General features: G+C 53.5%; 59 protein-coding genes and 2 tRNA genes (2 of these 61 only partly in view). 24 read left to right on the top strand and 37 right to left on the bottom strand.

Annotation, left to right across the window (positions count from 1 at the left end; genetic code table 11):
• Positions 1-506: the 3' portion of a copper/silver response regulator transcription factor gene (locus ABOC97_RS06065; RefSeq protein ID WP_349595193.1), read on the top strand. It extends 178 nt beyond the left edge of the window; the window shows 506 of its 684 coding nt (coding positions 179-684); its start codon lies beyond the left edge, outside the window; its stop codon occupies positions 504-506.
• Entirely contained in the window at positions 496-1,941 is a 1,446-nt protein-coding gene (locus ABOC97_RS06060; protein WP_349595190.1) for a Cu(+)/Ag(+) sensor histidine kinase, read from the top strand. Before ABOC97_RS06065 ends, ABOC97_RS06060 begins: the two co-directional genes overlap by 11 nt.
• Here ABOC97_RS06060 and ABOC97_RS06055 read toward each other — a convergent pair.
• Entirely contained in the window at positions 1,938-2,363 is a 426-nt protein-coding gene (locus ABOC97_RS06055; protein ID WP_349595188.1) for a YhbP family protein, read from the bottom strand. The genes ABOC97_RS06060 and ABOC97_RS06055 overlap by 4 nt on opposite strands.
• A gap of 54 nt (positions 2,364-2,417) precedes the next feature.
• Here ABOC97_RS06055 and ABOC97_RS06050 point away from each other — a divergent pair, with 54 nt between their 5' ends.
• Positions 2,418-2,702: a GIY-YIG nuclease family protein gene (locus tag ABOC97_RS06050; protein ID WP_349595185.1), complete on the top strand. Its 285-nt coding sequence runs from the start codon at positions 2,418-2,420 to the stop codon at positions 2,700-2,702.
• On the opposite strand, the gene ABOC97_RS06045 is transcribed toward ABOC97_RS06050, so the two are convergent.
• The gene (locus ABOC97_RS06045) at positions 2,689-3,192 is read right to left on the bottom strand and encodes a GNAT family N-acetyltransferase (protein ID WP_052283663.1); all 504 of its coding nucleotides are present in this window, start codon (positions 3,190-3,192) and stop codon (positions 2,689-2,691) included. The genes ABOC97_RS06050 and ABOC97_RS06045 overlap by 14 nt on opposite strands.
• The gene (ubiT, locus tag ABOC97_RS06040) at positions 3,186-3,710 is read right to left on the bottom strand and encodes a ubiquinone anaerobic biosynthesis accessory factor UbiT (protein WP_349595181.1); all 525 of its coding nucleotides are present in this window, start codon (positions 3,708-3,710) and stop codon (positions 3,186-3,188) included. The genes ABOC97_RS06045 and ubiT overlap by 7 nt, the downstream gene beginning before the upstream one ends.
• A 220-nt stretch (positions 3,711-3,930) precedes the next feature.
• Here ubiT and ubiU point away from each other — a divergent pair, with 220 nt between their 5' ends.
• The 3 genes from ubiU to ABOC97_RS06025 all read left to right on the top strand — a co-directional run bounded on the left by ubiU (position 3,931) and on the right by ABOC97_RS06025 (position 7,020).
• Positions 3,931-4,926, top strand: coding sequence for a ubiquinone anaerobic biosynthesis protein UbiU (gene ubiU, locus ABOC97_RS06035; RefSeq protein ID WP_349595178.1), 996 nt, complete (start codon positions 3,931-3,933; stop codon positions 4,924-4,926).
• Positions 4,927-4,934: 8 nt separating this feature from the next.
• Positions 4,935-5,813 carry a U32 family peptidase gene (locus tag ABOC97_RS06030; protein ID WP_349595175.1) on the top strand — a complete coding sequence of 293 codons (879 nt, stop codon included), beginning with the start codon at positions 4,935-4,937 and terminating at the stop codon, positions 5,811-5,813.
• Between the two features lie 199 nt (positions 5,814-6,012).
• Positions 6,013-7,020 carry a luciferase-like monooxygenase gene (locus ABOC97_RS06025; RefSeq protein ID WP_349595172.1) on the top strand — a complete coding sequence of 336 codons (1,008 nt, stop codon included), beginning with the start codon at positions 6,013-6,015 and terminating at the stop codon, positions 7,018-7,020.
• A gap of 89 nt (positions 7,021-7,109) precedes the next feature.
• Here ABOC97_RS06025 and mtr read toward each other — a convergent pair whose 3' ends face one another.
• The 12 genes from mtr to ABOC97_RS05965 all read right to left on the bottom strand — a co-directional run bounded on the left by mtr (position 7,110) and on the right by ABOC97_RS05965 (position 21,000).
• On the bottom strand, positions 7,110-8,354 hold the full coding sequence (gene mtr / locus ABOC97_RS06020; protein ID WP_349595169.1) for a tryptophan permease: 1,245 nt from the start codon (positions 8,352-8,354) through the stop codon (positions 7,110-7,112).
• 146 nt (positions 8,355-8,500) lie between these two features.
• Positions 8,501-10,474: a DEAD/DEAH family ATP-dependent RNA helicase gene (locus ABOC97_RS06015; RefSeq protein WP_349595166.1), complete on the bottom strand. Its 1,974-nt coding sequence runs from the start codon at positions 10,472-10,474 to the stop codon at positions 8,501-8,503.
• Entirely contained in the window at positions 10,467-10,547 is an 81-nt protein-coding gene (gene yrbN, locus ABOC97_RS06010) for a protein YrbN (protein WP_187590287.1), read from the bottom strand. The genes ABOC97_RS06015 and yrbN overlap by 8 nt, the downstream gene beginning before the upstream one ends.
• Before the next feature lie 105 nt (positions 10,548-10,652).
• Positions 10,653-11,537, bottom strand: a complete 885-nt coding sequence (gene nlpI / locus ABOC97_RS06005; RefSeq protein ID WP_234505706.1) for a lipoprotein NlpI — start codon at positions 11,535-11,537, stop codon at positions 10,653-10,655.
• Positions 11,538-11,647: 110 nt separating this feature from the next.
• On the bottom strand, positions 11,648-13,777 hold the full coding sequence (gene pnp / locus ABOC97_RS06000) for a polyribonucleotide nucleotidyltransferase (RefSeq protein ID WP_234505709.1): 2,130 nt from the start codon (positions 13,775-13,777) through the stop codon (positions 11,648-11,650).
• 348 nt (positions 13,778-14,125) lie between these two features.
• The gene (gene rpsO, locus ABOC97_RS05995) at positions 14,126-14,395 is read right to left on the bottom strand and encodes a 30S ribosomal protein S15 (RefSeq protein WP_035891092.1); all 270 of its coding nucleotides are present in this window, start codon (positions 14,393-14,395) and stop codon (positions 14,126-14,128) included.
• A 152-nt stretch (positions 14,396-14,547) separates the two neighbouring features.
• Positions 14,548-15,492, bottom strand: coding sequence for a tRNA pseudouridine(55) synthase TruB (truB, locus tag ABOC97_RS05990; protein ID WP_234505712.1), 945 nt, complete (start codon positions 15,490-15,492; stop codon positions 14,548-14,550).
• The gene (gene rbfA / locus ABOC97_RS05985; RefSeq protein ID WP_052283653.1) at positions 15,492-15,893 is read right to left on the bottom strand and encodes a 30S ribosome-binding factor RbfA; all 402 of its coding nucleotides are present in this window, start codon (positions 15,891-15,893) and stop codon (positions 15,492-15,494) included. The genes truB and rbfA overlap by 1 nt, the downstream gene beginning before the upstream one ends.
• A gap of 139 nt (positions 15,894-16,032) precedes the next feature.
• Positions 16,033-18,723, bottom strand: coding sequence for a translation initiation factor IF-2 (infB, locus tag ABOC97_RS05980; RefSeq protein ID WP_349595161.1), 2,691 nt, complete (start codon positions 18,721-18,723; stop codon positions 16,033-16,035).
• Positions 18,724-18,747: 24 nt separating this feature from the next.
• Positions 18,748-20,235: a transcription termination factor NusA gene (gene nusA, locus ABOC97_RS05975; protein WP_349595158.1), complete on the bottom strand. Its 1,488-nt coding sequence runs from the start codon at positions 20,233-20,235 to the stop codon at positions 18,748-18,750.
• A 28-nt stretch (positions 20,236-20,263) separates the two neighbouring features.
• Complete coding sequence (gene rimP / locus ABOC97_RS05970; RefSeq protein WP_061281677.1) at positions 20,264-20,716, bottom strand: ribosome maturation factor RimP; 453 nt, start codon at positions 20,714-20,716, stop codon at positions 20,264-20,266.
• 207 nt (positions 20,717-20,923) lie between these two features.
• A tRNA-Met gene (locus ABOC97_RS05965) sits at positions 20,924-21,000 on the bottom strand.
• Positions 21,001-21,335: 335 nt separating this feature from the next.
• On the opposite strand from ABOC97_RS05965, the gene argG reads away from it, so the two are divergent.
• Entirely contained in the window at positions 21,336-22,679 is a 1,344-nt protein-coding gene (gene argG, locus ABOC97_RS05960; RefSeq protein ID WP_349595156.1) for an argininosuccinate synthase, read from the top strand.
• A gap of 70 nt (positions 22,680-22,749) precedes the next feature.
• Here argG and ABOC97_RS05955 read toward each other — a convergent pair whose 3' ends face one another.
• Positions 22,750-23,655, bottom strand: coding sequence for an AraC family transcriptional regulator (locus ABOC97_RS05955; RefSeq protein WP_349595153.1), 906 nt, complete (start codon positions 23,653-23,655; stop codon positions 22,750-22,752).
• Positions 23,656-23,771: 116 nt separating this feature from the next.
• Here ABOC97_RS05955 and ABOC97_RS05950 point away from each other — a divergent pair, with 116 nt between their 5' ends.
• Positions 23,772-24,308 (top strand): carboxymuconolactone decarboxylase family protein, encoded by a 537-nt coding sequence (locus tag ABOC97_RS05950; RefSeq protein WP_349595150.1) that lies wholly within the window; start codon positions 23,772-23,774, stop codon positions 24,306-24,308.
• Positions 24,309-24,424: 116 nt separating this feature from the next.
• Here ABOC97_RS05950 and ABOC97_RS05945 read toward each other — a convergent pair.
• The 6 genes from ABOC97_RS05945 to rlmE form a co-directional block, all read right to left on the bottom strand.
• Positions 24,425-24,511, bottom strand: a tRNA-Leu gene (locus ABOC97_RS05945).
• A gap of 14 nt (positions 24,512-24,525) precedes the next feature.
• Positions 24,526-24,858, bottom strand: a complete 333-nt coding sequence (gene secG / locus ABOC97_RS05940) for a preprotein translocase subunit SecG (protein ID WP_234505733.1) — start codon at positions 24,856-24,858, stop codon at positions 24,526-24,528.
• Positions 24,859-25,083: 225 nt separating this feature from the next.
• Positions 25,084-26,421, bottom strand: a complete 1,338-nt coding sequence (gene glmM, locus ABOC97_RS05935; RefSeq protein ID WP_234505734.1) for a phosphoglucosamine mutase — start codon at positions 26,419-26,421, stop codon at positions 25,084-25,086.
• Positions 26,414-27,262, bottom strand: a complete 849-nt coding sequence (gene folP / locus ABOC97_RS05930; protein WP_234505737.1) for a dihydropteroate synthase — start codon at positions 27,260-27,262, stop codon at positions 26,414-26,416. The genes glmM and folP overlap by 8 nt, the downstream gene beginning before the upstream one ends.
• Positions 27,263-27,393: 131 nt before the next feature.
• The gene (ftsH, locus tag ABOC97_RS05925; RefSeq protein WP_234505740.1) at positions 27,394-29,328 is read right to left on the bottom strand and encodes an ATP-dependent zinc metalloprotease FtsH; all 1,935 of its coding nucleotides are present in this window, start codon (positions 29,326-29,328) and stop codon (positions 27,394-27,396) included.
• 98 nt (positions 29,329-29,426) lie between these two features.
• A complete protein-coding gene (gene rlmE, locus ABOC97_RS05920; protein ID WP_349595144.1) occupies positions 29,427-30,056 on the bottom strand; it encodes a 23S rRNA (uridine(2552)-2'-O)-methyltransferase RlmE in 630 nt (209 codons plus the stop codon).
• A gap of 125 nt (positions 30,057-30,181) precedes the next feature.
• Between rlmE and yhbY the strand changes: the two genes are divergently transcribed.
• Positions 30,182-30,475, top strand: a complete 294-nt coding sequence (yhbY, locus tag ABOC97_RS05915; protein ID WP_035891263.1) for a ribosome assembly RNA-binding protein YhbY — start codon at positions 30,182-30,184, stop codon at positions 30,473-30,475.
• A 154-nt stretch (positions 30,476-30,629) separates the two neighbouring features.
• Here yhbY and greA read toward each other — a convergent pair whose 3' ends face one another.
• Positions 30,630-31,106 carry a transcription elongation factor GreA gene (greA, locus tag ABOC97_RS05910; RefSeq protein ID WP_349595140.1) on the bottom strand — a complete coding sequence of 159 codons (477 nt, stop codon included), beginning with the start codon at positions 31,104-31,106 and terminating at the stop codon, positions 30,630-30,632.
• Positions 31,107-31,352: 246 nt separating this feature from the next.
• On the opposite strand from greA, the gene dacB reads away from it, so the two are divergent.
• A complete protein-coding gene (dacB, locus tag ABOC97_RS05905; protein ID WP_349595137.1) occupies positions 31,353-32,786 on the top strand; it encodes a serine-type D-Ala-D-Ala carboxypeptidase in 1,434 nt (477 codons plus the stop codon).
• Between the two features lie 103 nt (positions 32,787-32,889).
• On the opposite strand, the gene cgtA is transcribed toward dacB, so the two are convergent.
• The 4 genes from cgtA to rplU all read right to left on the bottom strand — a co-directional run bounded on the left by cgtA (position 32,890) and on the right by rplU (position 35,735).
• Positions 32,890-34,071, bottom strand: coding sequence for an Obg family GTPase CgtA (gene cgtA, locus ABOC97_RS05900; RefSeq protein WP_234505747.1), 1,182 nt, complete (start codon positions 34,069-34,071; stop codon positions 32,890-32,892).
• Positions 34,072-34,086: 15 nt separating this feature from the next.
• Positions 34,087-35,052, bottom strand: coding sequence for a DMT family transporter (locus ABOC97_RS05895; RefSeq protein ID WP_234505751.1), 966 nt, complete (start codon positions 35,050-35,052; stop codon positions 34,087-34,089).
• Between the two features lie 94 nt (positions 35,053-35,146).
• A complete protein-coding gene (gene rpmA, locus ABOC97_RS05890; RefSeq protein WP_052283637.1) occupies positions 35,147-35,404 on the bottom strand; it encodes a 50S ribosomal protein L27 in 258 nt (85 codons plus the stop codon).
• Positions 35,405-35,423: 19 nt separating this feature from the next.
• Entirely contained in the window at positions 35,424-35,735 is a 312-nt protein-coding gene (rplU, locus tag ABOC97_RS05885; RefSeq protein ID WP_003025032.1) for a 50S ribosomal protein L21, read from the bottom strand.
• 256 nt (positions 35,736-35,991) lie between these two features.
• On the opposite strand from rplU, the gene ispB reads away from it, so the two are divergent.
• Positions 35,992-36,963: an octaprenyl diphosphate synthase gene (gene ispB, locus ABOC97_RS05880; protein ID WP_234505754.1), complete on the top strand. Its 972-nt coding sequence runs from the start codon at positions 35,992-35,994 to the stop codon at positions 36,961-36,963.
• A 187-nt stretch (positions 36,964-37,150) separates the two neighbouring features.
• Positions 37,151-37,423, top strand: coding sequence for a DNA-binding transcriptional regulator SfsB (gene sfsB, locus ABOC97_RS05875; RefSeq protein WP_349595127.1), 273 nt, complete (start codon positions 37,151-37,153; stop codon positions 37,421-37,423).
• 42 nt (positions 37,424-37,465) lie between these two features.
• Here the strand turns inward: sfsB and murA are convergent, their stop codons facing one another.
• From murA to mlaF, 7 genes are all read right to left on the bottom strand, one after another.
• A complete protein-coding gene (gene murA, locus ABOC97_RS05870; RefSeq protein WP_234505760.1) occupies positions 37,466-38,725 on the bottom strand; it encodes a UDP-N-acetylglucosamine 1-carboxyvinyltransferase in 1,260 nt (419 codons plus the stop codon).
• Between the two features lie 65 nt (positions 38,726-38,790).
• A complete protein-coding gene (gene ibaG / locus ABOC97_RS05865; protein ID WP_052283633.1) occupies positions 38,791-39,045 on the bottom strand; it encodes a BolA family iron metabolism protein IbaG in 255 nt (84 codons plus the stop codon).
• Between the two features lie 137 nt (positions 39,046-39,182).
• Positions 39,183-39,473 (bottom strand): lipid asymmetry maintenance protein MlaB, encoded by a 291-nt coding sequence (gene mlaB / locus ABOC97_RS05860; RefSeq protein WP_349595123.1) that lies wholly within the window; start codon positions 39,471-39,473, stop codon positions 39,183-39,185.
• Positions 39,473-40,108 (bottom strand): phospholipid-binding protein MlaC, encoded by a 636-nt coding sequence (gene mlaC / locus ABOC97_RS05855; RefSeq protein WP_349595121.1) that lies wholly within the window; start codon positions 40,106-40,108, stop codon positions 39,473-39,475. Before mlaC ends, mlaB begins: the two co-directional genes overlap by 1 nt.
• Positions 40,109-40,126: 18 nt before the next feature.
• Positions 40,127-40,681 carry an outer membrane lipid asymmetry maintenance protein MlaD gene (gene mlaD / locus ABOC97_RS05850; protein WP_349595119.1) on the bottom strand — a complete coding sequence of 185 codons (555 nt, stop codon included), beginning with the start codon at positions 40,679-40,681 and terminating at the stop codon, positions 40,127-40,129.
• A gap of 4 nt (positions 40,682-40,685) precedes the next feature.
• A complete protein-coding gene (gene mlaE / locus ABOC97_RS05845) occupies positions 40,686-41,468 on the bottom strand; it encodes a lipid asymmetry maintenance ABC transporter permease subunit MlaE (RefSeq protein ID WP_052283629.1) in 783 nt (260 codons plus the stop codon).
• 7 nt (positions 41,469-41,475) lie between these two features.
• Positions 41,476-42,288, bottom strand: a complete 813-nt coding sequence (gene mlaF, locus ABOC97_RS05840) for a phospholipid ABC transporter ATP-binding protein MlaF (protein ID WP_234505771.1) — start codon at positions 42,286-42,288, stop codon at positions 41,476-41,478.
• A gap of 188 nt (positions 42,289-42,476) precedes the next feature.
• On the opposite strand from mlaF, the gene ABOC97_RS05835 reads away from it, so the two are divergent.
• From ABOC97_RS05835 to npr, 11 genes are read left to right on the top strand one after another with little or no spacing between them, the layout of a single operon-like run.
• Positions 42,477-43,451: a calcium/sodium antiporter gene (locus ABOC97_RS05835; protein ID WP_349595114.1), complete on the top strand. Its 975-nt coding sequence runs from the start codon at positions 42,477-42,479 to the stop codon at positions 43,449-43,451.
• A 14-nt stretch (positions 43,452-43,465) separates the two neighbouring features.
• Complete coding sequence (gene kdsD, locus ABOC97_RS05830) at positions 43,466-44,452, top strand: arabinose-5-phosphate isomerase KdsD (RefSeq protein ID WP_349595112.1); 987 nt, start codon at positions 43,466-43,468, stop codon at positions 44,450-44,452.
• A 15-nt stretch (positions 44,453-44,467) separates the two neighbouring features.
• Positions 44,468-45,034, top strand: a complete 567-nt coding sequence (kdsC, locus tag ABOC97_RS05825; RefSeq protein ID WP_349595109.1) for a 3-deoxy-manno-octulosonate-8-phosphatase KdsC — start codon at positions 44,468-44,470, stop codon at positions 45,032-45,034.
• Positions 45,031-45,606 carry an LPS export ABC transporter periplasmic protein LptC gene (gene lptC, locus ABOC97_RS05820; protein WP_349595106.1) on the top strand — a complete coding sequence of 192 codons (576 nt, stop codon included), beginning with the start codon at positions 45,031-45,033 and terminating at the stop codon, positions 45,604-45,606. The genes kdsC and lptC overlap by 4 nt, the downstream gene beginning before the upstream one ends.
• Entirely contained in the window at positions 45,575-46,129 is a 555-nt protein-coding gene (lptA, locus tag ABOC97_RS05815; RefSeq protein ID WP_234505785.1) for a lipopolysaccharide ABC transporter substrate-binding protein LptA, read from the top strand. Before lptC ends, lptA begins: the two co-directional genes overlap by 32 nt.
• A 6-nt stretch (positions 46,130-46,135) precedes the next feature.
• Positions 46,136-46,861: an LPS export ABC transporter ATP-binding protein gene (lptB, locus tag ABOC97_RS05810; RefSeq protein WP_234505788.1), complete on the top strand. Its 726-nt coding sequence runs from the start codon at positions 46,136-46,138 to the stop codon at positions 46,859-46,861.
• A 44-nt stretch (positions 46,862-46,905) separates the two neighbouring features.
• On the top strand, positions 46,906-48,339 hold the full coding sequence (rpoN, locus tag ABOC97_RS05805) for an RNA polymerase factor sigma-54 (protein WP_349595102.1): 1,434 nt from the start codon (positions 46,906-46,908) through the stop codon (positions 48,337-48,339).
• 22 nt (positions 48,340-48,361) lie between these two features.
• On the top strand, positions 48,362-48,649 hold the full coding sequence (gene hpf / locus ABOC97_RS05800; RefSeq protein ID WP_349595099.1) for a ribosome hibernation promoting factor: 288 nt from the start codon (positions 48,362-48,364) through the stop codon (positions 48,647-48,649).
• A gap of 57 nt (positions 48,650-48,706) precedes the next feature.
• Entirely contained in the window at positions 48,707-49,195 is a 489-nt protein-coding gene (gene ptsN / locus ABOC97_RS05795) for a PTS IIA-like nitrogen regulatory protein PtsN (RefSeq protein ID WP_061281622.1), read from the top strand.
• A gap of 33 nt (positions 49,196-49,228) precedes the next feature.
• Positions 49,229-50,083 carry an RNase adapter RapZ gene (gene rapZ / locus ABOC97_RS05790; protein ID WP_234505798.1) on the top strand — a complete coding sequence of 285 codons (855 nt, stop codon included), beginning with the start codon at positions 49,229-49,231 and terminating at the stop codon, positions 50,081-50,083.
• On the top strand, positions 50,080-50,352 hold the full coding sequence (npr, locus tag ABOC97_RS05785) for a PTS phosphocarrier protein NPr (RefSeq protein WP_052283608.1): 273 nt from the start codon (positions 50,080-50,082) through the stop codon (positions 50,350-50,352). Before rapZ ends, npr begins: the two co-directional genes overlap by 4 nt.
• Positions 50,353-50,413: 61 nt before the next feature.
• On the opposite strand, the gene mtgA is transcribed toward npr, so the two are convergent.
• The 3 genes from mtgA to ABOC97_RS05770 form a co-directional block, all read right to left on the bottom strand.
• A complete protein-coding gene (mtgA, locus tag ABOC97_RS05780; protein ID WP_349595093.1) occupies positions 50,414-51,133 on the bottom strand; it encodes a monofunctional biosynthetic peptidoglycan transglycosylase in 720 nt (239 codons plus the stop codon).
• 226 nt (positions 51,134-51,359) lie between these two features.
• Positions 51,360-53,699, bottom strand: a complete 2,340-nt coding sequence (gene arcB / locus ABOC97_RS05775; RefSeq protein ID WP_349595090.1) for an aerobic respiration two-component sensor histidine kinase ArcB — start codon at positions 53,697-53,699, stop codon at positions 51,360-51,362.
• A gap of 178 nt (positions 53,700-53,877) precedes the next feature.
• Entirely contained in the window at positions 53,878-54,804 is a 927-nt protein-coding gene (locus ABOC97_RS05770) for a TIGR01212 family radical SAM protein (protein ID WP_349595087.1), read from the bottom strand.
• Between the two features lie 683 nt (positions 54,805-55,487).
• On the opposite strand from ABOC97_RS05770, the gene gltB reads away from it, so the two are divergent.
• Positions 55,488-56,185: the beginning of a glutamate synthase large subunit gene (gene gltB / locus ABOC97_RS05765; protein ID WP_349595084.1), read on the top strand. 3,763 nt of this gene lie beyond the right edge of the window; 698 of the gene's 4,461 nt are visible here — the first part of the coding sequence; it begins with the start codon at positions 55,488-55,490; the stop codon falls past the right edge of the window.

The following is a 56,185-nucleotide window of genomic DNA, read 5'->3' as shown; positions in this document are numbered from 1 at the left end:
GGGATATCGTCCGCATGCTGCGCGCCGCCAACAAAGGGATGCCGATCCTGCTGCTGACCGCACTGGGCACCATTGAGCATCGGGTAAAGGGGCTGGAACTCGGCGCCGATGACTATCTGGTGAAGCCGTTTGCCTTTGCCGAGCTGCTGGCCCGCGTTAGAACTCTGCTACGTCGCGGCGCTTCTGTCATTGTCGAAAGCCAGTTTCAGGTGGCCGATCTCACCCTCGATCTGGTTTCCCGCAAGGTCACACGCGGCGATTCCCGCATCACCTTGACCAGTAAAGAATTTACGCTGCTGGAGTTTTTCCTGCGCCATCAGGGAGAAGTGCTGCCGCGATCGCTCATCGCTTCGCAGGTGTGGGATATGAATTTCGATAGCGATACCAACGCCATCGACGTCGCCATTAAGCGCCTGCGCGCGAAAATTGATAACGATTTTTCACCCAAGCTGATTCAGACCGTGCGCGGCGTCGGCTATGTACTCGAGGTGCGCGATGAAGGTTAATCTGCGTCGCCGCCCGTTTTCACTGGCGACCCGCCTGACCTTTTTTATCAGCCTCGCCACCATCATTGCCTTTGCCGCCTTCACCGGCATGATGCTGCATTCGGTCGAGAAACACTTCGCCGAGCAGGACGTGAGTGACCTCAAGCAGGTTAACGCTACGCTCAGTTCATTGCTGACCGCACCGGATACTTCTGAAGCCGAGAAAATCAGCAACATCAACAACGCGCTGGCCAGCTATCGTAATATTGCCGTGCTGCTGCGCACGCCTGATAACCCGCAGCTTTATCGTTCACCTAACGGGCCTGATTTATCGCCGATTTTTGCTTCTGCCCAGTTTGATCAGGAGCTAAAAACCCAGCGCATGTTCCGCTGGGAAGGCGGCAGTATGCCGCCGATGCCGGGACATGAAGCCAGCGCCAGGCCAACGACCACTTACCGGGTCATCGCCTCAACGTTCCATGACAACGAACGCACCTACACGCTGCTCATCGCGCTGTCGATAGACTTTCATCTGCACTATCTCGATGAGCTAAAACGCAATCTGATGATGATCGCCGCCGTCATTAGTCTGTTGATTATCGGGATCGTGCTGATCGCCGTGCGTAAAGGCCACCAGCCGCTACGCGACGTGAGTATGGAGATCAAAAATATCACCTCGGATAATCTCGATGTGCGGCTTGAACCGGATCGTGTGCCGATTGAGCTGGAACAACTGGTGATATCCTTCAACCAGATGATCGGCCGGATCGAAGATGTATTCCGCCGTCAGGCCAACTTCTCCGCCGATATCGCCCACGAGATCCGCACGCCGATCACCAATCTGGTGACGCAAACTGAAATCGCCCTAAGCCAGCCGCGCACGGTTAAAGAGCTGGAAGACGTGCTCTATTCAAGCCTCGAAGAGTACAACCGGATGGCGAAGATGGTGAGCGATATGCTGTTTCTGGCACAGGCCGATGAAAACCTGCTGATCCCGGAACGCATGCCGTTAGATCTACAGACCGAAACGATCAAGGTATTTGAATTCTTTGAGGCCTGGGCCGAGGAGCGCGAGGTCAAGCTGCGCTTTGTCGGGCAGCCGTCGCTGATTGAAGGCGATCCGCTAATGATCCGTCGCGTTATCAATAATCTGCTGTCGAATGCTATCCGTTATACGCCGCGCGGCATGTCGGTGACCGTGCAGGTCAGCTTGCAGGATGACAGTATTATCTATCGCGTGGAGAATCCGGGAACGCCAATCCCCGCCGAGCATTTACCGCGCCTGTTCGATCGTTTCTATCGGGTCGATCCTTCGCGGCAGCGTAAAGGGGAAAACAGCGGTATTGGGCTGGCGATCGTCAAATCGATCGTGCGGGCGCACGGCGGTAAAATCGGCGTGACGTCGGATACCGTCGCCACGTGCTTTACGATTGCCCTGCCCAGGATGGGCGGTTAGTCACGCAGCCAGTGGAGCTTCTTACCAAAGCCTAACGTGTTGTCGGTGAACTTCAGTTCGTCCAGCCGCAGCTCCCAAACCGGGGCGGGGAGCATGCGGGCAACCTGGAACCGGCGAACGTAAAGCGCTCGTTTTTCGGCGGCCTCATCCCCTTCCAGCAGGCGAATTTCACCTTTGAACTGCACGCCACGAATGAGTGCCACCGTTTTCGGCTGGCCGTTGACGGTGCCAGCTACCGGCGCCTGCCTGCCGGTCATCTTCCCGTGACGGGTGGTCTCTTCGCTGAGTAAATAGAAGGCGACACGCTGCGGGTCATAGACGTAAAACGCGCTGGCGCACCACATCTCGCCCTCATTGGCCACGCACCAGCTCACTACGTGTTGTTTTGCTAGCCAGCGGTTAATGGCAGCGAGCGTTTCCATCTGTTCTCTCCGTTATGCTATGGTGCGTCCATCTTTGCAGACAGGTTGGCACACGTGCGTTGGTTTCTTTATCTCGTCCGGACCGAGGACAATAAATTGTACACCGGTATCACCACCGATGTTGAACGGCGATTCCACCAGCATCAAAGCGGTAAAGGGGCAAAAGCGCTACGCGGTAAAGGTGAGCTGAAGCTGGCATTTTACGGTGCAGTCGGCGAGCACTCGCTGGCGCTGCGCCTCGAGTATCGCATCAAGCAGCTGACGAAGCGCCAGAAAGAGCGCCTCGTCGCAGGTGACGGTTCATTTGAAACGTTACTGGACAGCCTTAAAATCGGTTGAAGTGGTCCGAATACTCCACCAAACCATGAACCCCTTTCAGCGCATCATCCGCCAGAGGGTGGACCATAAACGCCTCTTCGGTACCCGGCCAGCGGCAGCGTAAATCGTACTGCGCGGCGCGTTCAAAACCAAAACGACCATACAGCGCCGGGTCGCCCAGAGTAACGACCGCCGCGTAGCCAAACTCGTTAAGCGAGTCCAGCCCTTCGTAGATCATCTGCCGCGCCAGACCCTGTCCACGGTACTCTTCATCAACCGCCACGGGCGCCAGACCAACCCACTGTAGCTCTTCACCTTCAACGCTAACCGGGCTAAAGGCAACGTAGCCGACGACATGGCCTTCATCGTCCGTAGCCACCAGTCCCAACGTAATCAGGCCGTCTTCACGCAGATCGCGTACCAGACTGGCTTCGCCATCACCGTTGAATGCGCGACGCAGCAGCGCGTCGATTCCCGGGGCATCAATTCCAATTTCTACTCGAATCAGCATGGCTCACCTACCGATGTATGTTTAGTTTCTGATGGTGATTTTAGGCCAGCTTCGACAAAATCGGCCAGCTGCATCAGCATCACGCGCAGTGCTTTTGGCATCTGCTCAAGCTCAATGGCATCCATCAGGTTTTTGACATAGAGACCCAGCTCCGTATCCCCTTCAATCACCAGCCGACGCTGGAAGAAGAGCGTATCCGGGTCCTGTTTACGCGCAGCGATCATCAGTAAGTCGCTGGCATCCGCGCTGAAGCTGACATCCGCCTGGGCGGTATCGCTTACAATTAAGCGTTCGTTCTGTACCGAGGTAAACCATTTGAGGCCGATATCGCGAACCTCAATGCTCAGCCAGCGGCCGTCGAGAAAATCCAGTTCACCGTCATTGAGCGCCTGGCGGAACTGCCAGCTTAACACCTGTTGCAGAACCTGGCGTTTAAGGGCGAACGGCGTAAATTTCACCGGGACGCTCATCAAAGTTGGCGCTACATGGACCAGACGTGAACGCAGTTTATCCAACACAAGCTTTACTCCCTGAATGCAATAGTTCCGTTATTTTGCCATATCAGATAAACGACATAGCGGCGTAAATCAACAATTATGTCGTGAGGCAGAGGGATTATTGGCGTCATCAATACGCTTTTGTCTGCCTCAAATCAAAAATGATTAGCGATAGGTTAACTAAAATCCCTAATCATTAACAATAATGCGCCCCTGCTGGGCCGCGAACTCAGGAAGAATTATGGAGTTGCTCTGCCCTGCCGGAAACCTTCCGGCGCTTAAGGCGGCTATCGAAAACGGTGCCGATGCGGTGTATATCGGGCTGAAGGATGATACCAACGCCCGCCATTTCGCCGGTCTTAACTTCACCGAGAAGAAGCTGCAGGAAGCGGTAAACTTCGTTCACCAGCATAACCGCAAACTGCATATCGCCATCAATACCTTTGCGCACCCTGATGGCTACGTGCGCTGGCAGCGTGCGGTGGATATGGCGGCACAGCTGGGTGCCGATGCGCTGATCCTCGCCGACCTCGCCATGCTTGAGTATGCCGCAGAGCGCTACCCGCATATTGAGCGCCATGTCTCCGTTCAGGCATCGGCGACCAATGAAGAGGCGATTAATTTCTACCATCGCAACTTCGAGGTTGACCGTGTGGTCCTGCCGCGCGTGCTGTCGATTCACCAGGTGAAACAGCTGGCCCGCGTCACCCCGGTACCGCTGGAAGTCTTCGCGTTTGGCAGCCTGTGCATTATGGCCGAAGGCCGCTGCTATCTTTCCTCATACCTGACCGGCGAGTCGCCAAACACCGTCGGTGCCTGTTCGCCTGCACGCTACGTGCGCTGGCAACAAACGCCTCAGGGGCTGGAATCACGTCTTAATGAAGTGCTGATCGACCGCTATCAGGATGGTGAAAACGCCGGTTATCCGACGCTGTGCAAAGGCCGCTATCTCGTCGACGGCGAGCGCTATCACGCACTGGAAGAACCGACCAGCCTCAACACCCTGGAGCTGCTGCCGGAACTACTGGCTGCCAATATCGCCTCGGTGAAAATCGAAGGCCGTCAGCGTAGCCCGGCATATGTCAGCCAGGTGGCGAAAGTCTGGCGTCAGGCGATTGACCGCTGTAAAGCCGACCCGCAAAACTTCGTCCCACAGGCTTCATGGATGGAAGCGCTTGGCTCCATGTCCGAAGGGACTCAGACCACCCTCGGTGCTTATCACCGTAAATGGCAGTAGGAACAGCAATGAAATATTCATTAGGGCCCGTGCTTTACTACTGGCCAAAAGAGACGCTGGAAGATTTTTATCAGCAGGCCGCGACCAGCAGCGCCGATACCATTTATCTGGGCGAAGCGGTGTGCAGCAAACGTCGCGCCACTAAAGTCGGCGACTGGCTGGATATGGCCAAATCCCTCGCGGGCAGCGGCAAGCAGGTGGTGCTCTCCACATTAGCGCTGGTTCAAGCCTCGTCCGAGCTGGGCGAACTCAAGCGCTATGTCGAAAACGGTGATTTCCTGGTAGAAGCCAGCGACCTTGGCGTGGTGAATCTGTGTGCCGAGCGTAAGCTGCCATTCGTGGCCGGCCACGCACTGAACTGCTACAACGCCGTGACCCTGCGTGTACTGCAAAGACAGGGCATGACCCGCTGGTGTATGCCGGTCGAGCTGTCGCGCGACTGGCTGGTGAACCTGCTCAATCAGTGTGAGGAGTTGGGTATTCGCGATAAGTTCGAGGTGGAAGTACTGAGCTACGGTCATCTGCCGCTGGCCTACTCCGCCCGCTGCTTTACCGCACGTTCCGAAGACAAACCGAAAGATGAATGCGAGACCTGCTGCATCAAATACCCTACCGGGCGCAGCATGCTGTCGCAGGAAAATCAGCAGGTGTTTGTGCTTAACGGTATCCAGACCATGAGCGGCTACGTCTATAACCTGGGCAATGAGCTGACCACAATGCACGGACTGGTCGACATGGTGCGCCTGTCGCCGATGGGTAATGAAACCTTCGCGATGCTCGACGCCTTCCGCGCCAACGAAAACGGCACCGTTCCGCTACCGTTGACTGCCAACAGTGATTGTAATGGTTACTGGAAACGTCTGGCTGGACTGGAACTGCAGGCCTGATAATAACCGCTCACTTTGTTAACAACAGTCATCAGTTTTTAATGCATTATTAAAGTTGCAGCTTTTCTGGCCGGGTCTCACCCCGCTGGAAGAAGACCTTCAATCTGATGACTATGCATTGAATCATTCAGGCTTTTCGCCGCGAATAGTGGTCCCGCCTGAAAGACGAAGTGTATATGCTGTAGCAAAGTGAGCCTTTATGACTGACAAAACCGTTGCATTCTCGGTGCTCGACCTCGCGCCGATCCCTCAGGGTTCTTCCGCACGGGAAGCCTTCTCCCATTCACTCGACCTCGCGAAGCTCGCGGAAAAGCGCAGCTACCACCGCTATTGGCTGGCCGAACACCACAACATGACCGGCATCGCCAGCGCGGCCACGTCGGTATTGATTGGCTATCTGGCGGCCAACACCACCACGCTGCGCCTGGGCTCAGGCGGCGTGATGCTGCCCAATCACTCGCCGCTGGTGATTGCCGAACAGTTCGGTACGTTGAATACGCTCTACCCAGGACGCATCGATCTCGGCCTTGGCCGCGCGCCGGGCAGCGATCAGCCAACGATGCGCGCGCTGCGCCGTCATATGGGTGGCGATATTGATAACTTCCCACGCGATGTGGCGGAATTGGTCGATTGGTTCGACGCCCGCGATCCAAATCCGCAGGTGCGTCCGGTGCCGGGTTACGGCGAGAAGATCCCCGTCTGGCTGCTGGGTTCAAGTCTTTACGGTGCACAGCTGGCAGCGCAGCTTGGGCTGCCGTTCGCCTTTGCCTCGCATTTCGCCCCGGATATGTTGTTCCAGGCACTGCATCTCTACCGCACCAACTTTAAGCCGTCGGCGCGTCTGGAAAAACCATACGCCATGGTGTGCATCAATATTATCGCCGCCGACAGTAACCGCGATGCGGAATTCCTCTTCACCTCCATGCAGCAGGCGTTCACTAAACTGCGCCGTGGTGAAACCGGCCAGCTGCCGCCACCGATTGAAGATATGAGTAAATTCTGGTCGCCGTCGGAGAAATACGGCGTCGATCAGGCGTTAGTCATGTCGCTGGTTGGCGATAAAGAGAAAGTGCGTCACGGGCTGGAGTCAGTTCTGCGTGAAACCCAGGTGGATGAGATTATGGTTAACGGCCAGATCTTTGACCATCAGGCGCGTTTACATTCGTTTGATTTGGCGATGGATGTGAAAAAAGGTTTGTTGGGATAGGGCTTTTATCCTGCCAGATGGCGGCTGCGCCTTATCCGGCCTACATATCCTGTAGGCCGGATAAGTGCAGCGCCACCGGGCGCTGCTGTTTACTGATAGACCGGCAGTAAATTAAAGCTCGACAAGAAATGCACCAGTGCGTTACCAACGCCGAACACCAGAATCAGCGCAATCATCGGCTTACCGCCCCAGACGCGGAATTTCGGGCTACCAAAGCGTTTACGGGATTTACGCGCCAGCAGCGCCGGCACGATTGCCGCCCAGATAGTAGCGGCCAGACCCGCGTATCCAATCGCATACAAGAACCCATTCGGCCACAGCAGGCCACCGATAATCGGCGGCAGGAAGGTCAGGATCGCAGTTTTAAAACGACCCAGCGCGGAATCATCAAAACCAAACAGGTCCGCCAGGTAGTCAAACAGGCCCAGCGTCACGCCCAGGAATGAACTCGCCACCGCAAAGTTAGAGAATACCACCAGCAACAGATCCAGACTTCGGCTGTTCAGCACACCGCTCAGCGCCTGCACCAGCACATCGATGTTACCGCCCTTCTGCGCGATGCCGATAAATTCAGGACGCGGGATATTGCCCATCGTTCCCAGCAACCATACGGTGTAGAGCGCCAGCGCCAGCAGCGTTCCGTAAACCAAACATTTCACGATGGTGCGCGGATCTTTGCCGTAGTATTTCATCAGGCTCGGCACGTTACCGTGATAGCCGAAAGACGCCAGACAGAATGGCAGGGTCATCAGCAGGTACGGCGTATACGATGCGTTGCTCTCAGCAACGTTAAACAACGTCGTCGGCGTGACGTGGCCCATCAGGCTGCCGAAGGTCAGGAAGAAGGTAATCACCTTCGCCCCCAGCACGATGGCCGTCATTCGGCTAACCGCTTTGGTGCTTAACCACACCACAAATGCCACCAGTAGCGCAAAGCTAAAGCCTGCGGCGCGCGCTGGGACGTCTAGCGACATTTCCGCAAAGGTATGATGCAGAATCGAGCCGCTGGCCGAGATGTAGGCGTAGGTCAGGATATAGAGCACAAAGGCGATGGAGATGCCGTTAACAATGTTCCAACCTTTGCCCAGCAAATCTTTGGTGATGGTGTCGAAGCTCGAGCCAATTCGATAGTTGAGGTTCGCTTCAAGGATCATCAGCCCCGAGTGCAGCATACAGAACCAGGTAAACACCAGCGCCGCCATTGACCAGAAGAACCACGCACCGGACATCACGACTGGCAGGGAGAACATCCCCGCACCAATGATTGTGCCGCCGATTATCACCACGCCGCCAAGCAGCGAAGGTGACGTTTGGGTGGTGGTTAGTGTCGCCATACAGCCTTTTCTCCAGTGTATTATTTTGCTACTGCATTTCAATGTGCTGCACTGTACCAGTACACGAGTACAAATGAAATAAAAAAAAGCCCCAATCGTTAAGATCGGGGCTGTATCGTTTACTTTACGCTAATAAGCTGTGAGGCTTATGCGTCACCGCCGAAACGACGACGACCGGTAGAGTCATCACGACGTGGGGCTGCACCAGCATCATCACGACGCGGCGCACGGTTACCGCCGTCACGACGTTCGCCGCTGAAACGACGACCATCACCACGACCGCCTTCACGACGCTCACCACTGAAACCACGGCCTTCACCGCGACCTTCGTTACGACGTTCACCACCGAAAGGACGACCGCCTTCGCGACGCTCACCACCACGACCACCACGGTCAGGGCGCGGCTGGGCATCACCCATCAGCTGCATGTTCATCGGTTTGTTCAGGATGCGAGTACGAGTAAAGTGCTGCAGTACTTCGCCCGGCATGCCTTTTGGCAGTTCGATAGTAGAGTGGGTACCGAACAGTTTGATGTTACCGATGTAACGGCTGCTGATATCACCTTCGTTAGCGATAGCGCCAACGATGTGACGAACTTCAACACCATCATCACGGCCAACTTCAATGCGGTACAGTTCCATATCGCCAACTTCACGACGTTCACGCTTAGGACGATCTTCGCCGCCACGGTCATTACGATCGCGTGGACCACGGTCGTTACGATCGTTACGATCACGACGTTCAAAACGCTCGTCACGTTCGCGGAATTCACGCTTAGGACGCATTGGCGCATCTGGTGGAACGATCAGAGAACGTTCGCCCTGTGCCATTTTCAGCAGTGCCGCAGCCAGGGTTTCAACGTCCAGCTCTTCGCCTTCTGCAGTCGGCTTGATTTGAGCCAGCAGACCACGGTACAGATCCAGATCGCTGCTTTCCAGCTGCTGCTGTACTTTAGCGGCGAATTTTTCCAGACGGCGTTTGCCCAGCAGGTCTGCGTTCGGCAGTTCTACTTCTGGGATAGACAGCTTCATGGTGCGTTCGATGTTGCGCAGCAGACGACGCTCGCGGTTCTCAACGAACAGCAGCGCACGGCCAGCACGACCCGCACGACCGGTACGGCCGATACGGTGAACGTAAGACTCGGAGTCCATCGGGATGTCGTAGTTAACAACCAGGCTGATACGCTCAACGTCCAGACCACGTGCCGCAACGTCGGTCGCGATCAGGATGTCCAGACGACCGTCTTTCAGACGTTCCAGAGTCTGCTCACGCAGGGACTGGTTCATGTCACCGTTCAGCGCGGCGCTGTTATAGCCGCTACGTTCCAGGGCTTCAGCCACTTCCAGAGTCGCGTTTTTGGTACGTACGAAGATAATCGCCGCATCAAAATCTTCCGCTTCCAGGAAACGTACCAGCGCTTCGTTTTTACGCATGCCGTATACAGACCAGAAGCTCTGGCTGATATCCGGGCGAGTGGTTACGCTGGACTGGATGCGTACTTCCTGTGGCTCTTTCATAAAGCGACGGGTAATACGACGAATAGCTTCCGGCATGGTTGCAGAGAACAGAGCGGTCTGATGACCTTCTGGGATCTGAGCCATGATGGTTTCAACGTCTTCGATAAAGCCCATACGCAGCATTTCATCAGCTTCGTCCAGCACCAGACCGCTCAGTTTAGAGAGGTCCAGAGTGCCGCGCTTCAGGTGGTCCAGCAGACGACCCGGGGTACCGACAACAATTTGTGGCCCTTGACGCAGGGCGCGTAACTGCACGTCATAACGCTGGCCGCCGTAAAGGGCTACCACGTTCACGCCGCGCATGTGTTTAGAGAAATCAGTCATTGCTTCAGCCACCTGAACCGCCAGTTCGCGGGTCGGGGCCAGCACCAGAATCTGTGGTGCTTTCAGCTCAGGATCAAGGTTGTTCAGCAGCGGCAAAGAGAACGCTGCGGTTTTACCGCTACCAGTCTGGGCCATACCCAGAACATCGCGGCCGCCCAGCAGGTGTGGGATACACTCAGCCTGGATCGGAGATGGTTTTTCGTAACCCAGATCGTTAAGGGCTTCAAGGATAGGAGCCTTAAGCCCCAGATCTGCAAAAGTGGTTTCGAATTCAGCCATGTAGTACGTGTGCCTCAAAATTAATGGCGGCCAGTCTACATAACTTATCGTGAAAATTTTCGGTAATTTTCATTAAAAGTGTGAACCGGCTCAAAGTAGATGTATTAACGAACAACAACGCCCTCACCCGTGAAGGTGATGGCAATCAAATGTGATTACGGGCTGATGTGTACGTCAGCTATTGCTGGTCCGATTCTGCCAGGTCGTCTTGCTCCTGGCCCAAGAGCGCTAATTCCAACAATGCGTATCGGTGCTCAACGTAGTTGTGTACGTTGTTGGCAACCGCCAGTTTGAACAGTGCCGCAGCGCTGTCCTTGTCCCCCAGACTTAGGTAGTACTTACCTAAATAGAAGTTGGTTTCACTGAGATGCTCAGCGAGCGAGGTGTTATCCGTTGCGTCCGCCTTCAGGCGTTCCATTAACGATTTTTCGTCAATGTTGCCCAGGTAGAACTCGACAATGTTCCATCCCCATTGCTCTTTATCCGATTTGTCGAAGCGTTGCTTCAACGCGACTTTGGCCTGCTTCTCATCGAGCTTCTGCTCAGCGAGGTATAGCCACAGGCTGCGGAAAGGATCATTGGGATCGTCTTGATAAAACGCTAGCAGATCATCTTGCGCTAATTTCGCACGGCCACCGTAATAAAGCGCGATGCCGCGGTTCAAGTGCGCATAATTGTAAGTTGGATCAAGCTCAAGTACAGAATCAAACGCTTCATAGGCAGCATCAAAATTGCCTGCCTGCGTTAAATAAATGCCTAAGTAATTGAATACTTCAGGCATATCAGGTCGGATAGCCAGCGCTTGCGAAAAGTCGTTGCGCGCCAGTGCTCTCAAACCAAGACTATCATACAACACTCCGCGCTCATATAAAAGCTGTGCGCGTTCGTCATCGGTTAAAGCCCGACTGGCAAGTATTTGTTCCATGCGTGCCAGGATTACTTCCTGCTGTAAAGTCGGTTGCAATGGCACCGCGAGGACTTCACTCTTACGCCAGGCAGAGTTGCTGCATCCTGCCAGCGTGAGTGCTGTCGCAACGAAACACCAGCGCAAAAAAGGCTTCATTTCCCACTCCCGAAGACAACAATTGGATGAACGTCCTGTCCCCCGCTGCAAACAAGGCATCCGGCCAGCTAAATGTGCCCTCCGCAAGCGCGGAGGGCAAAAGGCAAACCTTACTCGCCTTGTTCTGCTACCGGAGCTTCCGGTGCGGCAGAAGACTGCTCGGTTGCTTCTTTGATGCTCAGACGTACGCGGCCCTGACGATCAACTTCCAGGACTTTAACCGGTACTTCCTGGTTCATCTGCAGGTAGTCGGTCACTTTCTCAACGCGCTTGTCAGCGATCTGAGAGATGTGAACCAGACCTTCTTTACCGCCACCGATGGCAACAAACGCGCCAAAGTCAACGATACGGGTCACTTTACCGTTGTAGATACGGCCAACTTCGATTTCTGCCGTGATCTCTTCGATACGACGAATAGCGTATTTCGCTTTTTCACCGTCGGTCGCTGCGATTTTCACGGTACCGTCATCTTCGATTTCGATGGTGGTGCCGGTCTCTTCGGTCAGCGCACGGATAACAGAACCGCCTTTACCGATAACGTCTTTGATTTTGTCCGGGCTGATCTTGATAGTGTGGATACGCGGAGCGAACTGAGAGATGTCGCCGCGCGGCGCGTTAATCGCCTGTTCCATCACGCCCAGGATGTGCAGACGTGCACCTTTAGCCTGGTTCAGAGCAACCTGCATGATTTCTTTGGTGATGCCTTCAATTTTGATATCCATCTGCAGCGCAGAGATACCGTCGCGGGAACCCGCAACTTTGAAGTCCATATCGCCCAGGTGGTCTTCGTCGCCCAGGATGTCAGACAGAACAACGTAGTTCTCGCCTTCTTTCACCAGACCCATCGCGATACCCGCGACGGCCGCTTTAATCGGCACACCTGCGTCCATCAGCGCCAGGGAAGCACCACACACGGAAGCCATAGAAGAAGAACCGTTGGATTCGGTGATTTCAGACACAACACGTACGGTGTACGGGAATTTGTCCAGATCAGGCATCACAGCGAGCACGCCGCGTTTTGCCAGACGACCGTGACCGATTTCACGACGCTTCGGAGAACCAACCATGCCGGTTTCGCCGACGCAGTACGGAGGGAAGTTGTAGTGGAACAGGAAGTTGTCAGTACGCTCGCCCATCAGTTCGTCGAGGTTCTGCGCATCACGGGTGGTGCCCAGGGTCGCAGTAACCAGCGCCTGAGTTTCGCCACGGGTGAACAGTGCGGAGCCGTGGGTACGCGGCAGTACGCCAGTACGCACGTCCAGACCACGGATCATGTCTTTTTCGCGGCCATCAATACGCGGCTCGCCTGCCAGTACGCGGCTACGAACAACGTTTTTCTCGATAGCGTGCAGGATTTCACCCAGTTCGTTAGCGTCCAGGGATTCGTCTTCTGCAACCAGCGTTGCGATGGTTTCAGACTTGATCACGCCAACCTGAGCATAACGCTCTTGTTTGTCAGTGATGCGGTAAGCGTCGCTCAGGCGCGCTTCAGCCAGTGCTGCCACGCGCGCGTTCAGCGCTTCGTTAACTTCTTCTGGCTGCCAGTCCCAACGTGGTTTACCGGCTTCTTTCACCAGTTCGTTGATTTCTTTGATAACAATCTGCTGCTGGTCGTGACCAAACACGACAGCACCCAGCATCTGGTCTTCGCTCAGCAGTTCTGCTTCGGATTCAACCATCAGCACGGCACCTTCGGTACCAGCAACCACCAGGTTCAGTTTGCTTTCTTTCAGTTCGTCCTGAGTCGGGTTCAGCACGTACTGGTCATTGATATAACCTACGCGTGCAGCACCGATTGGGCCGTTGAACGGAATACCGGACAGGGACAGCGCAGCGGATGCACCGATCATTGCCACGATATCTGGGTTGATCTGCGGGTTAACGGAAACAACGGTAGCGATAACCTGAACTTCGTTAACGAAGCCTTCCGGAAACAGCGGACGAACCGGGCGGTCAATCAGACGCGCGATCAGGGTTTCGCCTTCGCTTGGACGGCCTTCACGACGGAAGAAGCTGCCAGGGATACGGCCAGCAGCGTAAGTACGCTCCTGATAGTTAACGGTCAGCGGGAAGAAGTCCTGGCCTGGTTTCGCTTTCTTCTGGCCAACAACGGTAACGAATACCGCGGTGTCATCCATGCTAACCATAACGGCTGCGGTCGCCTGACGCGCCATCATGCCGGTTTCCAGCGTCACGGTGTGTTGGCCGTACTGGAACTTACGAACGATCGGATTAAGCAAAATTCTATCCTTTCTTAATATGCGGCGGAACACCCTGTGGTGTGCCAGCCAATGAAACCGATCTTCTTTGCATCCTCGCGACTAATGACAATCCTAACCCAGTCCGGGTAAAGCCTCTCATTAGCCGCGCGAACCTCTGCAACGAAGAATATGTACAACAACAATACATTATACCCGTTATCTTTCAAAATACTGCTGTGTTGGTAATTCCAGCTCAATTTTGTCTAAACGAGATGGCTTTACCTGGGCATCAGACCGTAATTTTGCGGGTACTTTTTTCTCATAAATTGCTGTCGTCTGGTGGAAAAAAGGGGCCATAAAGGCCCCTCTTTCTGAAACTCGCTAGAGTTAGCGACGCAGACCCAGACGCTCGATCAGCGCGGTGTAGCGTGCAACATCTTTACGTTTCAGGTAGTCGAGCAGTTTACGACGCTGAGAAACCATGCGCAGCAGACCACGACGGCTGTGGTGATCTTTTTTGTGCTCTGCAAAGTGACCCTGCAGGTGGTTGATCTGTGCAGTCAGCAGTGCAACCTGTACTTCGGTAGAACCGCTGTCGTTTGCGCCACGACCGAACTCAGAAACGATTTGTGCTTTAGCTTCAACGCTTAGAGACATTTTGAACTCCAAATTTAAAAGAAAGAAAGGGTGCCGATCTCTAATTCAGCAGCCCCTGATATAACATCCACCAATTGTTAAACAATTACGCAGATGTTAAGCCGCGATATTCTACCCGCAGCGCTCAGTTATCGCAAGCCACAGAGTCAGGCTTACTCGGGGTATTCGACCACCAGGCGGCGTGGAGCCACGCGGCCTTCGTCATCGATTTCCCCCATACCGAGAAATTTCCCTTCATCGCCTTCGGTGACACGAACGAGCCCATCAAGCGGGGCGCCGTTGGTACGTACCGGATTACCGTTTTTAAAGTAAACCGACGATGTGAGCGGAAGATTAACGACAGGATAATCCGAAGCGGGACTGTCCATCGCCATCAATAGTGGGTCGAGCAGTTCCGCCGCTGGAATGCCCTGCTGCTGTGCCTGTTCAACCAGCGCGTGCAGCTGCTCCAGCGTCACCATACGATCAACCGGGTATTTACTGACCGCCAGACGGCGCAGGAAAATCACGTGCGCGCCACAGCCAAGCTTCTCACCCAAGTCGTCAATGATGGTACGAATATAGGTGCCTTTTGAGCAGTGAATTTCCAGCTCCAGCTCGTTACCTTCGTGACGAATAAACAGCAGTTCGTAAACGGTAATCGGGCGAGCTTCACGCGGAATATCAATCCCCTGGCGGGCGTATTCATACAGCTTTTTACCCTGATACTTCAGCGCGGAGTACATGGATGGCACCTGTTGGATGTCACCACGGAAACTCTCAAGCGCATCGGCTAATTGGGCATCACTGAAGTTCACCGGACGTTCTTCCACAATCTGCCCGTCGGCATCTGAGGTATCGGTACGCTGCCCTAAGCGCGCAATCACCCGATAACGTTTGTCGGAGTCCAGCAGGTACTGGGAGAACTTAGTGGCTTCGCCGAGGCAAATCGGCAGCATACCGGTTGCCAGCGGATCCAACGCGCCGGTGTGGCCAGCGCGGTTGGCGTTATAAATACGCTTTACCTTTTGCAGCACATCATTGCTGGATGCGCCCTGCGGCTTGTCCAGCAACAATACGCCGTGAATATCACGACCGCGACGACGAGGACGACTCATTAGTCCTCCTTGCTGTCGTCCGGGTTAACACGACGTTCGTCGTCATGTTTCACCACGTTGCTGACCAGGTTAGACATACGCATCCCTTCAACCAGCGAGTTATCGTAGAAGAAGGTCAGTTCCGGCACGATACGCAGGCGCATGGCTTTGCCCAGCAGCGAGCGGATGAAGCCAGACGCTTCCTGCAGCGCTTTGATGCCGGCTTTGACGGCCGCTTCATCTTTGTCGTTCAGGAAGGTAACAAACACTTTGGCATAGGCCAGGTCACGGGACATTTCAACGCCGGAAACGGTGGTCATCATGCCCAGGCGCGGGTCTTTAATTTCACGCTGCAGAATGAGAGCAATCTCTTTTTGCATCTCCTGGGCCACGCGCTGCGGGCGACCAAATTCTTTCGCCATAATAAATTCTCCAGACAAAAAAGGGGCTATCAGCCCCTTTTGAAATAATTGCCGGGTGGCGCTTCGCTTACCCGGCCTACACAACATCATCGTCTAAGGACTTTGGGCCGCAACTAAGCAGCCCTAAAGACGACGAAGATTATGCGATGGTACGTTGAATCTCGATGATCTCGAACACTTCGATCATATCGCCAACGCGAACGTCGTTGTAGTTCTTAACGCCGATACCACATTCCATACCGTTACGGACTTCGTTAACGTCATCTTTGAAGCGGCGCAGGGATTCCAGCTCGCCTTCATAGATAACCACGTTGTCGCGCAGAACGCGGATTGGGTTGTGACGCTTGATGGTACCTTCGGTAACCATACAGCCGGCAATCGCACCGAATTTCGGTGATTTGAACACGTCACGGACTTCAGCCAGACCAATGATCTGCTGTTTCAGTTCCGGAGACAGCATGCCGCTCATTGCCGCTTTCACTTCGTCGATCAGGTTATAGATGACGGAGTAGTAGCGCAGATCCAGGCTTTCGGATTCAATCACTTTACGCGCAGAAGCATCCGCACGAACGTTGAAGCCAACCAGGATAGCGTTGGATGCAGCAGCCAGGGTTGCGTCGGTTTCGGTGATACCACCTACGCCAGAACCGATAATCTTCACTTTAACTTCGTCAGTAGACAGTTTCAGCAAGGAGTCGGAGATCGCTTCCACAGAACCCTGAACGTCAGCCTTCAGAACGATGTTCACTTCGTGAACTTCGCCTTCGGTCATGTTAGCAAACATGTTCTCGAGTTTAGATTTCTGCTGACGAGCCAGTTTAACTTCACGGAATTTGCCCTGACGATACAGTGCAACTTCACGCGCTTTCTTCTCGTCACGAACCACGGTCACTTCGTCACCGGCAGCCGGCACACCGGACAGACCGAGGATCTCAACCGGAATAGACGGACCTGCTTCCAGCACTTCCTGACCCAGTTCGTTACGCATTGCACGAACACGGCCATATTCGAAGCCACACAGTACGATATCGCCCTTGTTCAGGGTACCTTCACGGACCAGGACGGTAGCAACTGGGCCACGACCTTTATCCAGGAAGGATTCGATAACGGCACCGCTTGCCATACCTTTACGAACCGCTTTCAGCTCCAGAACTTCAGCCTGCAGCAGGATAGCGTTCAGCAGGTCATCAATACCGGTCCCTGCTTTTGCAGAAACTGGGATGAACTGAGATTCACCGCCCCACTCTTCCGGCATAACGCCGTACTGAGACAGTTCGTTCTTAACGCGGTCCATATCGGCTTCTGGCTTATCAATTTTGTTCACAGCAACAACCAGCGGCACCTGAGCAGCTTTCGCATGCTGGATAGCTTCGATGGTCTGCGGCATCACGCCGTCATCTGCTGCAACAACCAGAACAACGATATCCGTTGCCTGAGCACCACGAGCACGCATAGAAGTAAATGCGGCGTGGCCTGGGGTATCCAGGAAGGTGATCATCCCGTTTTCAGTTTCAACGTGATATGCACCGATGTGCTGGGTAATGCCGCCCGCTTCGCCAGAGGCGACTTTCGTTGAACGAATGTAGTCCAGCAGAGAGGTTTTACCGTGGTCAACGTGACCCATAATGGTCACAACCGGTGCGCGCGGTTCAGCCGCAGCGCCGGTGTCACGGTCGCTCATTACTGCTTCTTCCAGTTCGTTTTCACGACGCAGGATAACTTTGTGGCCCATCTCTTCGGCAACCAGCTGTGCGGTTTCCTGATCGATGACCTGGTTGATGGTGGCCATTGCGCCCAGTTTCATCATCGCTTTGATGACCTGAGAACCTTTAACCGCCATCTTGTTAGCTAAATCGCCAACGGTGATGGTTTCGCCAATCACAACGTCACGGTTAACCGCCTGAGCTGGCTTCTGGAAGCCCTGCTGCAGGGAAGAACCTTTACGCTGCTTGCCGCCTTTACCGCCACGAACCGCTGCACGCGCTTCTTCACGATCGGCTTTAGATTCAGCGTGCTTGTTGCCTTTCTTCGCTGGACGAGCCGCTTTCGTGCTGCGAGTACGGCCACGGCCGCCTTCAACTTCACGATCGTTTTCGTCTTCAGCCTGGCGAGCATGCTGAGAGGTGGTGACGTGATAATCGCTGGTATCTTCAGTCGGTTCAGCGGTATTCACACCATTCTTCTCGTTTTCTTCTGCCATACGGCGAGCTTCTTCCGCTACGCGGCGCGCTTCTTCTTCAAGCTTGCGACGTGCTTCTTCTTCCGCTTTACGCTTCAGCTCAGCTGCTTCATTTTCACGGCGGGCTTTATCGGCCTGGGCGGTTTTTGTCATATCGTCGGTCTGTTGATTGCTCACTTTGTCTTTTTCCGCAGCTTCACGTTTCGCTTTATCAGCGGCTTCACGTTTAGCTTGTTCTGCGGCCTCGCGTTCAGCTTTATGTTGCGCCTCGCGTTTGGCCGTTTCTTCTGCCTCACGACGGGCTTGCTCTTCCGCTTCACGCTGCGCCTGCTCTTCCGCGGCCAGGCGTTCAGCCTCTTGCGGATCGCGTTTCACAAAGGTGCGTGTCTTGCGGACTTCGATTTGTACCGATTTACTTTTTCCACCGGTACCAGGAATGTTGAGAGTACTGCGCGTTTTGCGCTGCAAAGTCAACTTATCCGGGGCAGAACCGTTTTCACGGTTCAAATGCGCCAGTAAGGTTTGCTTCTCTTGTGCGGACACAGAGTCATCAGCAGACTTCGGGATACCAGCATCAGCAAATTGCTGTACCAGGCGATCCACGGAGGTCTGTATCTCTGCAGCCAGCGATTTTACGGTTACATCTGTCATACTGTTCCTTCCTGCTACAGTTTATTACGCTTCGTCACCGAACCAGCAAATATTACGGGCAGCCATAATCAGCTCACCGGCTTTTTCGTCGGTTAACCCTTCGATATCAGCCAGATCATCAATGCCCTGTTCGGCGAGATCTTCCAGCGTACAAACACCACGGGCAGCCAGTTTGAAGGCCATCTCACGATCCAATCCTTCCAGATTAAGCAGATCGTCAGCCGGTTTATTATCACCGAGGCTCTCTTCCTGGGCCAGTGCCAGAGTGGTCAGTGCGTTTTTAGCACGCTCGCGCAGTGCTTCAACGGTTGCTTCATCCAGGCCGTCGATAGCCAGCAGCTCTTTCATTGGCACGTAAGCCAATTCTTCAAGCGTTGCGAAGCCTTCTTCAACCAGTACCGTTGCGAAATCTTCATCAATATCGAGATATTTGGTGAAGGTATCAATGGCTGCATGCGCTTCAGCCTGATGCTTAGCCTGCAGGTCATCAACGGTCATTACGTTGAGTTCCCAGCCGCTCAGCTGCGAGGCCAGACGGACGTTCTGGCCATTACGACCAATCGCCTGGGCCAGATTACCGGCTTCAACGGCGATATCCATGGTGTGCTTGTCTTCGTCAACCACGATGGATGCAACATCAGCCGGTGCCATCGCGTTGATGACGAACTGTGCCGGGTTATCATCCCACAGGACGATATCAATACGCTCGCCGCCCAGTTCGGTAGAAACCGCCTGAACACGTGCGCCACGCATGCCGACGCAAGCGCCAACCGGGTCGATACGTTTGTCGTTAGTTTTAACGGCAATTTTCGCACGAGAACCAGGATCGCGAGCGGCAGCTTTGATTTCGATAACTTCTTCGCCAATTTCCGGCACTTCAATGCGGAACAGTTCGATCAGCATTTCCGGCTTAGAACGGGTGACGAACAGCTGAGCGCCACGCGCTTCCGGACGTACGGAATACAGAACGCCACGGATACGGTCACCTGGACGGAAGTTTTCGCGCGGCAGCATATCTTCACGCTGGATAACGGCTTCAGCATTGCTGCCGAGATCCAAAGAGATGTTATCGCGGTTTACTTTCTTCACCACGCCGGTGACGATCTCACCTTCGTGTTCACGGAACTGATCGACAACCATCGCACGTTCGGCTTCACGTACTTTTTGTACGATAACCTGTTTTGCCGTCTGGGTAGTAATACGGTCAAAAGTGACGGATTCAATCTGATCTTCAACGTATTCACCCACGTTCAGACTTTCGTCTTCATAACGTGCGGCTTCCAGGGTGATTTCTTTAGTCGGCTGGGTGACTTCTTCGACGATAACCCAGCGACGGAACGTGTCAAAATCACCGCTACGACGGTCGATTTCTACGCGAACGTCAATTTCTTGTTCGTATTTTTTCTTTGTTGCTGTAGCCAGCGCACTTTCCAGCGCTTCAAAAATTTTCTCGCGTGGCAGTGATTTTTCGTTGGAGACGGCTTCAACAACAGCCAAAATTTCTTTGTTCATCGCGGGCTTTTCACCTCAATCCAGACTGTTAAAAGTGGGGAACCAGGTTCGCCTTCTGGATATTACTCAGCGCGAACACTTCATCTTTACCTTCGACTGTGACAGTGATCATTTCACCATCCACCGCTTTGATAACGCCCTGCCATTTACGACGGTTCTGTACCGCCATACGCAGGACCAGCGTTACCTCTTCACCCATGAAACGCGTGTAGTGTTCCGCGGTGAACATAGGACGATCGAGGCCCGGAGAAGAAACTTCCAGGTTGTAGGCCACGGTAATTGGATCTTCAACGTCCATTACCGCACTGACCTGGTGGCTCACATCAGCACAATCATCAACATTGATGCCATCTTCACTATCAATATAGATGCGCAGTGTCGATGTGCGACCGCGAATAAATTCGATGCCGACCAGTTCGTAGCCTAAGGCTTCAACCGGCGCTGTAATCATCTCTGTTAATTTTTGCTCTAATGTGGACAAACCCACCCCCAAGACATAAAAAAAGGGCCTAAAGCCCAGTTATTCTGTAGTCAGATAACAAAAAACCCCGATAAATCGGGGCTTTAGATAACTGAACCCTATAGCCGCAACTGCGGCCTGGAGAACCTTCCAAAAGAATTTTTTTCAAATCCAGCTACGAAGGCCTAAGTCTTCACAGTATATTTGAAAAAGAACTCTAAGGGAAAGTGGTTGCGGGGGCCGGATTTGAACCGACGACCTTCGGGTTATGAGCCCGACGAGCTACCAGGCTGCTCCACCCCGCGCCTGAAACGTGGCAAATTTTACGCGTTTTGAGTAAAAAATGCAAATAATGCTGGGATTTGGTACCGAGGACGGGACGTAAAATCGACCTACAGTATAGTGATGTCGTTCACATCTTGTCAACCTCACATTCTATGCAGAAGAAATGCGGTCATTACCGCGATAAAGTACCTGCCGGGACTGTCGCTGGTAGCTCGTTTTTTTTGAATAAAAATGCACGAATCACTTCCCGTCCCGAGCAAAAGATGATTAAATTAAAACTCATTTATTTTGCATAAAAATTCACTGACAGCGGAAGGTGATTTCACCTTCAGTCACTTAAGCAGGGTTTTACTTTATGACGACGATTCTCAAGCATCTTCCAGCAGGTCAACGTATTGGTATCGCCTTCTCTGGCGGTTTGGACACCAGCGCAGCGCTGCTGTGGATGCGAAAAAAAGGCGCTGTCCCTTATGCATATACTGCGAACCTGGGCCAGCCAGACGAAGATGATTATGATGCTATCCCTCGTCGTGCTATGGAATATGGCGCAGAGAACGCTCGCCTGATCGACTGCCGCAAGCAGCTGGTTGCTGAAGGTATCGCCGCTATTCAGTGTGGCGCATTCCACAACACCACCGGCGGTCTGACCTACTTCAACACCACTCCGCTGGGCCGTGCAGTCACCGGTACCATGCTGGTTGCCGCCATGAAAGAAGACGGCGTCAACATCTGGGGTGACGGCAGTACCTATAAAGGAAACGATATTGAACGTTTTTATCGTTACGGCCTGCTGACTAACGCTGAACTACAGATTTATAAACCGTGGCTGGATACCGATTTTATCGATGAGCTTGGCGGACGCCATGAAATGTCCGAGTTCATGATAGCCTGCGGTTTTGACTACAAGATGTCCGTTGAGAAAGCGTATTCAACCGACTCCAACATGCTGGGCGCAACCCACGAGGCGAAAGATCTCGAGTTCCTGAACTCCAGCCTCAAAATCGTTAACCCGATCATGGGCGTGAAATTCTGGGACGAGAGCGTAAAAATCCCAGCGGAAGAAGTCACCGTGCGTTTTGAACAGGGTCATCCGGTGGCGCTGAACGGCAAAACCTTCAACGATGACGTTGAGATGATGCTGGAAGCTAACCGTATTGGCGGCCGTCACGGTCTGGGCATGAGCGACCAGATTGAAAACCGTATCATCGAAGCAAAGAGCCGTGGCATCTACGAAGCCCCGGGGATGGCGCTGCTGCATATTGCTTACGAGCGTCTGCTGACCGGTATCCACAACGAAGATACCATTGAGCAGTACCATGCGCATGGTCGTCAGTTAGGGCGTCTGCTGTACCAGGGCCGTTGGTTCGACTCTCAGGCGCTGATGCTGCGTGATGGACTGCAGCGCTGGGTTGCCAGCCAGATTACAGGTGAAGTAACGCTGGAACTGCGTCGCGGTAATGACTACTCAATCATGAACACGGTCTCCGACAACCTGACTTATAAAGCAGAGCGTCTGACCATGGAGAAAGGTGACTCCATGTTCACCGCGGAAGATCGTATCGGCCAGCTGACCATGCGTAACCTGGATATCACCGATACCCGTGAGAAGCTGTTTGGCTATGCAAAAACGGGCCTGCTGTCTGCTTCCTCCACAAGCGGCGTACCGCAGGTAGAGAACCTGGAAAATAAATCCAGGTAAACCTGTCTGCTGTATGCAAAAGGCCGCGCAAGCGGCCTTTTTTACGCCCAGAAGCTGGCACTACCCAATGTTACTTCCGCCGCCATTCACCCGGCGTCAGGCCATAGTGCTTTTTAAAGGTCTTTGAAAACGATGCCTGCGACTGGAACCCGCAACGTTCCGCAATTGTATCCAGCCGAGCCTGCCGGTCTTGCTGTAGCAAACGTGCAGCCATTGCCATACGCAGCTGCGAAAGCCAGACCTGCGGCGTAAGGTGATAAACGCGGGCAAAATGACGGGCGAAAGTGGCGCGTGATAAAAATGCCCGGGCGGCCATGCTTTCCATCGTCCAGGGCTGTTCCGGCGTCGACATCACCGCCAGCACGGCAGGCATCAAGCATTCATCACTCATCAAACGCATTAGGCCACCCGGCGGCTCCTTCATCGCCAGCAACGTGCGCAGCAGCAGTACCAACAACGTGTCTCCGAGGCTACGGACAATCGCCGCGCCACCGGGACGCTCAGTTATACTTTCGCGCACCAGCACGTTCAGCAAGATCTCCAACTCCGGGCACTCTGCGCACTCATCGGTGTGCAGATGAACCAACTCGGCCTCTTCAGCAAATAGCCAACTGACGTGTGGGCCAAAATAGAACTCACCACACAGCATTTCCAGCGCATCGCTTTGCGTTACGGTTCGCATTTCAGTCAACGTCCCATTGAAGCGGTGGGCGACGGGCAGCACCTGTCCCCACTCGACAAGGCTTTCCATTAGATGTGGCGAACCGTGGGGCAACAGAATCACATCCCCCGCACGCATATCACGGGTCTGATTGCCAACGGTGAGACGGCCTTCACCACGCAGCACAAAATGCCACGGCACGATTCCTGTGCGCATTTGATCATGGCCCACCTGCCAGCGACCACCAAATCGACAGTGCAGGTTCACCTCACAGCGAGGCGCTAACAGCGTTAGCAGATGACTCAGACTATCCATAGAGCTCCTGAGACGATAAGACAAAAAGATGAGACGCAGACCGCCAGTCTAGCACGCGCTCTGGCACTAAGATGTCCTCGTTGACACAACATTCCCTCACACCACAGGAGCACACCATGAGCCGTTTAGCCGAAATTCGTGAACAAGATGCTACAGGAAAAGCCGCTGAAATTTTTGCGGGCATCAAGAAAGCGGTAGGGAAAGTACCGAACGCCTATCTGACTATCGGTGGACACTCATCGGCGGCGCTGCAACAAGCGCTGGCGCATAACGCGATGCTGCAAAAAGGTAGCCTGAATGCCAAAGAACTGGAAGCCATCAACTTGTCGGTCAGCGAAGCTACCGGTTGTGACTATTGTCTCGCCGCGCACAGCATGATGGCGAAAAACGCGGGCTTTAGCCGCGAGCAGATTCGTCAATTACGCCGCGCCGAGTATGCCGAAGACGCACACCTTGACGCACTAGCGAAATTTGCCCAAACCGTAGTCACCACCACCGGTACACTGCCACAGGCAGATGTCACCGCGCTGAAAAATGCCGGGTTCGACGATCGACAGGTGATTGAGATTATCAGCGCGATTAGCGCCATCCTTTTCACCAATATGGTGAACCGGGTGAATGATACGGTGGTTGATTTCCCGAAAGCGGATTGATGTAGCTTCGATTGCCGGATGGCGGCGTCACCTTATCCGGCCTTATCCTACGCGACAACAGCATAGAAAATACAGACGAAAAAAAAGACGCTTTTCAGCGTCTTTCTTCGGAATATTGGTACTGAGGATGGGACTCGAACCCACAAGCCCGTTAGGGCACTACCACCTCAAGGTAGCGTGTCTACCAATTCCACCACCTCAGCACAGATACTACTATTTAGTGTGGGATATCGCTGGTCGGCTGTGCCGGTGCAGCTGGCTGAGTCTGCTCGGACTTAGCCGGTGCAGTCAGGTTATCCCACTCACTTCCTTTACTGGTCTTGTTACTGTTGATGTTACCCAGAACCAGACTGATGATGAAGAACAGCGTCGCAAACACTGCGGTCATGCGGGTCATGAAGTTACCAGAACCACTAGAACCAAACAGCGTGCCGGAAGCGCCTGCTCCAAAGGAGGCTCCCATATCAGCGCCTTTACCTTGCTGCAGCATAACGAGGACCACAAGGCCAATCGCTACAATAAGGAAAACTACTAAAAGAGCTTCGTACATAATCAACCTGTTCCTTGCGGGGTCACCGCGTACCAAGTGCTTCAACCAATAAAGCGGGATGCTTATGTTTCCCACTGAAGCGGGTGTGAATACTAACCAAAGCGAATGACCTTCGCAAGGGCAATTTCCACACATTGTATCAACTGCGGAAAAAAACAGCAAAAGCACAGAGGATCATTCATAAAAAGGCGGCAAGCGCCGCCTTTTTAATCACTTAGCGTTTGCTTATACCGCTTTTACCGCATCGGCAATACGGTGCGCAAACGCATTGACCTGCGCGTCGTCTTCACCTTCCACCATCACTCGGATCAGTGGTTCAGTACCTGACTTACGCAGCAGCACGCGACCACGATTGCCCAGCGCGGCTTCCACTTCCGCCGTCACGGCTTTCACCGCCTCATTTTCCAGCGGGTTTGATTTTCCGTCGGTGTAGCGAATGTTGACCAACACCTGCGGGAACATTTTCATTCCGCTGCACAGGTCATGCAGGGTCATGTGGTTGCGAACCATCGCCGCAACGACCTGCAAGCCAGCGACAATGCCGTCGCCAGTGGTGGTTTTGTCCAGCAGGATAACATGGCCGGAGTTTTCCGCGCCGATGCGCCAGCCTTTCTCCTGCATTTTCTCCAGCACGTAGCGGTCACCCACTTTCGCGCGGGTAAATGGAATACCCAGCTGCTTGAGCGCCACTTCCAGGCCCATATTGCTCATTAGTGTACCCACTGCACCGCCGCGCAGCTGACCTTGACGCAGTGCTTCGCGGGCAATGATATACATAATCTGATCGCCATCGACTTTGTTGCCTTCGTGGTCGACCATAATCACGCGGTCGCCGTCGCCGTCCAGCGCGATGCCCAGATCCGCTTTCTCAGCCAGCACGCGGGCCTGCAGCGCACGAACATCGGTGGCGCCGACTTCTTCGTTGATATTAACGCCATTCGGCTCGCAGCCAATGGCGATAACGTTAGCGCCCAGCTCACGCAGCACGTTCGGCGCGATGTGGTAGGTGGCGCCGTTCGCACAGTCGACCACAATTTTCAGCTCGTTCAGGCTCAGTTCATTCGGGAACGTGCCTTTGCAGAATTCGATATAGCGACCGGCAGCGTCAACGATGCGGCTGGCTTTCCCCAGCTCGGCGGAATCAACGCAGGTAATCTCTTTTTCCATCTCGGCTTCGATGGCTTCTTCCACTTCATCCGGCAGCTTGGTGCCGTCGATGGAGAAGAATTTAATACCGTTATCATAGAACGGGTTATGCGATGCGGAGATGACGATACCCGCTTCAGCACGGAAGGTACGCGTCAGGTAGGCCACTGCAGGCGTTGGCATCGGGCCGGTAAATGAAGCGGATAAACCCGCCGCCGCCAGACCGGCTTCCAGAGCAGATTCCAGCATATAGCCAGAGATGCGGGTGTCCTTGCCGATGATGATCTTGCGTGAACCGTGGCTCGCCAGTACTTTACCTGCCGCCCAGCCCAGCTTTAAGACAAAATCAGGGGTAATAGGTGCATCACCAACGCGACCACGGATCCCATCGGTACCAAAATATTTGCGATTACTCATAACGTTTATTTCCCTTCGCTGACAGGGTGGCCTCAACCACACGCATCGCTTCAACAGTTTCTTTTACATCGTGGACGCGAACAATATGCGCGCCCTGCATGGCTGCAATCACCGCACACGCCAGGCTGCCACTCAGGCGTTCCGACGGCCCCACGTTCAACAGTTGGCCAATCATCGACTTGCGTGACATACCGACAAACAGCGGTAGTCCAAAATGATGGAATTCTGATAGACGTGCCAGTAATGCATAGTTATGAGACAGATTTTTACCGAAACCGAACCCGGGGTCGAGCAACAATTTGTCTTTTGAGATTCCCGCCCGTTCGCAGCGGGCGATTTGGTCAACAAAATATTGGTTCACTTCGGCAAAGACATCCTGATATTTCGGAGCGTCCTGCATCGTTTTCGGGTCGCCTTGCATGTGCATCAAAGAGACCGGTAGGCCAGTTTCTGCAGCGGCTTCCAGCGCGCCGGGCTCGCTCAGAGAACGGATGTCATTGATGATATGCGCCCCAACGCGCGCGGATTCGCGGATCACCTCAGGTTTAGAGGTATCAACGGATATCCACACTTCAAAGCGCTGAGCAATCGCTTCGACAACCGGAATCACGCGTTCCAGCTCTTCATCAACGCTCACATCCAGTGCACCAGGACGGGTGGACTCACCGCCGACATCAATGATTGTCGCTCCGGCATTAATCATCAGATTGGCATGCTTCACCGCCTCAACCAGCGTGTTATGCGTTCCGCCGTCGGAGAAAGAGTCCGGCGTGACGTTGAGGATCCCCATAACGTGTGGATGGGAGAGATCCAGGATAGAGCCCTGGGCGGTGAGTTTCATAGCGAGTCCTTTGGGTTATTGATTTCAGGATAAATACGCGAAGTCATGTGAGTTGCAGTATGACGCGTATAAAAAACCCCGGGGCAAGCCCCAGGGTTTTAGGTTAAGCACAGTCATCCACGAAGGAAAACTTATTTGTCGCCCAGCTGTTCTGACATCGTGCCAGAGTCTGGCGCACGTGGTTCATCAACCGGACGTGGCGCACTCGGTGTGCCGTTGCTGCCGGAATTGTTGGATGAAGAACCTTGTTCTTCCCAACCGGCTGGCGGACGCACATCGCGGCGAGCCATCAGATCATCAATCTGCGGCGCATCGATGGTCTCATATTTCATGAGCGCATCTTTCATCGAATGCAGGATGTCCATATTTTCGTTCAGAAGCTGACGCGCGCGATTGTAGTTACGTTCAACGAGCGATTTCACTTCCTGGTCGATAATACGTGCCGTTTCATCAGACATGTGTTTGGCTTTAGCAACAGAACGGCCCAGGAATACTTCGCCCTCTTCTTCCGCGTACAGCAGAGGACCGAGTTTATCGGAGAAGCCCCATTGGGTCACCATGTTACGTGCCAGGTTAGTCGCGACTTTAATATCGTTCGACGCACCGGTAGACACATGTTCTACGCCGTAAATAATTTCTTCCGCCAGACGACCGCCGTACAGGGTAGAGATCTGGCTTTCCAGTTTCTGACGGCTAGCGCTGATCGCGTCGCCTTCAGGCAGGAAGAAGGTCACACCCAGCGCACGACCGCGCGGAATGATGGTCACTTTATGCACCGGATCGTGTTCCGGAACCAGGCGACCGATAATTGCGTGACCCGCTTCGTGGTAGGCGGTAGATTCTTTCTGCGCTTCCGTCATCACCATGGAGCGACGTTCCGCACCCATCATGATTTTGTCTTTCGCTTTCTCGAACTCAACCATCGATACCACGCGCTTGTTGCCACGTGCCGCAAACAGAGCCGCTTCGTTCACCAGGTTCGCGAGGTCTGCACCGGAGAAGCCTGGAGTACCGCGAGCAATAATTGCCGCATCAATGTCCGGAGACAGCGGTACGCGACGCATATGCACTTTCAGAATCTGTTCACGACCACGGACGTCTGGCAGACCGACCACAACCTGACGGTCAAAACGGCCTGGACGCAGCAGCGCTGGGTCAAGTACGTCCGGACGGTTAGTTGCCGCGATAACGATGATACCTTCGTTACCTTCGAAGCCGTCCATCTCAACCAGCATCTGGTTCAGCGTTTGCTCACGTTCATCGTGACCGCCGCCCAGGCCCGCGCCACGTTGGCGGCCTACGGCATCGATTTCATCGATGAAGATGATGCATGGTGCCGCTTTCTTGGCTTGTTCGAACATGTCACGCACACGAGATGCGCCGACACCAACGAACATTTCCACGAAATCAGAACCGGAAATGGTAAAGAACGGAACCTTCGCTTCACCCGCAATTGCTTTCGCCAGCAGGGTTTTACCGGTACCTGGAGGGCCGACCATCAGGACGCCTTTCGGAATTTTACCGCCCAGCTTCTGGAAGCGGCTCGGTTCGCGCAGGTATTCAACCAGTTCAGCCACCTCTTCTTTCGCTTCGTCACAGCCAGCGACGTCGGCAAAGGTGGTTTTAATCTGGTCTTCCGTCAGCATGCGCGCCTTGCTCTTACCGAACGACATGGCACCTTTGCCACCGCCGCCCTGCATCTGACGCATGAAGAAGATCCAGACACCGATCAGCAGCAGCATTGGGAACCAGGAGATGAAGATAGAAGCCAGCAGGCTTGGCTCTTCAGGCGGTTCGCCAACCACTTTGACGTTTTTCGTCAGCAGGTTATCAAGCAGCTTCGGATCGTTAACCGGAATATAGGTCGTGTAACGGTTACTATCTTTCTTGGTAACGTTGATCTCACGTCCGTTGATACGCGCTTCGCGAACCTGGTCGTTATTGACCTCTTGCAGGAAGGTAGAATAATCCACCTTGTGGCTGTTCGATTCGCTGGGCCCAAAGCTCTGGAATACTGACATCAGCACAACGGCAATGACCAGCCAGAGTATTAGGTTTTTCGCCATGTCACTCAAGGGATTAACCTCTTATTACAACTGTGTTAAAAACAGCGTCAGGATACGCTATATCCGGTGTCTTTCAAACTTTCATCTGAAATTGCCGGTTATGGTTTTCGCCCGGTCGCTACAATGTACACTTCACGTGAACGCACACGAGAAGAGTCCGGCTTACGAACTTTGACCTTCGTAAACAGGGAGCGAATTTCCCTTAGATACTCATCGAAACCTTCGCCCTGGAACACTTTCACTACAAAATTTCCGCCCGGCGCCAACACATCACGAGCCATTTCAAGCGCCAGTTCCACCAGATACATGGCCCGGGGGATGTCAACCGCCGGCGTTCCGCTCATGTTTGGTGCCATATCTGACATGACAACTTGTACTTTACTGTCACCGACACGTTCCAGTAATGCCTTCATCACGAGTTCATCACGAAAATCGCCCTGAAGGAAGTCCACACCAACGATTGGATCCATAGGTAAAAGATCGCAAGCAATGATGCGGCCTTTGCCACCAATCTGCGTGACCACATACTGTGACCAGCCTCCTGGGGCGGCACCGAGGTCGACTACCGTCATCCCCGGTTTAAAAAGTTTGTCACTTTGCTGTATTTCATCAAGTTTAAACCAGGCACGGGAACGTAACCCCTTTTTCTGTGCCTCTTGAACATATTTATCGCTAAAGTGTTCCTGTAGCCAGCGGCTTGAGCTGGCAGAACGCTTTTTACCTGTCATTTAACATTCCCATCGGGGCAGTTCATCGTAGCCTATGGCGTAAATTTCTACGCATCATTTGGCGATATAAGGGAGATGGCGGTAGAATGACCCGTTTTCAATCCCAACCTAAGCAAAAATATACGATGAATCTGAGTACTAAACAAAAACAGCACCTGAAAGGTCTTGCACATCCGCTCAAGCCAGTAGTTATGCTTGGCAATAATGGTTTGACCGAAGGGGTACTGGCCGAGATTGAACAAGCGTTAGAGCACCATGAACTTATCAAGGTGAAAGTCGCCTCGGAAGATCGCGAAACCAAAACCTTGATCGTGGACGCTATCGTGCGCGAAACCGGCGCCTGTAACGTACAGGTCATCGGTAAAATGCTGGTACTTTATCGCCCTGGTAAAGAACGCAAAATCTCGTTGCCACGTTAAGAATATCCTAATTTCTGACACAACATTGTGTTAAATGAGGGATTTTCTTCACGAGGGCTAGCAACATGCCACGCTCTCAAGCTTGATAAAAGGCCGCTATGCGGCCTTTTTCTTATCTTTACACTCAATCAACATTTTGAGTGTCGAACAAAACTTACAGATAATCCACTTTGATGATTTCAAACTCAACTTCGCCGCCCGGTGTGCGGATAACGACCACGTCATCCTGCTCTTTGCCGATAAGACCACGAGCAATCGGTGAATTCACAGAAATCAGGTTCTGTTTGAAGTCAGCTTCATCATCGCCCACGATACGGTAGGTTTGTTCTTCATCGTTGTCCAGGTTCAACACCTTCACGGTGGCACCAAAGATCACGCGACCATTGTTTGGCATCCGGGTGATATCGATAACCTGCGCATTAGACAGCTTCGCTTCGATATCCTTGATACGACCTTCGCAGAAGCCCTGCTGCTCACGCGCAGCATGGTACTCGGCGTTTTCTTTCAGGTCACCGTGCTCGCGCGCTTCAGCGATGGACGCGATGATTTCCGGGCGACGTACGGACTTGAGAAAATCCAGTTCTTCACGCAGTTTTTCTGCACCACGAAGGGTCATCGGAATAGCTTGCATCGTTATACCTCTTAAACATTCCTGTAGGGAGCGACTCACACCGCTCCGGCTGTTAAGCCCGCCTGTGTCGCTATCAACACCAGGCCAGAAGCAAAAGAAAACCGACCCGGGTGCAAAGCCCCAGGTCAGCAGTAATTTTTAATTTGATACGTATTTTACCCTGAAGTTCACTACGGGTCATCGTTTACTTTACAGGGCTTTGCGCCGTAGTATGACGGCTTGTTTCCAGGTTGTTAGCGCGAGATTATGCGATTTTCCAGATTTATCATCGGATTGACTACCACTATAGCGTTTAGCGTTCAGGCCGCGAATGTTGATGAATACATCAATCAGCTTCCTGCCGGGGCCAACCTCGCGCTTTTGGTACAGAAAGTGGGCGCTCCCGCGCCGCTCATTGATTATCACGGGCAACAGATGGCACTGCCAGCCAGTACGCAGAAGGTACTGACCGCGCTGGCGGCGCTGTTACAGCTCGGCCCGGACTTCCGTTTTACCACCACGCTTGAAACCAAAGGCAGTGTTGATAACGGTACGCTGAAAGGTGACCTTATTGCACGATTTGGCGGCGATCCGACGCTAAAACGTCAAGATATTCGCAATATGGTGGCAACGCTGAAAAAATCTGGCGTGCAAAATATCGAGGGTAACATACTCATCGATACCTCCATTTTTGCCAGCCACGATAAAGCTCCAGGCTGGCCGTGGAACGATATGACGCAGTGTTTTAGCGCCCCTCCGGCGGCGGCAATTATCGACCGTAACTGCTTCTCGATTTCGTTATACAGCGCCCAAAAAGCCAATGATATGGCGTTTATTCGTATCGCTTCTTACTACCCAGTCACCATGTTTAGCCAGGTCCGAACGCTGGCAAAAGGTTCACCGGATGCACAGTACTGTGAACTGGATGTCGTGCCAGGCGATCTGAATCGCTTTACCTTGACCGGCTGCCTGCCGCAGCGTTCCGAGCCGCTGCCGCTGGCGTTCGCGATTCAGGATGGTGCCAGCTACGCCGGGGCGATTATCAAAGACGAGCTGAAGCAGGCCGGGATCACCTACAGCGGTACCCTGCTACGTCAAACGTTGGTTAACGAACCAGGCACGGTGATTGCCAGCAAACAGTCGGCGCAGCTTCACGATTTATTGAAGATCATGCTGAAAAAATCAGACAACATGATTGCCGATACCGTCTTCCGCATGATTGGTCACGCGCGCTTCGGCGTACCGGGTACCTGGCGTGCGGGTTCTGATGCAGTCCGCCAGATCCTGCGTCAGCAGGCCGGTGTTGATTTAGGTAACACGATCATTGCCGATGGCTCAGGTCTGTCGCGACATAACCTGATTGCGCCGGCCACCATGATGCAGGCACTGCAATACATCGCTCAGCATGACAACGAACTGGATTTCATCTCGATGCTGCCGCTTGCCGGGCACGATGGTTCGCTCCAGTACCGCGCGGGTCTTCATCAGGCCGGTGTCGATGGCAAAGTGTCGGCAAAAACGGGATCCCTGCAGGGCGTCTACAACCTCGCAGGCTTTATCACTACCGCCAGCGGGCAGAGAATGGCGTTTGTACAGTATCTGTCGGGCTACGCGGTTTCGCCTGCCGATCAGCGCAACCGACGTATTCCGTTAGTCCGCTTTGAGAGCCGCTTGTATAAAGATATTTATCAGAACAACTGATTCAGTTCTTGCCGGATGGCAACGAACATAAAAAAACGGGCCGCATTTACGGCCCGTTGAATTTTGTAGGCCGGATAAGCGCAAGCACTCTCCGGCCACGAGATTAACGTTTGTAGATGAACTCAACGCCTTCTTCGTCGTCTTCGTCCCAATCGTCATCCCAGTCTTCGTCGTCTTCTTCAGCTTCGGCTGCCACTTCGTCAAGCTGCTGACGGTGGTAGTCATCCCACATGAATTCAACTTTCTCTGGCTGTTTCGCATCTTCAGCCTGCACAATTGGGTTCTCAATGATGAAGTTCATCACGTCCCAGCACAGGTCTTTAACGCCAATCTGGCTCGCCGCAGAGATCAGGTAGTGTTTACCTTCCCAACCCATGGCATCAGCAATCGCCTGTGCCTTGGCTTCCGCTTCGGCTTTATCCATCAGGTCGATTTTGTTGAACACCAGCCAACGTGGCTTACCGGCCAGCTTCTCGCTGTATTTCTCCAGCTCACCAACGATGATACGGGCGTTTTCAGCCGGATCGGAACCATCAATCGGCTCGATGTCGATGATATGCAGCAGGACGCGACAGCGCTCAAGGTGCTTGAGGAAGCGAATACCTAAGCCAGCACCTTCAGATGCGCCTTCAATCAGGCCAGGAATATCGGCAACCACGAAGCTCTTCTCGTTATCGACACGCACCACGCCAAGGCTTGGAACCAGCGTCGTAAACGGATAGTCCGCCACTTTCGGTTTCGCTGCAGAAACAGAACGGATGAAGGTGGATTTACCGGCATTCGGCATCCCCAGCATCCCAACGTCCGCCAGCAGCATCAGTTCGAGCTGCAGATCACGCTTATCGCCCGGCGTACCCATTGTCTTCTGACGCGGAGTACGGTTAACGGAAGATTTAAAACGGGTGTTACCCAGACCGTGCCAGCCGCCTTTCGCAACCATCAGGCGCTGACCATGTTTGGTCATATCACCCATAGTTTCGCCGGTGCCCTGGTCGATAACACGCGTACCGACCGGCACCTTGATGGTAACGTCTTTACCACGTTTACCGGTACAGTCGCGGCTCGCACCGTTCTGACCACGCTCAGCGCGGAAAGATTTTTCGAAACGGTAGTCGATCAACGTGTTCAGGTTTTCGTCGGCTTCCATCCATACGTCACCGCCATCACCACCATCGCCGCCGTCTGGACCACCGCGTGGAATATACTTTTCACGGCGGAAGCTAACGCAACCATTACCGCCATCACCTGCTACGACCAGGATCGTTGCTTCATCAACAAACTTCATTTTACTCTCCGTAAATCATTCGCCTGCGCGGGGTAACGGAACAACCGCTTCACGCTTACGCCACCGCCCCCAAAGGCGATGACCAATGGCGGAATACATCGCGCCCGCAACCACGATAAACGCACCGAGGTAACCTAAAAGGTTCAACATCGGTCGGGCGAAGAAATCGGGCCAGGCCATTGATAATAGATCTGAAAATAACAGTGTAAACAAGGGAGTAAGCGTCACTAGTGCGCTTACCTGTGCCGCCTGCCAGCGTGCCATGGCTTCCGCCAACGCCCCGTAACCAACCAATGTGTTCAGACCACAAAAGATCAGGCAGGCTAGCTGCCAGTCGCTCAGTTGCCCAATAACCTCGGGCTTTGCTAACGGCAACAGTGCTATCGTACATAAAGTGTACAATAAAAAAAGAATCTGCTGTGAGGCCATCCGCCGCAATAACACCTTTTGCGCGACGCCGTAACTCACCCAGACCATCGCCGCCCCGACCCCGAAGATAACGCCCCAGGTATAGTCAGTCAGACGAGTAAAAATTTCGACAAGGCTGGTGTTGAAAAACATCAGCAGGCCGCAGATCAGCATGATAGCGCCAATTATCTGCGTACCACGCATCTTCTCTTTGAGGATAAAGACGCTAGCAACCATCATGCCGACGGGTGAGAGCTGACCAATCACCTGTGACGCCGTTGGGCTGACATACTGTAGCGATGAGCTAAACAGAATGAAGTTACCGAACAGCCCCCCGGTGGCAATCAACAACAACACCAGCCAGCGTGGATCGCGGAAAACCCGTAGGGGAGGAAGTCTGCGCTTCCAGAACAAGATGAGGCCCAGACCGCAGCTCGCCATCAAGAAGCGGTAGAACACAATGGTAGGCGGTTCCATCACTTCCAGAACCTGTTTCATGGCGATCGGTAAGGCTCCCCAACAGATTGCTGTCGTGAGCGCCAAAAGAATGCCAATACCCGCCTGTTGCTTCATACCGGATTCCCTGTCCCGAGTTTTCCTGGCGTCGAATGTAAAAAGCCCCGCAACACGTTGCGGGGCTTTCATCCGTTACCGGGACGCGAAAAACTTATTCAGCAACAATGCTGATAAAACGACGGTTTTTCGGGCCTTTCACTTCGAATTTCACTTTACCGTCTGCTTTAGCAAACAGAGTGTGGTCTTTGCCGCAGCCTACGTTAGAACCAGCGTGGAACTGAGTACCACGTTGACGAACGATGATGCTACCAGCCAGAACGGATTCGCCGCCGAAGCGTTTTACGCCCAGACGTTTAGCTTCTGAGTCGCGACCGTTACGAGTCGAGCCACCAGCCTTTTTATGTGCCATTTAATCTGCTCCCCTTAACTTAAGCGCTGATGCCAGTGATTTTCACATCAGTGAACCACTGACGATGGCCTTGCTGCTTACGATAGTGTTTACGACGACGAAACTTAACGATTTTAACTTTCTCGCCACGACCGTGAGCAACAACTTCAGCTTTGATTACGCCGCCATCAACGAAAGGAACGCCGATTTTGACTTCTTCACCGTTTGCGATCATCAGAACTTCAGCGAATTCAACAGATTCGCCAGTTGCGATGTCCAGCTTTTCCAGGCGAACGGTCTGACCTTCGCTAACTCGGTGTTGTTTACCACCACTTTGGAAAACCGCGTACATATAAACTCCGCTTCCGCGCACAACTTTTTGTGATTCAGAGTGCGCTATAAATATTCACAATAGGGCGCGAATATTACGCAAAACGTGAGCCTTTGACAAGTGCTAGCATCAATAGATGCAGAAAAAAAAGACAACAGGCACGACAACGTTTATCTGGGGCATTTTTTCAGTACAATCGTAGGTACAACGCTAACGTAAAACCTTCGTTATCCCGTATGGATAAGTGGTAAACAGGACATTAAGCCCGGCTTTTGCGATGAATTTACAACAAATCAATGAGTTAACCGCGCAGGATATGGCGGGTGTTAATGCGACGATTCTTGAGCAGCTCAACTCGGACGTCCAGTTAATCAATCAGCTAGGTTATTATATCGTCAGCGGCGGCGGAAAACGAATTCGTCCGATGATTGCCGTACTGGCCGCTCGTGCCGTTGGCTATCAGGGAAATGCCCACGTCAATATCGCCGCGCTGATCGAATTTATTCACACTGCAACGCTGCTGCACGATGACGTCGTCGATGAGTCCGACATGCGCCGCGGTAAAGCAACGGCAAATGCGGCCTTTGGTAACGCAGCCAGCGTGCTGGTTGGCGACTTTATCTATACGCGTGCCTTCCAGATGATGACCAGCCTCGGCTCGCTGAAAGTGCTGGAAGTTATGTCTGAAGCGGTCAACGTGATTGCCGAAGGCGAAGTGCTGCAGTTGATGAACGTCAATGACCCGGACATCACCGAAGAAAACTACATGCGCGTGATTTACAGCAAAACCGCGCGCCTGTTTGAAGCGGCGGCCCAATGTTCAGGTTTGCTTGCCGACTGTACGCCAGAGCAGGAGAAAGGGTTGCAGGATTATGGCCGCTACCTGGGTACCGCTTTCCAGCTGATTGACGATTTGCTCGACTACAGCGCCGATGGTGAGACGCTGGGTAAAAACGTTGGCGACGATCTCAACGAAGGCAAACCGACGCTGCCACTGTTACACGCCATGCGTAACGGTACTCCTGAGCAAACGCTGCTGATTCGTGGCGCAATTGAACAGGGCAATGGCCGGCATCTGCTTGAGCCAGTGCTCGAAGCGATGGCAGCCTGTGGCTCTTTGGAATGGACGCGCCAGCGTGCTGAAGAAGAAGCCGATAAAGCGATTGCCGCCCTGGCACCGCTGCCTGATACCCAATGGCGTGATGCGCTCATCGCACTTGCCCATATCGCCGTTCAGCGCGATCGTTAATCCCTTCCCGCGCTTTGCGCGGGAAAATTCCTAAAAAATCTCAAACATGCCTAAGTTGCTGCAAAAAATTATCTTTTTCTGAATTTAATCACACTTACAAGAACTTTTTAGAATCCAATCGAAAAGCGCGATACAGTACAGACTTCACTCAACATGGCGATTTAAACACCGCTCTCAAGGAGGAAGTATGGATACGTTTACCGACTGGCATCCGGCAGATATTATCGCGGGGTTACGCAAGAAAGGTACATCAATGGCCGCAGAATCGCGTAAGAACGGTCTCAGTTCTTCGACGTTAGCGAATGTGCTGTCACGTCCGTGGCCGAAAGGTGAAGTGATTATTGCGAAAGCGCTGGAGACCGATCCGTGGACGATCTGGCCATCGCGCTATCACGATCCCATCACTCACGAATTTATCGACAGAACGCAGATGATGCGACAGTCTAAGAAGAGTAAATAACGCCCTCAAGACAAGCCTGAGGGCGTTTATAAGCGGCAGCGATTACTCGCCTTTAATACGCTCGATATTCGCGCCTAATGCGCTCAGCTTGTCTTCAATACGCTCGTAGCCACGGTCGATATGGTAGATACGATCCACGATCGTGGTGCCCTGAGCAATACAGCCAGCCAGAACGAGACTTGCAGAAGCGCGCAGGTCAGTTGCCATCACCTGAGCCCCGGAGAGCTGCTCAACGCCGTGACAAATCGCGGTGTTGCTTTCGATTTCCGCGCGAGCGCCCATACGGATCAGTTCCGGAATGTGCATGAAGCGGTTTTCGAATACCGTTTCAGTGATGACGCCGGTCCCTTCTGCCACCATATTCAGCAGAGTGAACTGTGCCTGCATGTCCGTCGGGAACGCCGGGTGTGGCGCAGTACGCACGTTCACCGCTTTTGGACGTTTGCCGTGCATATCAAGGCTAATCCAGTCTTCGCCGACTTCAACATCAGCGCCAGCTTCACGCAGCTTCGCCAACACAGCGTCCAGCGTATCAGGCTTAGCGTTACGGCAGACAATTTTACCGCCGGAAATCGCCGCAGCGACCAGGAAGGTGCCGGTTTCAATACGGTCTGGCAGAACGCGATACACGCCGCCGCCCAGGCGTTTGACGCCTTCAATGGTAATGCGATCGGTACCCTGCCCCGTCACTTTAGCGCCCATCGCGTTGAGGAAGTTCGCCGTATCGACGATTTCCGGCTCACGCGCGGCGTTTTCAATGATGGTAGTGCCTTCCGCCAGCGTTGCGGCAGTCATGATAGTGACGGTCGCGCCAACGCTAACCATGTCCATCACGATATGTGCGCCTTTCAGGCGACCATTGACGGATGCTTTAACGTAGCCTTCTTCCAGCTTAATTTCTGCGCCTAACTGCTCAAGGCCAGAGATGTGCAGGTCAACCGGACGCGCACCGATGGTACAACCGCCAGGCAGAGAAACCTGACCCTGACCAAAACGCGCCACTAACGGACCCAGCGCCCAGATAGAGGCACGCATGGTTTTCACCAGGTCGTATGGCGCACAGAATACATCTACCGGGCCTGCGTCGATCCATACCGAACCATTACGCTCTACCTTCGCACCCAGCTGAGTCAGCAGCTTCATGGAGGTATCGACGTCTTTCAGTTTTGGTACGTTCTGAATCTCAACCGGGTCTTCTGCCAGCAAAGCGGCAAAAAGAATCGGCAGGGCAGCATTCTTAGCACCGCTAATGGTGACCTCGCCCTGAAGGCGGGTCGGCCCCTGCACACGAAATTTATCCATCAAATCTAATCTCTGTTAAGTATTCACGTTCGCCACCGGAAAAGTGATGCCACTTTTCCCCTGGCTCAAAAACCGTTGAGTTTGCGATCGCGCGCCCACTCTTGCGGGGTATACGCTTTAATCGACAGGGCATGAATGCGGTTGTCCGCAATGTACTCCATCAGCGGGGCATAGACAGTTTGCTGTTTCTTAACCCGGCTCATGCCGTCAAACATCTCACCCACAACAATCACCTGGAAGTGACTGCCATCACCAGAAACGAGAACTTCCTGAAGGGAGAGTGCATTCATCAGCACGGTCTGAATTTCATTATTTTCCATAGGTTCGCATTTCATTTGAGAGTGAAAACAGCCCCACATCTTAGAGGAAAGTGGCGCAGTCTTAAACAAGCAAAAAGCCCCATCCTTGAGATTGATGGGGCTTTAAGAATATTGGAAGCAATAACGCACTGAAATTTTTAAGGGATCATATCTTCGGGCAAATTGTACAGCCCTTTCAGCGTAGCCACTTTTTCGCTCACGCCTTCCACACTTGCCGTACGGCCCTGAGCGCGTATCAGCTCAATCAGATGCACCAGCAGCGCCAGACCCGCCGTATCGACACGGCTCAGGCCCTTGAGGTCAATCACCGACACGCCCTGCGTTGCGTCCATTCTGGCGTCCCACAGGGACACCAGAAAGTCCTGATCCAGTTCACCGTGCAGCGACAGGCGTTCGCCGTCTCGCGTCCAGCTTAACTGTTCGGCCATTATTTTTTCTGTTCCAGGGTAATCGGCTGCGCAGAGATGGATTTCAGCTGTGCGGTCAGGCCATCAATACCTTTAGTACGCAGCAGATCGCTCCACTCGTTTTGCTTGGTGGTGATCATGCTCACCCCTTCAGCAATCATATCGTAAGCCTGCCAGTTACCCGTCTGGGTATTTTTACGCCACTGGAAATCCAGGCGTACCGGCGGACGGCCGTTCGGATCGTTGATGGTGACACGGATAGGAATGATAGTCGCATCGCCCAGCGCTTGTTCAGGGGCAACCTGATAAGTCTGACCGTGATACATCGCCAGCGCCTGACCATAAGCCTGCTTCAGGTATTCATGAAACGCGGCGAAGTAGGCATCGCGCTGCGCCGGAGTTGCGTCTTTGTAGTAACGGCCCAGCACCAATGCACCCGCGTATTTCACCTGGACGTACGGCAGCAGTTCCTGATCCACGATATCACGCAGATAGTTCGGGTTAGAACGAATCTTAGGTTGTTCAGCCTTCAGGCGATCGAACGTCTTCTGCGCCGCTTCGTTCATCAGTTTGTAAGGGTTAGTCTGGTCTGCCGCCGTGGCTGCCGTTAATGGGGCAATCACCAGCATGGCAACCATCAGTAAACGTTTAAACATGTCGAGTATCTCCTGAGATTAATTCGTCGAGCCAGTAGCAGGCGCCGCCGTATCAGTATGTCCGTCGGTTGAATTCTTCGCATCGCCTGAATTCTGATTGTCGCCGCCTTTATTGCTATAAAGGAACTGACCAATCAGATCTTCGAGCACCATCGCCGATTTCGTGTCCTGGATAATGCTGCCATCTTTAAGGATAGACGTTCCCAGTTCCGGGTCTTCAAAGCCGACGTTCAGCGCCAGATACTGCTCACCCAGCAAACCTGAAGTCCGAATGGCCAGCGAGCTGGTATCCGGAATATGGTTATAGGTGTCTTCAATATCGATAGCGATACGCGGTAGATACGTTTTCGGATCGAGGCTGATATCAGCAACTCGTCCAATCACCACGCCGCCAATACGCACCGGAGAACGGCTCTTCAGGCCGCCGATGTTATCGAAGGTGGCGTATACGCGGTAGGTTGGCTCCGATTTTATCGACGACACATCTGCGGCCTTCAGGCACACAAACAGTGCCGCCAGCAGGGCAATCAACAAAAAAATACCGACCCAGATTTCACTCTTTTTCGTTTGCATTCACTCAATTCCCAAACATCAGTGCCGTCAGCACAAAGTCCAGCCCAAGAACCGCCAGCGACGCATGCACCACGGTACGGGTGGTCGCGCGGCTGATTCCGGCAGAAGTGGGGATCGCATCGTAACCGTTAAATAACGCAATCCATGTCACCGTAATGGCGAAAACAACGCTCTTAATCAGGCAGTTCACCAGATCAAGACGCCAGTCCACCGCATTTTGCATCGCCGACCAGAAGAACCCGGCGTCAATACCTTTCCAGCTCACGCCAACCAGCGAACCACCCCAGATGCCTACCGCGACGAAAATAATCGTCAGCAGCGGCAGGGAAATCACGCCGGCCCAGAAGCGAGGAGAGATCACACGACGCAGGGGATCCACCGCCATCATTTCCATACTGGAAAGCTGCTCGGTGGCGCGCATCAGACCGATTTCGGCGGTCAGCGCCGAACCGGCGCGCCCGGCGAACAGCAGTGCGGCAACAACTGGTCCTAGCTCACGTAGCAGCGATAGCGCCACCAGCATGCCGAGACTGGTCTCAGCGCTATAGGTGGTCAGCACCAGATACCCTTGTAGCCCCAGCACCATGCCGATAAACACACCCGACACGATGATGATGACCAGCGAAAGTACGCCGACGTTGTACAGTTGGCGAACCAGCAGCGGCGCATGCTTGCGAAACTCCGGCTTGCCAACAACGGCATTGAATAACATTAACCCAGCTCGCCCAAACGTCGCGATGGTCTTAATTCCGCGATGTCCAAGCGCTGCCAGTGCATTTAACAGCATGAGTCGTTTAGCTCCCTGTACCGATGAGGTCGCGGCGATAATCGCCCGCAGGAAAACGGAATGGCACCGGGCCATCGGCGATACCGTCGAGGAACTGGCGCACTCGAGGATCGGCGTTTTCCTGCAACGAGGTGGCGCTACCGTGAGCGATGATTTTCTGGTCTGCCATGATGTAAGCGAAATCCGCAATACTCAGCACTTCCGGCACATCGTGAGAAACCACAATACAGGTGACACCCAGCGCACTGTTGAGTTCGGAAATCAGCTTAACCAGTACGCCCATGGTAATGGGATCCTGACCAACAAACGGTTCATCAAACATGATGAGATCCGGCTCAAGCGCAATGGCTCTCGCCAGCGCAGCGCGTCGCGCCATGCCGCCGGACAGCTCAGATGGCATTAGCTTCGCCGCACCGCGCAGGCCGACGGCCTCCAGCTTCATCATCACCGTGCTTTTCAGCAACGGCGCGGGCAAATTGGTATGCTCACGAATCGGGTAGGCGACGTTATCAAACACGTTCAGATCGGTGAACAATGCACCCGATTGAAACAGCATACTCATGCGCTTACGCACGGTATAAAGACGGGAGCGCGACATTTGCGGCACGTTCTCACCGTCAAAGAGGATTTCTCCGCTATCCGGGGGGATCTGCCCACCAATAAGGCGCAGCAGCGTGGTCTTGCCAATCCCCGACGGCCCCATTATCGCGGTGATTTTGCCGCGTGGCACCGAAAGCGATATGTTGTCGAAAATGACGCGATTGCCACGAGAAAACGTGACGTCACGCATATCGACCAGATTCGCTAGATTTTGGCTCATAGGCTTACCTTTCCAGGTCCTTAACTAGGGCAAACTCCTGCTTGCCCCTGCATTCTTACAGAATCCTAACCGCTCTGGTTAACGAAATCTGGCATTTGTTTTACTTTTCCTGCGCATAAAGTCAAAATTAGGAATTCGTTACGCCCAGATGTGCGGGCCGACGATTATACCCGAATAAAGGATTTTAGATGCTCTTAGCTACGGCTCTGTTAATTATTGGTTTACTTCTGGTGGTATACAGCGCTGACCGCCTGGTGTATTCCGCGTCAATTCTTTGCCGTGCTTTAGGGATCCCGCCGCTGATTATTGGCATGACTATTGTCAGTATAGGCACATCGCTACCGGAAATTATTGTTTCCGCCGCCGCCTCGCTTCACGGGCAGGTCGATGTGGCCATCGGTACCGCTATCGGATCCAATATCGTCAATATCCTGCTGATCCTCGGGCTCACCGCGCTGTTCCACCCGTTTACCGTGCATTCTGATATCCTGCGCCGCGAAATACCGCTAATGTTGGTAGTGAGCCTGCTGGCAGGATATGTGTTGTATGATGGCGAGCTGTCCCGCCTCGACGGCATGTTTTTATTTATTCTCACCGTCCTGTGGCTGTTGTTTATCATTAAAATAGCCCGGCTGGCCGAACGTCAGGGTAATGACAAATTTACGCAGGAGCAGCTAGCCGAGCTGCCGCGCGACGGTTCGTTACCCGTCGCCTGCTTATGGCTTGGTGTCGCACTCATCATCATGCCAATGGCGACCCGCATGGTTATAGATAATGCCACGGTGATGGCGAACTATTTCGCCATGAGTGAACTGACCATTGGCCTGACTATTGTGGCGCTAGGCACCAGTCTGCCTGAACTGGCCACCGCAATTGCCGGGGTACGTAAAGGCGAGAATGATATCGCTGTCGGCAATATCATCGGCTCCAATTTCTTTAATATCGCTATCGTTTTGGGGATCCCTGCCGTTATCGCGCCAGGACAATTTAACCCACTCGCGTTCAGTCGAGACTATGGCGTAATGGTATTGGTCAGCGTTGTTTTCGCCCTACTGTGCTGGCGCCGCCGCCAGATAGGCCGTGGCGCGGGCTTGCTGTTGATCGGCGGATTTATGGTATGGCTGGCACTGCTCTGTTGGGGCACGCCGCTTTTCATCGAATGAATCGGGATAACACTATGTCGCAAATAGATTTGCAGCCGAATTTCGATTTCCTGCAGGCGGGAAAAGAAGTTCTGGAGATTGAACGGGAAGGGCTGGAACAGCTCGATCAATACATTAATCAGGATTTCAGCGACGCCTGCGAGAAGATTTTCTACTGCAGCGGCAAAGTCGTGGTGATGGGGATGGGCAAGTCCGGGCATATTGGCCGTAAGATGGCGGCGACCTTTGCCAGCACGGGGACCTCGTCGTTCTTCGTCCATCCCGGCGAAGCGGCTCACGGTGACTTAGGCATGGTCACGCCGCAGGACGTGGTTATCGCCCTGTCCAACTCCGGCGAGTCCAATGAAATTCTGGCGCTGATCCCGGTGCTGAAACGCCTGCGCGTGCCGCTTATCTGCATGACCAGTAAGCCTGACAGCAGCATGGGGCGTGCCGCCGATATTCATCTGTGCGTGAAGGTACCGCGCGAAGCCTGTCCGTTAGGGCTGGCGCCGACCTCCAGCACTACCGCGGCACTGGTGATGGGCGATGCCCTTGCCGTCGCGCTATTAAAAGCACGTGGCTTTACGGCAGAAGATTTTGCTCTGTCACACCCCGGTGGCGCACTCGGCCGCAAGCTGCTGCTGCGGGTTAACGATATCATGCACACTGGCGATGAAATTCCGCACGTCAGCATCGATGCTTCGCTGCGCGATGCGCTGCTGGAAATTACCCGTAAGAACCTGGGTATGACCGCCATCTGCGATGACAATATGCAGATTAAAGGCATTTTCACCGACGGTGACCTGCGCCGGATCTTCGAAAATGGCGTTGACGTTCGCACTCTCGGCATTGCCGACGTGATGACGCCGGGCGGTATTCGTATTCGCCCAGGAATGCTGGCGGTGGACGCCCTGAACCTGATGCAATCACGTCATATCACCTGCGTGCTGGTTGCCGATGGCGACCATCTGCTAGGTGTGATACATATGCACGACCTACTGCGCGCAGGCGTAGTGTAATCAAGGATATAAAGAATGAGTCATGCTGTTACCCCGGTCGCCACCTGTTATGGCCCGGTGAGCCCACAATTTATTGCGCAGGCGGAAAAAATTCGCCTGTTGATCCTCGATGTTGACGGGGTGCTCTCGGACGGCCTTATCTATATGGGTAACAACGGTGAAGAGCTAAAAGCCTTCAACGTGCGTGATGGCTACGGTATTCGCTGCGCCCTCACCTCAGGTATCGATGTGGCGATTATTACCGGGCGAAAAGCTAAACTGTTAGAAGACCGTTGCACAACGCTTGGCATCACCCATCTCTATCAGGGGCAGTCAGATAAGCTCATCGCCTACCGCGAACTGCTGGCGAAGCTCGACGTGCAGCCGGATGAAGTTGCCTACGTTGGCGACGATTTGATTGACTGGCCGGTGATGGCAGAAATCGGCTTAAGCGTCGCCGTTGCCGATGCGCACCCGCTGCTGCTGCCACGCGCAGATTACGTCACCCGTATTGCGGGTGGCCGCGGCGCTGTCCGCGAAGTGTGCGACCTGTTACTGCTGGCACAAGGTAAGCTGGACGAAGCCAAAGGGCAATCGATATGAGTAAAACCAGACGTTGGGTGATTATTCTGCTCGCACTGACGGCACTGGTCCTCATCGGCCTGAATCTTGCCGACAAGGACGATACCAGCCAGTATGTGGCGAATGCCAATGATCCGACCTATCAAAGCGAACATACCGATACCGTGGTTTACAGCCCGGAAGGCGCGCTCAGCTACCGGTTAATTGCCGAGCACGTGGAGTATTTTTCCGATCAGGCACTGTCGTGGTTTACCCGCCCGGTACTGACAACTTTTGATACTAATAAAGTACCAACCTGGTCGATTAAAGCAGATAAAGCCAAACTGACTAACGATCGCATGCTGTACCTCTACGGGCACGTTGAAATCAACGCGCTGACAGAAGATGCACAACTGCGTAAGATTACGACGGATAATGCCCAGGTGAACCTGATTACTCAGGACGTTGCCTCTGACGACCTCGTGACGTTATACGGAACATCATTTAATTCCAGCGGCCTGAAAATGCGCGGCAATTTACGCAGCAAAACCGCCGAGCTGATTGAAAAGGTTAGAACCTCTTATGAAATTCAGAACAAACAAACTCAGCCTTAAGCTGGCGCTCGCGGGTTCCTTGTTAGCGGCTAGCCTGCCGGCAATGGCGCTTACCGGAGATACCGATCAGCCGATTCATATTGAATCCGATCAGCAGTCGCTGGATATGCAGGGCAATATTGTTACCTTCACCGGCAACGTGGTGGTGACGCAGGGCACGATCAAAATTAATGCCGACAAAGTCGTGGTGACTCGCCCGGCGGATCAAAAGGGCAAAGAGGTGATCGACGGCTACGGTAATCCGGCGACCTTCTACCAGATGCAGGACAACGGCAAACCAGTGAAAGGCCATGCGTCAAAAATGCACTATGAACTGCAGAACGATTTCGTGGTGCTGACCGGCAACGCTTATCTTGAGCAGCTTGATAGCAATATTAAAGGCGACAAGATTACCTACCTGGTGAAAGAGCAGAAAATGCAGGCGTTTAGCGACAAAGGTAAACGCGTCACCACCGTTCTGGTTCCGTCGCAGATTCAGGACAAATCCAAAGGCCAGGCCCCGGCCCAGAAAAAGAGTAACTAATTCGTTATGGCGACATTAACTGCAAAAAACCTGGCGAAAGCATACAAAGGCCGTCGCGTCGTGGAAGATGTCAGTCTGACCGTGAATTCCGGTGAGATTGTCGGCCTTCTCGGGCCTAACGGCGCGGGTAAAACCACTACCTTCTACATGGTGGTAGGGATTGTTCCGCGCGACGCCGGCAATATCATCATCGATGATGAAGACATCAGCTTACTACCGCTGCACGCCCGTGCCCGTCGCGGGATTGGCTATCTGCCGCAGGAAGCTTCTATTTTCCGTCGTCTGAGCGTCTATGACAACCTGATGGCGGTGCTACAGATCCGTGACGATCTGAGCGCCGAACAGCGTGAAGACCGCGCCAAAGAGCTGATGGAAGAGTTCCACATTGAACACCTGCGTGACAACTTAGGCCAGGCACTCTCCGGTGGTGAGCGCCGCCGTGTAGAAATTGCCCGTGCGCTGGCGGCAAACCCTAAATTTATCCTGCTGGATGAACCGTTTGCCGGCGTTGACCCGATCTCTGTTATCGACATCAAACGTATTATCGAACACCTGCGCGACAGCGGCCTTGGCGTCCTTATCACCGACCATAATGTGCGCGAAACATTAGCGGTCTGTGAGCGCGCCTATATCGTCAGCCAGGGGCATTTGATTGCCCACGGAACACCTCAAGAGATCCTACAAGACGAACAAGTTAAACGCGTGTATCTTGGGGAAGACTTCAGACTCTGATAGGGTATGGTTAACGACGTTAGCGGGAGAGATTCGTTCTGAACATGAAGCAAGGTTTGCAATTAAGGCTCAGCCAACAGCTTGCCATGACGCCGCAGTTGCAACAGGCGATCCGTCTGTTGCAATTGTCAACGCTGGAACTTCAGCAAGAACTCCAGCAAGCACTGGAAAGCAATCCGCTGCTTGAGCAAACCGATCTTCACGAGGAAGTAGAAACCCAGGAAACCGTTGATACCGAAACGCTGGATAGCGTCGACGCGCTGGAAAAGGCAGAGATGCCTGAAGAGCTGCCGCTAGACGCTAGCTGGGATGAAATCTACACCGCCGGGACGCCGTCAGGCACCGGGGTTGATTATCAGGACGACGAGCTGCCGGTCTATCAGGGTGAAACCACCCAGTCCTTGCAGGACTATCTGATGTGGCAGGTTGAGCTGACGCCGTTTACCGACACCGACCGCGCCATTGCCACGTCGATTGTTGATGCCGTAGATGAAACGGGCTATCTCACCGTCACGCTGGAAGATATTCGTGAGAGTATCGGCAATGACGAAATCGGCCTTGATGAAGTGGAAGCGGTTCTTAAACGTATCCAGCGCTTCGATCCGGTTGGCGTAGCCGCTAAAGATCTGCGTGACTGCCTGTTGATCCAGCTTTCACAATTCAGCCCAGACACACCGCGAATTACCGAAGCACGGCTGATCATTGCCGAGCATCTTGATCTCCTCGCCAACCATGACTTCCGCTCGCTTATGCGCGTCACGCGTCTGAAAGAAGACGTATTGAAGGAAGCCGTCGATCTAATTCAATCGTTAGATCCGCGCCCGGGCCAGTCGATCCAGACCGGTGAGCCGGAATACGTGATTCCTGACGTATTGGTCCGTAAGGTCAACGGCCGCTGGATGGTTGAGCTGAATGCCGACAGTATTCCGCGTTTGCAGATAAACCAGCACTACGCTGGTATGTGTAATAACGCCCGTAACGACGCCGATAGCCAGTTTATCCGCAGCAACCTGCAGGATGCCAAATGGCTGATTAAGAGTCTTGAGAGCCGTAACGATACTCTGCTGCGCGTCAGTCGCTGCATCGTTGAACAGCAGCAGGCCTTTTTCGATCTCGGCGAAGAACATATGAAACCGATGGTGCTGGCGGATATCGCCCAGACCGTCGAGATGCACGAGTCCACGATTTCGCGTGTTACCACGCAAAAGTATTTGCATAGCCCACGGGGCATTTTTGAGCTTAAGTATTTCTTCTCCAGCCACGTGAGTACCGAAGGCGGAGGCGAAGCCTCTTCCACGGCAATTCGCGCATTGGTGAAGAAATTAATTGCCGCGGAAAATCCCGCGAAACCACTGAGCGACAGTAAACTGACCACCCTGCTCTCTGAACAGGGTATCATGGTGGCACGGCGTACCGTTGCAAAGTACCGAGAGTCTTTATCCATCCCGCCGTCTAACCAGCGTAAACAACTGGTCTGACTCTACTGATAAGGAAGACACTATGCAGCTCAACATCACTGGACACAACGTCGAAATTACCGAAGCGATGCGCGAATTCGTCAATGCGAAATTCGTTAAGCTCGAACAGTATTTCGAGAGGATCAATCAGGTCTATATTGTGTTAAAAGTGGAAAAATTGACGCACATCTCGGATGCAACATTGCATGTTAACGGCGGCGAACTTCATGCCAGTGCGGAAGGGAAGGATATGTACGCCGCCATCGACGGCTTGATCGACAAACTGTCGAGACAGTTGAATAAACACAAAGATAAACTAAAACAACACTGATTGTCCGAGCGATCGCCCGATATGCCCCCGCATATCGGGCGGTGCTTAGGTGAAATTATGACAAATAATGATTCGGCTCTTCAACTGAGCAATGTCCTTAACCAGGAATGTACCCGCAGTGCAGTGCACTGTCAGAGTAAAAAACGTGCGCTGGAAATCATCAGCGAGCTGGCGGCTAAACAGCTTAGCCTGCCTCCGCAGGTGGTGTTCGAAGCCATTCTGACCCGTGAAAAGATGGGCAGTACCGGCATCGGCAACGGCATCGCTATTCCTCACGGTAAACTGGAAGAGGATACGCTGCGCGCGGTGGGTGTCTTTGTGCAACTGGAAACGCCGATTGCCTTCGACGCCATCGATAATCAGCCTGTTGATTTGCTGTTTGCGCTACTGGTGCCGGCCGACCAGACCAAAACCCACCTGCATACGCTCTCTTTGGTGGCGAAACGTCTGGCGGATAAAACCATTTGTCGCCGTCTGCGCTCGGCGCAGAGCGACGAAGAGCTCTATCAAATCATCACCGATACGGAAACCCACGATGATGAATAATGGACATCACATCGTACTGAGGAGAAACGGTACATGGTACTGATGATCGTCAGCGGCCGCTCTGGCTCGGGAAAGTCTGTTGCCCTGCGCGCGCTGGAAGATATGGGGTTTTACTGCGTCGACAACCTCCCGGTTGTGCTGCTGCCTGAGCTGGCAAAAACCCTGGCCGATCGTGAAATATCGGCGGCCGTCAGCATCGACGTGCGTAACATGCCGGAATCACCGGAAATCTTCGAACGGGCGATGGAAAGTCTGCCGGAGAACTTCTCACCTCAGCTACTGTTCCTTGATGCCGACCGCAACACGCTGATTCGTCGCTACAGCGACACTCGCCGTTTGCATCCGCTGTCGAGTAAAAATCTGTCGCTGGAAAGCGCCATCGATGAAGAGAGCAATCTGCTGGAACCGCTGCGCTCGCGCGCCGACCTCATCGTTGATACTTCTGAAATGTCCGTCCACGAGCTGGCTGAAATGCTGCGTACCCGCCTGCTGGGTAAACGTGAACGCGAGTTGACGATGGTGTTTGAGTCCTTCGGCTTCAAGCACGGTATTCCAATTGACGCTGATTACGTCTTTGACGTGCGCTTCCTGCCAAACCCACACTGGGATCCGAAGCTGCGCCCAATGACCGGGCTCGATAAGCCGGTAGCCGCCTTCCTCGATCGCCATACGGAAGTACACAACTTTATTTACCAGACGCGTAGCTATCTTGAGCTATGGTTACCTATGCTGGAAACCAACAACCGCAGCTATTTAACGGTAGCCATTGGTTGTACTGGCGGTAAGCACCGTTCGGTCTATGTTGCCGAACAGCTGGCTGACTACTTCCGCTCGCGCGGTAAGAACGTGCAGTCTCGTCATCGGACGCTGGAAAAACGTAAATCATGACCGTAAAGCAGACCGTTGAAATCACCAATAAGCTGGGCATGCACGCCCGCCCAGCCATGAAGCTGTTCGAACTGATGCAGGATTTCGACGCTGAAGTGCTGCTGCGTAATGATGAAGGCACCGAAGCGGAAGCCAACAGCGTGATTGCGCTACTGATGCTGGACTCGGCCAAAGGGCGGCAGATTGAAGTCGAAGCCACCGGGCCGCAGGAAGTCGAAGCGCTGGCAGCGGTGATCGCGCTGTTTAACGCCGGTTTCGACGAAGACTAGACCGGATGGGGCGCTTGCGCCGCCATTCGGCTACAAGCTGGGTAACACCACGTGAATCAGGCTAATAAAGCTTATTCTCCCGCATAAACCCTTCCCCACCCAACTGCCTCATCTGGCGTAAAATCCACGCCTGACGACTGCGCACATAGCCTGACGGCGCATTAGCCTTGAAACGAATCGGGTTTGGCAGCACGGCAGCAAGCAGCGCCGCTTCCGCCATCGTCATTTTGCTAGCCGGTTTGTGGAAGTAGCGCTGAGACGCCGCCTCCACGCCAAACACGCCATCGCCAAACTCGGCGATATTCAGGTAGACGGTCAGAATGCGCTTCTTGCTCCACACGGTCTCAATACCGAGCGTCAGACCGGCCTCTAAGCCTTTGCGCACCCAGCTTCGTCCATCCCACAGAAACAGATTTTTCGCCGTCTGCTGCGACAGAGTAGAAGCCCCGCGAATACGGTTTTCGTTGCGCTCATTGTGGGCCAGCGCTTTTTCAATTGCCGATACATCAAACCCCCAGTGATCGGGGAATTTCTGATCTTCTGCGGCAATCACCGCCAGCCCCATCCACGGTGACATCTCATCCATGCTGACCCAATCCGAATGAGCAACGTAGCTAAAGTTTCCCGTTAGCCACGCCCCAACCTGACGTTCAATCATCACTGCAGAAAATGGAACCGGTAAAATACTGAATAGCGCAATGCCGCCGCCCCAGAAAAGTGCCAGCAGCAACAACAGACGCCCTAACAGACGTTTAAGCCCCGCTACTCTTCTAAAAGCCATCTTCCTCACGCTAACCCTCTGACACTGATTAATATTTCTGATTAAGACGCTATGGTTCACACATTTTACTGATTCACGTAACAATCATTATAAGATTTGCTATCTTATTGAACGTGCAATCGTAATTCAGGTTGTGTCAAAAAAATCAAAATCATGTCAAGTATCTGACGCAACCACCAGTTCCCTGGTGTTGGCGCAGTATTCGCGCACCCCGGCTTGACCGGGGTCATTTTTTTCCAGCCGCCGCTACCCAGGCTTTCAATACCGCCACATCGTGTTGCCACTCAGACTTCATCTCTTCAACCCATTCACCGACGTTATCTGACCACGCGGGTAAATCGGGCGACTGGATCTGCTGTCCAAGCTGCTGCAAATGACGCAAGCCGATGGAGCCTGCTGCACCTTTGATTTTATGGCCTTCCTCAACGATCCCTTTCTTATCCCGGGCGGTCAGGTTAGATTCCAGCACCGACAGGTAGCCCGGCATCATCTTCTCAAACACGGTTAAACCGTCGGTAATCAGCTTCGGCCCAACCAGTTCGATGTACTGTTCCAGCATCGGAATATCCAGCAGCTGCTGCGATTTACCACTCTCAACAGGGGTCACGGCACTCTCCTCTTCGTCTTCAACGGTATCCCAGAATTTTTTGATCATCGCCGTCAGGGCCGGTACCGAGAGCGGTTTGCTCAGCACGTCGTCCATGCCTGCGTCCATATACTCTTTTTTGTCTTTCAGCACGTTAGCCGTCAACGCCACCAGCGGCGGCAGATCGTCGGCGTGGTATTTACGCGTCAGCTCGCGGGAGATATCCAGCCCGGTCATGTCCGGCAACTGAATATCCAGCAACACCAGGTCATATTCACCCGGAGTGAACATCTCCAGCGCGGCTTTACCGGTCATGGCGACATCGACGCTGTTACCCAGCTTCTCGAGCACCGAGCGGGCAACAATCACGTTCAATTCGATGTCTTCCACCAACAGTACGTGCAGCGCTGGCAGCGGCATATCGTCTTCTTCAAACGCATCTTCCACTTCTTCAGCCACCGCCGGCGCATGCACCGTCAGGGTAAAGACCGAGCCGTGTCCCGGCTGGCTGGAAACTTCTATATCACCGCCCATACTTTTCGCCAGGCGGCGTGAGACGGCAAGGCCGATCCCGGTGCCGGTGGCCGGTTTGCCACCCTGACTGTCTTTCACCTGATAATACATGGCGAAGATTTTATCCTGCTCTTCCTGCGGGATACCGATGCCGGAATCTTCGACCTCAAAGTGCAGCATATCGCCCACGTCGTAACGCACGCGCACCACCACATTGCCCTGCTGAGTAAATTTCACGGCGTTGCTAATCAGATTCCACAGGATCTGACGCAGACGGGTACCGTCGGTAATCACTTTATGCGGGAGCGGCAGCGTCGGCTCCATCACGAAGCGTAGCCCTTTTTGCTGCGCCTGCAGACCGGAGAGGTTTTCCAGATCGGCCAGAAAACCGGTGAAGTCGACAGGCTGGTTATCCAACTGGACTTTACGGCGCTCCATTTTGTCCATGTCGATAATATCGTTAAAGATATTACCCAGCGTCACCGCCGATACGTGGATGGTTTTCAGGTACTTCTCCTGCTCGGCGGTCAAATGGGTGTCGAGCAGAATACGGCTCAGCCCAACGATACCGTTTAGCGGCGTACGCAGTTCATGGCTGATGGTAGAGATAAAGGTGGTTTTATCGCGGCTGGCGCGCTCAAGCGCATCCTGATAGCGCTTACGTTCGGTAATATCACGGCCAAAGCCCATCAGACCGTGGCGTTTACCCACACGATCGTAGTACGGCACTTTGCGGATCTCAAAGCAGGCTTTACGCCCGTCGGGGTAATCGAGCCACTGTTCGTAGGTCAGCGAAACATTATGACGGAAAACTTTCTCATCGGTTTCAATGACTTTAGCCGCTGCTTCTGGGGTGTAAACCTCTTCAGGGTGCAGGTGAATCAGCTGCTTCTCGCTTTTGCCGGTCAGCAGCTCCATGGCGCGGTTACAGCCAGAAAACTCTTTATCTTCATTGCGATAGAAAACCAAATCCGGCGAGGCATCAAGGAAAGAGCGCAAGAAGGAGGATTGTTGTTCGAGGCGGATCTGCGTCTCTTCACGCTCCTGCATCTCGATTTTCAGTTGCTCCAGCGTCACCTGGCGTTCGGCCTCGGCGTTCTCACGGTCGCTAATCTCCTGATTAAGCTGCGAGATGTTGTCCTTAAGCTGCACGTTCAGCTTCAGATCGCGCTCGCGCATCTCTTCGAGTTTCTCCACCAGACGAGACAGTCGTTGCCGCGACTCTTCAAGCTGTTCCACCACCACCGACAGGAAATAGACCGCCCACGGGGTGATCAACAGGCCAAAGAAGATGGAGCGGATAACATCAATGCTTTCCACCTGGCCATGCAGCACCATGGTCACCGCCATTTGAACGACGATGGCCAACACCACCAGCGCCAGCGCCAGCAGCAAAGAGAAACGTACCAGACCCAACTTCATCATCAGGTCGACGTAATACTGGGCCAGCATACGGATTTGCTTCATGAGGAGTTCCTTAACAACGACATCGCTCAATAATACTCAATTCTGGGCGCGGCGCGGTAGGTTGTACGAAAAATGCGAGGATTATCTGTGAAATGGGCGACATGCAGGGAGCGATGAAGGCACCAGGAAGATCCCAGTGCCAATCCGGGGTCAACGTAAACGCCTCGCCCGCGCAATACTAATCAGGCTGAAGCCAAGGCGTACCCAGCGCCGAGCCCTGCACGCCGTGTTCATTAAGGTACTTATCCAGCTCGACCATCCCGGTCCAACGGTTCTCACACCACAGCGGCGCCAGCAGCGTTGGGCGGCGAGCGCTGGCGGAGATACGGTGATAAATCACCTCCGGCGGCGTGTGGCGGATCATCTCACCGGCGATGACCGTATAATCGTCCAGTTCGATCCCATTCAAACGCCCGGCTTGCCAGGCCTTCGCCATAATGCTGCCGGTCACGATGTGCAGCGGGTGCAGCTTAATGCCGTCGACACCGGTCTCAACCACCCGTTTAAGCGTCTCCAGACACTCTCCCTGCCCTTCTCCCGGCAAGCCAACGATAAGGTGGCTGCACACCTTCAAACCGCGCTCACGCGCCAGCCGTGTGGTTTGCTGGTAGCAGGCAAAATCATGACCACGATTAATACGGTGCAACGTTTTGTCGTGTGCGGTTTGCAGCCCCAGCTCCAGCCACACTTCGTAGCCCTGCTCGTGGTATTCGCTGAGCAGGTCGAGCACGGCTTCGGGCACGCAGTCCGGGCGCGTCCCCACGCACAGCCCGACGATATTGGCCTGGCTTACCGCCTGCTGGTACATCGAACGCAGCACCTGCACTTCGGCAAAGGTACTGGTATAGGCCTGGAAATAGGCCAGATAGCGTTTGGCGCGGTTCACCAGCTGCGCCTGATGCGCCAGCTGATCGGCAATCGACTTGTGCTGCTGCGCTTCATCGGCAAACGAGGCTACGTTGCAGAACGTACAACCGCCGCGTCCAATGGTGCCATCGCGGTTCGGGCAGCTAAATCCACCATGCAGCGTCAGTTTATGGACCTTTTCGCCATATCGACGCGTAAGATCGCCACCAAACATATTGACTAATTTTTGTAACTGCATAATCTGATAAACCGGCCTGAAGAAAGGGGCCAAGCCTGCCATTTTTAGTCTCGATCGGCGATGACCTGGATCAATCGCCATGAAGACCCTTTACCTCATTGCATAACAAATCAAAATAACTGCAATTTCATTCACAAGTGATGTGATTATTTTTGCTTATATCTGCCGACAAATTTGCAATAATCCACGCGTGGTTGAAAAACAGAGCGATCCCATATCCCCACACTCATTGCCAGCATTAAATGCTACTTAATGCGAGCAAAACAGCGCATAACGATTATCACAGCGCTTTCATATAGTGAGACAGATCACACTCACATCTGCCCTTCATTCCGTATTCTACGAGATCAAAACGTCACATTTTCTTTACTATTCATTGCGTTAATTACTCTATAGCACATTTCTGTATAAATAAGATTGCCATTTGACCTATGTATCGATTCCCGATAACTTGGAAATCCGCTGGAAGCTTTCTGGATGAGCAGCCTGCTCATCATATTTATGCAGTAATTGAGATTCCCTCTTAAGCAAGTCCTCAAACTTGTGTGACCTACGCGAAAAGGATAAAAGAGGGCGAATGCGAGGTAGGCAAAGAATGCCATACCCCGTCGCCATGCTCTTGCTGTGCCTTGCGCGCAATCGATTAAGAGGGTCTCTCGTAGAGCCTGGGGAGGTTCACTGATATGTTGTACGATAAATCCCTTGAGAGGGATAACTGTGGTTTCGGCCTGATCGCCCACATAGAAGGCGAACCTAGCCACAAGGTAGTGCGTACCGCTATACACGCACTGGCCCGCATGCAGCACCGTGGTGCAATCCTCGCCGATGGTAAAACTGGCGATGGTTGTGGTCTGCTGCTACAAAAACCTGACCGTTTCTTTCGCATCGTCGCCGAAGAGCGCGGCTGGCGCTTAGCGAAAAACTATGCCGTCGGGATGCTATTTCTCAATAAAGATCCTGAACTGGCCGCCGCTGCTCGCCATATTGTAGAAGAAGAACTGCAGCGCGAAACCCTGTCTATCGTCGGCTGGCGCGATGTGCCAACCAATGAAGGCGTGTTAGGTGAAATCGCCCTCTCTTCTCTGCCGCGTATTGAGCAGATTTTCGTGAACGCCCCTGCGGGCTGGCGTCCACGTGATATGGAACGTCGCCTGTTCATTGCGCGCCGCCGTATCGAAAAACGTCTCCAGGAAGATAAAGACTTCTACGTTTGTAGCCTGTCTAACCTGGTCAACATCTATAAAGGTCTGTGTATGCCGGCGGATTTGCCGCGCTTCTACCTGGATCTTGCGGACCTGCGCCTGGAATCAGCTATCTGCCTGTTCCACCAGCGCTTCTCCACCAACACCGTGCCGCGCTGGCCGCTGGCGCAGCCGTTCCG

The organism is Kluyvera huaxiensis, assembly GCF_040149365.1.
Classification (GTDB): Bacteria; Pseudomonadota; Gammaproteobacteria; order Enterobacterales; family Enterobacteriaceae; genus Kluyvera; species Kluyvera intermedia_A.
Note: the sequence above shows the minus strand (reverse complement) of the source record. Positions and strands in the feature narration are given on the sequence as shown.

Excerpts from the sequence above, each read along its gene's own strand:
- ABOC97_RS06045 (WP_052283663.1), bottom strand. The coding sequence starts at position 3,192 with ATGCTGATTCGAGTAGAAATTGGAATTGATGCCCCGGGAATCGACGCG.
- cgtA (WP_234505747.1), bottom strand. The coding sequence starts at position 34,071 with ATGAAGTTTGTTGATGAAGCAACGATCCTGGTCGTAGCAGGTGATGGC.
- rpoN (WP_349595102.1), top strand. The coding sequence starts at position 46,906 with ATGAAGCAAGGTTTGCAATTAAGGCTCAGCCAACAGCTTGCCATGACG.
- rapZ (WP_234505798.1), top strand. The coding sequence starts at position 49,229 with ATGGTACTGATGATCGTCAGCGGCCGCTCTGGCTCGGGAAAGTCTGTT.
- ABOC97_RS06060 (WP_349595190.1), top strand. The coding sequence starts at position 496 with ATGAAGGTTAATCTGCGTCGCCGCCCGTTTTCACTGGCGACCCGCCTG.
- ABOC97_RS05955 (WP_349595153.1), bottom strand. The coding sequence starts at position 23,655 with ATGGATAGTCTGAGTCATCTGCTAACGCTGTTAGCGCCTCGCTGTGAG.
- mlaC (WP_349595121.1), bottom strand. The coding sequence starts at position 40,108 with ATGTTTAAACGTTTACTGATGGTTGCCATGCTGGTGATTGCCCCATTA.
- mlaE (WP_052283629.1), bottom strand. The coding sequence starts at position 41,468 with ATGCTGTTAAATGCACTGGCAGCGCTTGGACATCGCGGAATTAAGACC.
- greA (WP_349595140.1), bottom strand. The coding sequence starts at position 31,106 with ATGCAAGCTATTCCGATGACCCTTCGTGGTGCAGAAAAACTGCGTGAA.
- ptsN (WP_061281622.1), top strand. The coding sequence starts at position 48,707 with ATGACAAATAATGATTCGGCTCTTCAACTGAGCAATGTCCTTAACCAG.
- arcB (WP_349595090.1), bottom strand. The coding sequence starts at position 53,699 with ATGAAGCAAATCCGTATGCTGGCCCAGTATTACGTCGACCTGATGATG.
- ABOC97_RS05770 (WP_349595087.1), bottom strand. The coding sequence starts at position 54,804 with ATGCAGTTACAAAAATTAGTCAATATGTTTGGTGGCGATCTTACGCGT.
- glmM (WP_234505734.1), bottom strand. The coding sequence starts at position 26,421 with ATGAGTAATCGCAAATATTTTGGTACCGATGGGATCCGTGGTCGCGTT.
- infB (WP_349595161.1), bottom strand. The coding sequence starts at position 18,723 with ATGACAGATGTAACCGTAAAATCGCTGGCTGCAGAGATACAGACCTCC.
- sfsB (WP_349595127.1), top strand. The coding sequence starts at position 37,151 with ATGGATACGTTTACCGACTGGCATCCGGCAGATATTATCGCGGGGTTA.
- ABOC97_RS05950 (WP_349595150.1), top strand. The coding sequence starts at position 23,772 with ATGAGCCGTTTAGCCGAAATTCGTGAACAAGATGCTACAGGAAAAGCC.
- npr (WP_052283608.1), top strand. The coding sequence starts at position 50,080 with ATGACCGTAAAGCAGACCGTTGAAATCACCAATAAGCTGGGCATGCAC.
- rbfA (WP_052283653.1), bottom strand. The coding sequence starts at position 15,893 with ATGGCGAAAGAATTTGGTCGCCCGCAGCGCGTGGCCCAGGAGATGCAA.
- mlaB (WP_349595123.1), bottom strand. The coding sequence starts at position 39,473 with ATGGCCGAACAGTTAAGCTGGACGCGAGACGGCGAACGCCTGTCGCTG.
- truB (WP_234505712.1), bottom strand. The coding sequence starts at position 15,492 with ATGAGTCGTCCTCGTCGTCGCGGTCGTGATATTCACGGCGTATTGTTG.
- nusA (WP_349595158.1), bottom strand. The coding sequence starts at position 20,235 with ATGAACAAAGAAATTTTGGCTGTTGTTGAAGCCGTCTCCAACGAAAAA.
- ftsH (WP_234505740.1), bottom strand. The coding sequence starts at position 29,328 with ATGGCGAAAAACCTAATACTCTGGCTGGTCATTGCCGTTGTGCTGATG.
- rlmE (WP_349595144.1), bottom strand. The coding sequence starts at position 30,056 with ATGACAGGTAAAAAGCGTTCTGCCAGCTCAAGCCGCTGGCTACAGGAA.
- murA (WP_234505760.1), bottom strand. The coding sequence starts at position 38,725 with ATGGATAAATTTCGTGTGCAGGGGCCGACCCGCCTTCAGGGCGAGGTC.
- ibaG (WP_052283633.1), bottom strand. The coding sequence starts at position 39,045 with ATGGAAAATAATGAAATTCAGACCGTGCTGATGAATGCACTCTCCCTT.
- kdsD (WP_349595112.1), top strand. The coding sequence starts at position 43,466 with ATGTCGCAAATAGATTTGCAGCCGAATTTCGATTTCCTGCAGGCGGGA.
- mlaD (WP_349595119.1), bottom strand. The coding sequence starts at position 40,681 with ATGCAAACGAAAAAGAGTGAAATCTGGGTCGGTATTTTTTTGTTGATT.
- argG (WP_349595156.1), top strand. The coding sequence starts at position 21,336 with ATGACGACGATTCTCAAGCATCTTCCAGCAGGTCAACGTATTGGTATC.
- mlaF (WP_234505771.1), bottom strand. The coding sequence starts at position 42,288 with ATGAGCCAAAATCTAGCGAATCTGGTCGATATGCGTGACGTCACGTTT.
- ABOC97_RS05835 (WP_349595114.1), top strand. The coding sequence starts at position 42,477 with ATGCTCTTAGCTACGGCTCTGTTAATTATTGGTTTACTTCTGGTGGTA.
- yhbY (WP_035891263.1), top strand. The coding sequence starts at position 30,182 with ATGAATCTGAGTACTAAACAAAAACAGCACCTGAAAGGTCTTGCACAT.
- nlpI (WP_234505706.1), bottom strand. The coding sequence starts at position 11,537 with ATGAAGCCTTTTTTGCGCTGGTGTTTCGTTGCGACAGCACTCACGCTG.
- dacB (WP_349595137.1), top strand. The coding sequence starts at position 31,353 with ATGCGATTTTCCAGATTTATCATCGGATTGACTACCACTATAGCGTTT.
- ispB (WP_234505754.1), top strand. The coding sequence starts at position 35,992 with ATGAATTTACAACAAATCAATGAGTTAACCGCGCAGGATATGGCGGGT.
- ubiU (WP_349595178.1), top strand. The coding sequence starts at position 3,931 with ATGGAGTTGCTCTGCCCTGCCGGAAACCTTCCGGCGCTTAAGGCGGCT.
- lptC (WP_349595106.1), top strand. The coding sequence starts at position 45,031 with ATGAGTAAAACCAGACGTTGGGTGATTATTCTGCTCGCACTGACGGCA.
- ABOC97_RS06015 (WP_349595166.1), bottom strand. The coding sequence starts at position 10,474 with ATGGCTGAATTCGAAACCACTTTTGCAGATCTGGGGCTTAAGGCTCCT.
- ABOC97_RS05895 (WP_234505751.1), bottom strand. The coding sequence starts at position 35,052 with ATGAAGCAACAGGCGGGTATTGGCATTCTTTTGGCGCTCACGACAGCA.
- lptA (WP_234505785.1), top strand. The coding sequence starts at position 45,575 with ATGAAATTCAGAACAAACAAACTCAGCCTTAAGCTGGCGCTCGCGGGT.
- ABOC97_RS06030 (WP_349595175.1), top strand. The coding sequence starts at position 4,935 with ATGAAATATTCATTAGGGCCCGTGCTTTACTACTGGCCAAAAGAGACG.
- mtr (WP_349595169.1), bottom strand. The coding sequence starts at position 8,354 with ATGGCGACACTAACCACCACCCAAACGTCACCTTCGCTGCTTGGCGGC.
- hpf (WP_349595099.1), top strand. The coding sequence starts at position 48,362 with ATGCAGCTCAACATCACTGGACACAACGTCGAAATTACCGAAGCGATG.
- ABOC97_RS06055 (WP_349595188.1), bottom strand. The coding sequence starts at position 2,363 with ATGGAAACGCTCGCTGCCATTAACCGCTGGCTAGCAAAACAACACGTA.
- rpmA (WP_052283637.1), bottom strand. The coding sequence starts at position 35,404 with ATGGCACATAAAAAGGCTGGTGGCTCGACTCGTAACGGTCGCGACTCA.
- rplU (WP_003025032.1), bottom strand. The coding sequence starts at position 35,735 with ATGTACGCGGTTTTCCAAAGTGGTGGTAAACAACACCGAGTTAGCGAA.
- kdsC (WP_349595109.1), top strand. The coding sequence starts at position 44,468 with ATGAGTCATGCTGTTACCCCGGTCGCCACCTGTTATGGCCCGGTGAGC.
- folP (WP_234505737.1), bottom strand. The coding sequence starts at position 27,262 with ATGAAACTCACCGCCCAGGGCTCTATCCTGGATCTCTCCCATCCACAC.
- yrbN (WP_187590287.1), bottom strand. The coding sequence starts at position 10,547 with ATGAAAATTACCGAAAATTTTCACGATAAGTTATGTAGACTGGCCGCC.
- secG (WP_234505733.1), bottom strand. The coding sequence starts at position 24,858 with ATGTACGAAGCTCTTTTAGTAGTTTTCCTTATTGTAGCGATTGGCCTT.
- lptB (WP_234505788.1), top strand. The coding sequence starts at position 46,136 with ATGGCGACATTAACTGCAAAAAACCTGGCGAAAGCATACAAAGGCCGT.
- mtgA (WP_349595093.1), bottom strand. The coding sequence starts at position 51,133 with ATGGCTTTTAGAAGAGTAGCGGGGCTTAAACGTCTGTTAGGGCGTCTG.
- ABOC97_RS06025 (WP_349595172.1), top strand. The coding sequence starts at position 6,013 with ATGACTGACAAAACCGTTGCATTCTCGGTGCTCGACCTCGCGCCGATC.
- rpsO (WP_035891092.1), bottom strand. The coding sequence starts at position 14,395 with ATGTCTCTAAGCGTTGAAGCTAAAGCACAAATCGTTTCTGAGTTCGGT.